The sequence below is a fragment of the Pseudomonadota bacterium genome, from assembly GCA_026388275.1.
GTDB lineage: Bacteria > Desulfobacterota > Syntrophorhabdia > Syntrophorhabdales > Syntrophorhabdaceae > JAPLKB01.
Genome location: JAPLKB010000059.1, coordinates 1 through 57671, shown reverse-complemented (window position 1 = coordinate 57671; position 57671 = coordinate 1). Strand labels below are relative to the sequence as shown.

Here is a 57671-nt window from a genome sequence, read left to right as displayed (position 1 = left end):
TAATTCATCAGGTGAAAGCTTACTTATATGAGGCAAAATGTAAGCTTTTATTAAAACATTATGATTTTCAACCATTATCAGTTCTTCTTGAAGAACTTGCGTAGCAGAATGCTTGGAAAAAAACGGATCAAATGCAGATACATAATTCTCATTCATGCGAATCTCAATCTTGTTTTGGTTTGTTTCGCCAGAAAGGTATTTGTGGAATACCAAGGCAAGATGTAGTCGTGCTATATCCATTTTCCCTGAAAGTGCATCCTGTATATTACGTTCACCGACTGCCACCCGGTCAAGCTTCTGCCATAGCACAATTGTACCATGACCTTGTGCTTTTAGACTTTTTACAAATGGCAACTGTTCAATTTCATCACCCTCGGGCACATATAGGACCCAGTCATCGCGTGCCGCGATAAGATCAATGTCCCAACATCGTGCTGACAGTTGGCCTCCTTTCAGGCTGATAACGGTGAGTTTCCGACATTGTGAAAGAGAAGCAGTCTTCAAGCCTAGACCAAACCGACCAAGATCATTTACGGCTCTCACTTCTCCAGGATCACGGTTTCCATGCCTCATAGCTTCAGTGAGTTCGCTTGGTGTCATACCAATGCCATCGTCAAAAATTAAAATATATGGATCATCATGTGGTGAATATCGCACATGAATTTGCTTTGCACCTGCGGATATGCTGTTGTCCATAACATCAGCAATGGCTGATTCAAGCGAATAACCGGCAGACCTTAGAGATTCTATTAGTGCCGGAGCATATGGTGCGATCACTAATTCGGACATGTTACCATCCCCCTCGGTGTTATGTCGAGTTGTATAGCATTCCAAGAAGCTCTGCCATACTCTGACCTATTTGTCTCGCAAGTAGTGGTGGAACAGCATTTCCAACCTGCGTATATTGTGATGTTCTGTTGCCTTCAAAAAAATAATTATCAGGAAAGGTTTGCAGCCTCGCTGCCTCTCGTACCGTCAGGCTTCTGCATTGCGTGGTATCTGGATGGATGAAGTAATGGCCGTCCTTGCTTATATGCGATACAACCGTAGTAGAAGGCTTGTCTTCCAGTTGAACCCTGAACCTGTCGGTAAAAAGTTTCCCAGCTGCTGCATCTTCCACATTGTGATGTGCCGGTCTCAAGTAGTACGGAAAGTCAGCTATACGAGGAAAAGTTTTTCTGGCTTTGGCATAGCAGGATGCATACAAATATCTGAACAAATCCTGACGGATATGAGATCTTGCTGAATGATTAGAATACCCTTTTAGACGTTCATCCATGAACCACCAAGCATATTCCTTGAGCCAGACCGATGGGTGCCCGCCTAATTCTATCGGAATAAACTCTCCCCCTAAAGTCAAATGATCCCGGCTGATACAGCCCATCTCAATTTCTTTCCGCACATCTTCTGGCATGGGTTCAAGTCTGCCTGTGTTCTTTGAAAATTCTTCCAATATCCCAGACCATACGGCAAAACTGTCGAGTTCTTTTGATATGCCACTACGGATCCTCGGCAAATCTAAAATAGCATCCCCAACGGTTACGGTGGTCTGTCTTTCGTAGAGTGGTTCCGGTTTGACATCAAGATCACTTCTAACCCCGACAACAATTACACGATGCCGCCTTTGCGGGATATTATGTTTTTCTGCATGAATTACAAAATCACCCGGTTGAGCCTTCTGTGCATACGGGTTCAGAGTATATAACCGATACCCTTTCTGGCTGTCATTGTGTCCGGCTAAAGACAGGTCATGAAGTATCTTCTCAAATATAGCCTCGCCATTAACCCGCGATGAAAGAATCCCTTTTACATTCTCCATCACGAATACGGGAGGGCGATGTGTCGTGAGAGTCCTGAGATACTCCTTATAAAGATAGTGTCGAGGATCATTTTCGTACTTGGATGGGTCTGACCCGCGCATCCGGGAACGACCCACTATAGAATATGCCTGACAGGGCGGGCCACCGATGAGAACCCATAATTGCTCTCCATCCAAAGCTTCCTTAATCCGTTCGTCTATCTCTAAGGCATGTTCCTTGGCGAGTTCAAACCGCCATGCTTCTTTTTGCGCGGCTTTGGCCTCACGTTCATTCCGACTAAACAATTCCTCTTTTGTTATGCCTTCCCTGCGGATATACCGATAATAATCCTCCGGTACTTTTCCGTCCGGAAACTGCCTGAAGAAGCTTCTCAGTTCCAGTGTTTTATGGGCAAAATGATCCTTCTCTATAGAGAGATGTATCTTGAATACAGGATTACCATTCTGATCCCTTAATGAAGAAAATCCCTCGCCGAGGCCTCCCGGACCGGCAAATAAGTCAATAACTGGTATGCTCATATAGTCTTATACCAAAGTGTTTGCCATAAATCTGGACAATGGGAGTATTCTTCAACCGATAACTCCCCGCCAGTGATTGGAAATACTTTGCCGAATCCGAAATACAGTGAATAGTCGTTAGTGGATAGTGAATAGCCAAACCCCATAAAACCCCCGCGCCGAGTGAAAAAACAGTGAATAGTCGTTAGTTAACAGTAAATAGTTAAGAACATTTAAAACCTCGCTGCCAAATGGCCCCATATGCTCTGAAACTTTGATTTGAATAATTTATTTTCCTATTTTTTTCAAGGGATTGCAAATGATATGAGCCTATATTACTTATTACCACGTTTCCACAAGCTTTTTTTATTGAGCCTTTTTCAATTTAATCTTTTTAGGGGGCATCTTGTTAATTCGAATGCCTAACAATATCATATAAACTCCTATCTGTCTTCACTTGGCTCACTTTTTCCCACTCGATCTCATTCAATTATTCTTATTGATAAGGTTTACAATTACCCTTATCATCACATCTTTCTCTTCAGGCCTGCTTTCGGCAATCATAAGCGTAAGGGCTACAAGAGCATTATCGCCTATCCTTTTGCTGCCATCCTGTCGGTAGAGAATACCGTTGGCATCAAGAAACCATAGAAAGAGAGACGCCGCGATCCGTTTATTCCCATCGACAAAAGAATGATTTTTAACCACAAAATATAGTAGATGGGCGGCCTTTTCTTCAATACTGGGATATACTTCTTTACCTTCAAAGGTTTGATAGATGGCACCGATAGAACTTTGGAAGGATTCGTCTTTTTCACGACCAAAGAGGTGGCTGCCATTAATGCCCGATGTTGTTGCAAGCCTATCCACGGCTTTTCGTGCCGCTTCATAGGTGATTATAAAACATGTCTGTTCTGTGGTATCGCCTATGGCAAGTCTGCTGTAATCATAATCGTCAAGGAGTCTTAGAGCCAGAGAATAATCGCTTACCACTTTGAGAAGGCCCTCTGCTTCCTGTCCGGCCAATTGTCGTTCTTCCACAATACGGCCAAGAAGGTCAATGGTTTGCTGAAGTTCCCGGAGGCGCTCGTTTTGTTCTTTCAGGCGTTTTTCATTGATTGTATAGCCTTTGATAATATGGTCCTTGAGAACCTGAGTTGCCCAGATGCGGAATTGGGTACCCCGTCTTGAATTGACTCTATAACCCACTGAAATAATCATGTCCAGGTTATAAAGGTCCATTATGCGGGTTTTATTGTCAGCCGCAACCTGTGCATTTTTTGCACAGGTTGAATCGGGCGACAACTCCTCATTCTTGTAGATATTGCGAATATGCTTAACAATAACGGAACGATCCCTTTCAAAGAGTACACCCATTTGATGGGCATCCAGCCAGATCGTCTCCTGTTCAAGCCGGACTTCCAGTTTTGCACTGCCGTCTTCTGTTTTATAAAAGAGGATTTCGCCCCTGGATTTGTCCGTCATCAGTTAGACTTTCTGCCTCTGTAGTTTTTATGGCTATAATCTTGACGTGTTCTCATAATCTATCTATTAAACAACATTGTATGACGGAAAATCGGGACATCCTTCAAAACTCCAATGCCTCACCGGCAACCAGTTTGAAATGCCGTGCCGAATTTAAAATACAGTGAATAGTCGTTAGTGGATAGTGAATAGCCAAACCCCATAAAACCCCCGTGCTGAGCGAAAATACAGTGAATAGTGTTAGTGCACGGTTTAATCCCGCTTTATGCGGGACATAGTGAATAGTTAAGAACATTTAAAACCTCAATGCAAAATGGCACTAAATGCAACCTTATGAACCGTAACATTGTAGTTGAATAATTTATTTTCCTCTTTTTTCCAAGGGATTGCAAATAGTTTTCTGCTTCAACGGGTAATTCTGTTCTTTTCGTCTCGTCATCAAATTAAAATCTTTTAGCCTAAAAGTTCATCCAAATGAGGTTTTATTTAAATGTTAAATCGATTTTCTTGGAATATCAGATACATTGTGAGATAATAAAAGAATAGAGAAGCGAATGGAGGTATGCTATATGAGACAGGTTGTTGTTTATCCTGGAGAGGATGGCTGGTGGGTTGCTGAATGTCCAAGCTTACCAGGTTGTATAAGTCAGGGCAAGACAAAAGAAGAAGCCATAGAAAATGCCAAAGAGGCAATTCAAGGCTATATATCTGCGCTTAAAGAAGATAATTTTGCCGTTCCCGAAGATAGATTTGATGCCTTACTTGTTGCGGTATGAGTAATCTGCCAAGAATCTCCGGACGTGAATGCGTCAAAGCACTAAACAAGGCCGGATTCTATTTTAAGAGACAAGAGGGAAGTCATATTGTCTTAAGAAGAGATAATCCTTTTGGGCAGATAGTTGTACCTGACCATAAGGAACTTGACAGAGGAACGCTTAGGGCAATCATAAGATCCGCAGGTCTTGGTATTGATGAATTCAATAGAATGCTATAAACAAGAAAGGTAGTGTCATCAACGCTATATATTACTTTATAGTCTCCTGATCTGATTCTGAAATAATTTGTTTCTCTAAGTTTTTTAGAACCGACTGGCTTCGGGTTATTTTCCAGGGAGAGTATCTTGTTTCGAATCTTGTCCTGTTCAGCTTGTGGCAATCGAAGAAATTCTTTTTCGGCCCCATTTTTTGATATTAAACCAAAAATATCATGCAGCCTGCGCCGGATAGAGGTCCGGGAATAGATACCCTGCCACAAAGGTCGGGAAGGCTATCCTCACCAACCCCTTCGGTGTATCGGAAACCAGTAACCCTTCATTCAGCAACTGTCCCAGCAGCATCCTCCCTGTCCGTTCCGCCATACCAGAGACCCGGATCATGTCCCCCCTGGTTGCCTCGCCTCGCAGAAGGGCTTCCTGCAGCATGTACGCAGCCTCCGTCTTAAGCATAGGATTCCCAGGCTTTGGTGCTGGAGCAACCTTAGCTCCCCGCAACTGTACATACCCTTTTATCCTTTCGAGTAGTCCGTCCAACTTCAGTATATTATTCATATAATCGATCTGATCCAGACAAATATCAAAGAAGAATCTGCAAAACTTCACCAGTCCCTCATTGGACAGATTTCCTCTGCCGTCGTAATCGTTACGTCGCGATGCGTCCGCCCAGGTCAGCGCCGCCATATAGTCATCGCGGCGTCGCGCAAGTCCCCGGCTCACATTCCACAAACCGTATCCTGGAAGAGGGAGTCTCCGGAAACATGCGTCCGTGTAAAGCCTTGCCACCCGGCCATTGCCATCGAGGAAGGGGTGAATCCACATAAGGCGGTGATGAGAGGCAGCAGCAGCTATTATGGGCATAATACCGTGGCAGGTTCCGCTTTTATAAAAACCGGCAAAACGTTCCAGAAACTCCGGCAAAGATTGGGCCAGGGGGCCGACATGCCGGGCAACCTGAATCTCCCGCTGCCGCAGCTCCCCACCGGCTACTTTCAGCACCTCGCCATTTTCTTCGTCTTTCATCAGGCACAATTCCTCGGGAAGCCGGTTATAAAAAATTCTATGTATCATGCAGAGAAAATCCGTACCCGCCACGTTAAGTTCAGGTTTGTCCTGAAGAAGCGCCTCGATTTTGCGCTGACAATCGATATGGGCAAGACTTTCAATTTGCAGGTCCCGTTTGACAGGATCACCAGCATAATCGTTCCGCATTGCCCGCTCGATGTCAACAGGATGAGTGCTGTGTCCCTCGATAAGATTAGAGTAATAGCTGTTAACGAGCCGCAGCAATTCAGCTATCGGCCTCTGACTCAAAGGATGCAGTTGGCCTCCCAAAGCTGCGGACCGTGCGATGATTTCCCGGGCCATATCTTCGAGACCAGTATCTCCGGATGGGAGCAAAGGTTCCATTTGGGATATTCTGTCGTACATATTGCCTATCCTGATGCCGAAGTAATATACTACATAGATATATATCAGCAAAGGATATTTATGTCAACTAAAAGAATAAATATGATACTTTCTGCCGATTGTATTGCCGATTATATTTACCAGTTAAACGATTTCCTCAATCGGAGTGGTCAAGGTCACTGAGCGTAAAAGCACCGGATTTATTCTCAATTTCTTATTATTTTTTAATGATAAAAAAAGAATAACCGCCGGCCTCCCTGCCTGATGGCTACCCTGTTCCCAAACTTTTCGGGAATCCACTTCTCTAAAAGTCTACAAGAAGATGATACAGATTCTGAAAATGGCCTTCTTCGGTTTTGAAGAAGGCCATTTATCACTAATACTATTGCAAAACTTTCTGTAACTATTCCAGAACTTTTTGAAACCATTCCAAAACTTTCTGAAATCCGACATAATAGATACCTGCACCTTATCTCTTCAGGTTCATAAGCTCCTGGAGCACTTCATCAGTTGTTGTAATTACCCGTGAGTTTGCCTGGAACCCTCTTTGAGCTACTATCATCTTTACGAACTCCGTCGCAAGATCTACATTCGACTGTTCAAGGGAGTTAGGATTTATCTTGCCGAGGCCTCCACTGCCAGCAGCACTTGTATATGCCGGACCTGAATCAAGAGTTTCCGAAAACAAATTGCCGCCTTCTCTCCTCAATGCCTGCGTATTGTTAAAGTTAGCAAGCGTAATCTGGTAAAGGTCAAGTATCTGCCCATTAGAGTAATGGCCTGAAATTATCCCTTCTGCGCTTACTGTTACATTTGTCAATACACCGGGAGGATAACCGTCCTGTGTCTGAAAATTTGTCGTAGACGCAATAGGATACTGAGTTGATGTACCGCCGCCGGAATCTGAACCAAAGACCAGTTCTATGTCTTGAGCTTGAACAGCCCCCTGAGAGAAATTAAAGGAAACCGTCACAGGATCCCCTCCGGCAATTAGTGTACCGTTGTTGTTAAAGGTCAGCGTACCCCAATCCGCCAATGTATCCACACCTGTTACCGAATCAGCTGAATCCAGAACAGCCGCCCATTCCCATACGCTTTGGTCCGTAGTTGTTTCATATGCCTTTCTGAAATATACATTCACAACATGACCCTGACCAAGCGAATCATATGCCGTAATGGATGAGGAATAGTTGGATGTTGAAGTCGGGTTCTGTGAAGCACTCAAATAATCATATTGAAATCCGGATATACTAAAAGTCTGGGCAGTACCATCAGCTCCCAATGCTGCTGCCGTTGTAAAATCCAGTCCCGAACCTCCAAAATCCGTGTAGGGTAAGCCAGCCGCTACAGTGTCTGAATATGTTTCCGTAGTTCCTGTTAATCCCCCTTCAGGGTCTTTGTCTGCTACAACAATTGTCAATACTCTGTTTAAGCCTACTGTACTCATAGTTGCAGTATAATCACCAACCCTCGGGTATGTACCTTCACTCCCGGAAATGGTTGAAATAGACGTGCCTGCTCCGCCAAGAGCACTTATGGTGCCTTTCCAGTCTGCATCAGACTGGAGGTTTAAAGCCATGCCGATCAATTCGGTTGCCCTTGGCTTGCTTGGTTCAGGTGAAATTACTATGTCCTTATCCACGCCGCTCGGTGCGTTTGTTGTCCTGTCTATTTCCCTCCCTTGCAGAATATATCCTGCCGGGTTGGTCATATCACCTTCCTTGTCAAATCTGAACTGGCCTGCCCTTGTGTAATATGTCGAAGAATCATCGGCTGAGTTGACTAAAAAGAAACCCTGCCCGCCTATGGCCAGGTCTGTAGCCTCACTTGTAGTTTCAAATGATCCCTGGGCAAACAACGTATCGACCGAGCTCAACGCGGTGCCCCTACCAACCTGGCTTGTACCCGAAGCGCCATTGATAGACTGGTACAACACATCCTCAAACGTGGCCCTGGCGCTTTTATAGCCGACAGTATTCACATTTGCAATATTGTTGCCGACGACATTAATAGATTGTGTGTTGGACATCAGACCGCTGATACCTGAAAAGAATGAACTCAGCATGTTAATACCTCCTATTCTTTAATTTGCTTAACTGTACTTACCGAATAACTTTCTCCGCTGTTTACAACAAGAAGAGGCGTTCCGCTTGTCGACACATCCAGTGCTTTTACAATTTTATATACACTCGGTGTGCAGCCTATAGATTTATTGTTTTTGTATGCCATGGATGACATGGTCACAGTATCATTACCATCATAAGTGTACACAAGAGCTTCTCCCTTATTGATGCTCACCTCTTTTAAGGAACCATCAGTTGCGCTTTTTAATGTCAAAACTACCTTATCGAAATCACCGGATGGAGTTAAATAAACCTGATCTCCCTTTGCAAGCACATTGCTGTTTACGTTTATTTTTTTACCTATTGTCGAAATCCACTGGGTCGCACTGCCTTTTTCCATTGTTGTTTTCATCGTATCAAGCGAACTTGCTATGTTCTGCAACTGTTCTACCGAAGTAATCTGCGCAAGCTGGCTCATAAATTGATCTGCTTTCATGGGGTCTAAGGGATCCTGGTATTTCATCTGTGAAACAAGAAGATTCAGGAAAGCATTTTTGTCGATTGTAGTCGCTTTTGATGTTGTCGCTGATCCTGTTGTTGATGCTGTTGTTGCACCACTCACTGCCTGTACTACTGCCATTATGCACCCCCTTGTACTGATGCTTCTAAGAATTCTATAAAATCATCCTGTTTTGCCTTTTCTTTGGAATTCCTCTGATTTTCCTGTCTCGCTTCTCTTCTCTCAAAACTGCCGTTGCCATCAGGATCAACAAAAATATTTGTATATATATTCTTTTCTTCCAGGTTATGGATGATATCATTCTTCTGAGTTTGTAATATGTTTATAAGGTTTCCGTTTGTTGTCTTGACATCGACCATAACCCTTTGTCCATCGTTTTTCAGCCCAACCAATAACGTGTCATTATCATTGATTTTTAACCTGACAATCATATCCATGGATTGGCTTTTGGTTGAGTACTGTTCAACAATTTTCTCTATTTTTTCTGTCATAACGGATGAGAATAAGGTTTCCTTCACAATTTTATTGCTCTGCGCTTCCCTGACAAGTGCGTTGTCAAAATTGTCCTGTTTTGAAAAAGACATATAATCATCATCTTTAGATACTAATTTCAGATCCTTGCTCTGTATATCCGTAAAATCCTTTTCCCGGGTTATTGCTGACTCATCGAACTTTTTTTCCACTTGAGCAAATAATGCCTGGGTACTGTTATCTTTGCTTCCGGAATACCCGGCATTCAAATCAGCCTTCTGGTATTTCGCAAAAAATGCTTCTTTGCTGCTGTTTTTTCCCTGATTTAAAGCATTGGCAATGTTTCTCGCTAAAACTTCGATGTTGTCCTGCACATCACTGCTCACTTCAATAAGCGGCTTTTTTTGATTGCTTGCTGATAATATTTTTTCTCTGCTCAATATATTGTTTATAAAAATCCTTTCTTCTAATGAAGAAGTATCAGAATCATCACTTTTTGCATCCTTATTGAGGGTTTGGTCTTTGTTAAAATACACATTATTTATAACCGGCATAGCTGCAATGCTCTCCGGTAACTGCTGCGACACGGATTTTTCGGTCTCGCCCTTTAATGTGATTTTAGACAATCCGTCAAACAAAAATTTTACGTCCTTTCCTTCCCTGAGGCTTTCGTTTATGTTTTCAGCAGATATTGAATTATCATCAGAGAGGTTTTCTCCGACAGTTTCAGCAATATCGGGATCACCATATTTTTTGCTTAGTGTTTGAGAAATATTGTTAAGAAGAAGCAGCAAGGCTTGAACTTGTGCCATCTCCATTCCGGTAACATCAATATCGACAGTATTTTTATCATCGGCTTCGCTGCCGTCACCTCCTCCATTCAATTGTTGCTGCGAAGGATCGCCGCTGACAATACCTGCGTCTTTTCCTGTCTGTGTATTGGAGATATTCTGTAATAAACCCAGAAGTAACGGGTATATATACTGTATGCAAGGCTGTTGGGAAACAATACTGTTTCCCATCCCCATTACATCCTCTTTTAAACAACCGGCATTCATAATGTTATTAAGGACACTCATAAAATTTTTAGAGTCTCCTTCCAGAGAAGCCGCTTGTCCATCAGACTGATTCATATTTACCGAACCGTTGAATCCCGTAAACATATTATTAATAAGTAGATTTTCCATACCCATTTATATAACAATATTCGTGCCATAACTAATTTTCTAATTATTTTATTGGGTTGTATGTTTTGAGTGTATTTTTACCGGGAATATTGGTGGAAAATTATTCCCTGGAGGGAAATTATTTCCTATTTTCTCTCATCTCTTGAGGCCAGTTCATCAAGCATTTTCTGTTCTTTTCTGTTTTCTGATTTTTTGATGATTTTTAATTCTTTTGATTTCAATGTCTCAAGCATTTTTATTTCTTTTATCATCTCAAGAAGCTCCGTCCTCAAAGCATTCTCCTCGGCTCTCAGCTTCTCTCTATTGTTGATCATCTCAAGCTTTTTATTTTCAAGAAATATTACATATTCCTTTATTACATAGATATCATTGCCATTCATTAATGTTCCGGTTATTTTATTATAATTCAGTTCAATATCACTATCTGTATCATTGATGTCATTTGTTATTTTATTTATCCCGGCAATAACGGCTTCCATTTCCTTTTTCTTATCATCCAGCATTTTCTCTTTTATTTCTATGATTCTTTCAATCCTGAGTTTAGGCATGATAAAGAGGGTGAATAGTGTGCGGTTTAATCCCGCTTAATGCGGGACATAGTGAATAGTGAATATCCGGAGTTGGCCGCAGGCTGGTGCCGCGCAGAGTAGGAATTAATTGTGAACTTCTATACATAAAACAATATCTTCATACTGTTAAATGCATCTTCCAGAGTAACTTTTTGATCCACCGTCTGGGCAAGAAAGGCCCTTGCTTTCTCTATCATAGATATTGCATAGTCAATTCTTTTGTTGCTTCCGGGATTGTATGCTCCGATATTGATTAAATCCTCTGCTCTTTCATACTCTGATAATATCTCTACTATTTTGCTTGAATATTCTATCTGCTCCTTTGATACAATATCTTTCATTGTTCTGCTGATACTCTTTAAAACATCAACAGGCGGATAGTGATTCATATCCGCAAGCCTTCTTGAAAGAACAACATGGCCATCCAGAATTGATCTTGACGAATCCGCAATCGGGTCATCAAGGTCATCCCCTTCAACAAGGACTGTATATATTGCCGTCATGGTACCCTCTTCTTCACCATTGCCTGACCTTTCAAGAAGTTTTGCCAGAAGAGAAAAAACACTCGGCGTATAGCCTTTTGATGTCGGGGGTTCACCAATGGCAAGTCCGACTTCCCTTTGCGCCATGCCAAAGCGTGTCAGGGAGTCCATCATTAAAAGCACATCGTTATCTTTATCCCTGAAATATTCCGCAATAGCAATCGTTAAAAAAGCACCTCTTACTCTTATTAATGGAGGCTGATCCGAGGTTGCAACGATAACAACAGAGCGTTCAAGTCCTTCTCCGAGGTCTCTTTCTATGAATTCCCTAACCTCTCTGCCTCGCTCTCCTATAAGCCCTATCACATTAACATCCGCCTCTGTATGCCTCGCTATCATACCGAGAAGAACGCTTTTACCCACACCGGAACCGGCAAATATACCCAGTCTCTGTCCTTTTCCGCATGTTAAAAGCCCGTTCATACTGCGTATCCCGAGATCAAGCGGTTCAGTAATCCTTTTTTTCTTCATAGGATTTACCGTTTCCCTGTATACGGGAATCACGTCAGAACAGTTTATAGGGCCTTTGCCGTCAATCGGATTCCCGAGGCCATCTATAACCCTTCCGAGAAGCCCTTGACCTGCAAATGTGTTCACAGCCCGCTTTCTTGAAAGTATCTTTGAACCTATGCCCACACCTCTTAAGTCGCCAAGAGGCATAAGCAGGGTCTTCCCGTCTTTAAAACCAACAACCTCAGCGTCAATCGGCACGGTTCCGTCCACCGGATAAATAAGTGCGGCGTCCCCAACCGATGATATCGGGCCTTTTCCTTCAATTACAAGCCCTACAACCTGGTTTACTTTACCGTATACTTTATAAGGATAAAAATCTGTGAGCACTTCCCGAACGGCAAGTGCTTTCTCATCTATCTGCATATCCATTACAAAACTCTTTTTTCAACTCTTCTATCTGCGTGGCAATAGTTCCATCGATATCGCCAAAGTTGGTTTCAATAATAAAACCCGGGTCCTTTAAAGTATCATCCGGTACAATTTTCAAAGGATATATTCGATCTTCAGATATATGCTGGACATCTTCCCTTCTCATTCTGATGGTTATTCCACTCTTTTCTTCACAAATTTCCAGGGCTTTTCTCGCCATATTCAGAACTATCTCTCTGTTTTCATGACATTCTTTTAAAACAATTCCCTCTGCAAACACCAGCGCCAGCTCAACTGAAAGTTTTTCAGCTTTTTTAAAAAGCTCTTCCTTAAGCAATGTCAACGCGGCGATATCTCCATTGAGTCTCTTTACAAGAGGTTCGACCTTTTTCATACCCATTTCATATCCTGATTTTTCCCCTTGAATATATGCATCTTCAAAGACCTTTCTTGCCTCATTTTCAATATCTGCAGCATTATCTTGCATCTGTTGTAATTCAATGTCTAAGGATGTAGGATTATTAGAATTATTAAAAAAAGATACAAACTCATGGCTGCCGTCTTTAGATTCATATTTATCAACAAAATTATTCAAGGTAAAAGGTTTAACCATCTCAAACAAACCTTTCATTTCCTCTTGATATTATTATCTTTCCTTCACCGTCAAGCTTTTTGGCAGTCATCGCAATCCTCACCTGTGCCTGCTCAACATCCGATAACCTTACAGGTCCCATTGATTCAATATCTTCCTTAAGCATAGTAGCAGCCCTTTCAGACATATTTGTAAATATTTTCCCTCTTATACCTTCGGACGCGCCCTTCAAGGCAATTGACAGATCTTCTGAGGATATCTCTTTTAAAATAACCTGAATGCTCTTGTCATCAAGCTGGACAAGGTCTTCAAAGGTAAACATCAATTGTTTTATTTTATCGGCAAGCTCAGGGTTCAATTCTTCAATCCTGCCCAAAAGATCGCCTTCAAGCGTCTTGTCCATTTGGTTAAGAATGTTTGCTACTACATCTACTCCACCTAGCTGTTTCCCCTCTGCAAAACCCACGGATTCCAATTGCTCCCGTAAAACATTTTCAATTTCAAGCAGAACCTGCTTGTCTACTCTCTCCAGATGCGCCATGCGCATCATAACTTCGCTTTGTATTGTTTCGGGTAGTACGGCTATAGCTTCACATGCCTTCTTTGAATTTAATATAGACAAGATAAGGGCAACTGTTTGAGGATGCTCCCCGCGTATTGTATTTGCAAGCGCTCTGGGATCACAAGTTCTCAAAAATTCACCGGGAACTCCGCCTTTAGATTCCATTGACTCAATAAACATTTCTGCCTTTTCATCACCAAGACTTTGCTTTACAAGAGATTTGAATTTATTTTCACCATCTACTACTGAGCCGTTTTTATCAAGTTTTTTTATAAATTCATCATGAACCAGTCTCACAATCTCATCCGGAATAGACTTTAATCTGGATATTTCCTGTCCGATAGCTGCAATTTCAACTTCGTCAAGCTCTTTGATTACTTCTTTCGAAAGCTCTTCATCCATAGTCAAAAGCAGTACTGCTGCCTTCCTTAATCCGTTTATATCGGCAAGGTTCATAATTATGTTCCTTCCTTGACCCATTCCTTAATGATAGATTTGACAAATTCCTTGTCCTTCATTGCACTGACAAGGGCCGGCTGCGGTTTAACAGCACCTGCTACTGCCGCCTCCGTGTTTTCGGCTGTTGCACCTCCGCCACTGCCTATATACATATCTTTAACACCTTTGACCTGCTTCAAAGGTGTTGATCTGCCGCCCTTGCTTTTTAATAAACCGATAACAGGCTTTATTACAAAAAAGAGTATCGATACGAAGATGATAATATAAAAGACATACTGGCCAATATTATACATCAATTCTTTTCTTTCGGCTTTTTCAAGAAGCCCTTTTTCATCAGCAAGGTTTTCTGTCTCAAAGGGCACACTCACAACCTCTATCTTATCTCCCCTTGCTTCATCGTAACCTACTGCGCGAACAACAAGATTTTTTATATCATTCAATTCTTTCTGCGACCTGGGGACATATTTCAATTCTTCTTTTTGCCCTTTTACTTTTTCATATTTGCCGTCAACCACTATTGCAAGAGACATCTTTTTAATATCACCAAAAGGTTCAATAATTTTACTTACAGTTTTGCTAACTTCATATGTGGTATGTGTCTCTTCTCTTTCTGATTCACTTTCCCTTGCCGGCGATTCCTGTTTTTCCCTGCCCATGTCTTTTTTTGTCAAATTCTGTATATTTGATGCAACTCCCGGCACACCTCCTGCTTTTGATGACTTGCCGGCATTTATTTCCCTGCTCTTCTTTTCTACCGTTCTAACAGCTTTATCCGGCATATACTCTTCTTCAACTTTTTCCACCTTTCTCAGGTTAAGCTCCACGCTTGCTCTCACTATAGATTTGCTTGTAGATAAAAATTTGTCGAGCATCGATTGTATGGACTCTTCCACTTTTCTTTCCAGGTTTTTCTGCAGCTCATATTGCTGTGTACTGGCAACAAAAGGTGAACCTGCATCCCCGCCCTTATAAAGGATCTTTCCTGAAGAGTCTATTAATGCTACATTTTCAGGTTTGAGATTCTCAACACTGCCTGCAACAAGTTGGACAATACCCATGGTTTGATCTTTAGTTAATATTTTTCCGGGTTTAAGCTTTAAAAATACGGAAGCAGTAACATCTTTTTCCCTGTCGGTAAAAAGCGTCTTTTCCGGAATGGCAATGTGTACACGCGATGCCTTCACTTCGGGCATCTGATTTATCGTCCTCGATAACTCTCCCTGAACTGCCCTTTTATAATTAATGTTCTGCATAAATTCAGTCATTCCGTAATTTGTCTTATCGAAGAGTTCAAATCCAACTCCGCTGCCTCCGGGTAACGCATTTTGTGAAGCAAGCAAAAGTCTCACATCATATACCTTATCTTTCGGCACATATATGCTTGTTCCGCCAAGTCCCAGTTTATAAGTGACTTTCTGCTCTTTTAATTTTGTCACGATCATCGATGCATCTTCGGTTGAAAGACCTGAGAACAGGGTCTGATAATTTTCTTTCTGAATTAACGATAATCCAAGAATAGAGCCGCCGATTACGGCTACAAAAATAAATACATAGGCATAGAGCTTGTTTTTCGGAGTGGTTTTTATATAATTTTTTGCATTGTTTAGAAACAATTCTGCCGCTGCCATAATTACACCTGCATTCTCATAATCTCTTCATATGCACTGATAATCTTATTCCTTATCTGCATCATCATCTGGAAGGACAGGTCAGCTTTTTCGACTGCAATCATTGTATTGTGAATATCCTGAGTTTGCATTGTTGCAAGCTTTTGGACTTCGTTGTCAGCTTCTTTTTCCAATTCACCTACTTTATTTATAGAATCTTTAAGAACGTCAACGAATGATGTTGTCCCTGTAACTTTTGCAGCACCGGTGCTTCCGGTAAAGCTGGGCAGGTTTAACGTTTCAATCTTCATTTATGCCTCCTACTTACCTATATCAAGCGTTTTTATGAACATCTCTTTTGTCGTGTTAATCACATTTACATTCGCTTCGTATGCCCTCGTAGCCGATATCATGTCTGCCATTTCTTCCATAAGGTTTACGTTGGGAAATGTCACATACCCTTCCTTATCAGCATCAGGATGACCAGGGTCATAAACCCTTTCAAAAGGTTTGTTGCTTTTAACAATTTTGTCAACCTTCACCCCTTCAATCCTTTCTGAAAGTATTTTTCCAAACTCTTTTGTTTCAGAAACCTCACTTGTCCCAAAGACAACTTCTTTCTTTACAAAGGGACCGCCTTCATCCGTTCGTGTTGTATGTATATTGGCAAGATTTGAGGCAATTACTTCCATCCTTATCCTCTGGGATTTCAAACCCGATGCACTGACTTTTAACATATCAAGGATACCCATGTTTTACCCCCTTACCCAAAAGCAGTTTTGAGTTTTGAGTTCTAAATTATTAATAAAAATAAAACCAAGATTCGCTGTAGAATACATTAATTGCCTCGCATGTAACTCAAAATTTGTTTTCAATTTACCTTCTTCCCTCATTAATCATGTATCTCATCATAGAAAACTTTTTTGTAACAAGCTGAATAAGCGAATTGTACATCATGCTGTTTTCCGTCATCTTTATCATTTGATTTTCAAAATTCACCGTATTGCCATCCATGCTGTTGCCGCCTTCATCTCCTGCATTTTCTTTCACTTCAATATCTTTCTGGCCAAGAGTCTTCTTCTGTATCTCGTTAAAAAAATTAATATCTTTTTCCTTATAATTAGGAGTATCGGCGTTTGCTATGTTCCCTGCAATGACTTTGTGATAATAAGACCTGATTGTAAGAGCTCTTTCAATAAGATTTACGACATCCATAGTTTACTCCTTATCAGGGATATTAATCCCCAAGTCTCTGTATTCTTTTATTTTATTTCTTAATGTCCTCACTGTTATACCAAGCATTGAAGCTGCTTTTGTCCTGTTACCTTTATAAGATTTCAGAGCCTCAAGAATAAGATTCGTCTCCATTTCCTTTACAGAACCCTGAGAGATGTTTTTCACAATTGCCGTTTCCTGCAAATTCGTCAATTTAATAACAGAATAATTCGAAAGGATGCATGCCCTGGCAATATTATTTTCCAGCTCTCTCACATTGCCCTTCCAGCTGTTCTCCATTAAAAAAGTCATCGCTTCCTCATCAATTCGCATGTCAGTACCTTTAGAATGCTTACGCAAGAAATGCGCCACAAGTTCCGGGATGTCCTCTTTTCTGTCTCTAAGGGGCGGTACGATTATAGGAAATACATTAAGTCTGTAAAACAGATCTTCACGGAATTTACCTTCCTCAACAAGTTTATTTATGTTTCTGTTTGTTGTGGCAATAACCTTCACGTCAACCTTTTTTGGGTACTTTGAACCGACTATCTCTATTTCTCTCTCCTGTAAAACCCTTAACAATTTTGCCTGAAGTCTGAAATCCATTTCTGTGACTTCATCAAGCAATATCGTCCCCTTGTCCGCAACCTCAAATTTACCCATTTTTTTTGATATAGCGCCGGTAAAAGCCCCCTTTTCGTAACCAAAAAGCTCACTCTCAAGAAGATTTTCCGGCAATGCCGCACAATTTACAGCCACAAAAGCATTTTTTGACCTGTCGCTGTTTTCATGGATATACCTTGCTACCAGTTCTTTTCCCACTCCACTTTCACCAAGCACAAACACAGTAGTGTCTGATTTTGCCACCCTTTCTGCTTTAAGAAATACATCGCGCATTATTCTTGAAGAATAGACAATCTTCCCGCCATTAACACCAAGCGCACGTTTTACCACACTGTAAAGCGTCTCAGCATTAAAAGGCTTTTGAATGTAATCAAAAGCACCTTCTTTTATCACGCTAACTGCATCCTGGATCGTCCCGTATGCCGTTACAAGAATCACAGGCAGCAGAGGATTATCTTCTCTGATATGTTTCAGGAGGTCAATTCCGTTCATATGCGGCATTTTTACATCTGTTATGATAATATCGAAAATACGTTTTTTAATTTCATCAATTGCCCTCATTCCATCTTCTGCAAAGGAAACAGCATATCCCGCCTTTGACAGGGATTCCTTAAGAGCAAGTCTCATATGATAATCATCATCTACAACAAGTACATTCGTTTTCAAGTCTTATCCTTTGGAATATAAATAAAAAAAGATGCACCTGAACCCTCTGTTGATTCCACTTCAATATAACCACCATGGGCTTTTATAATATTATAGACAATATACAGTCCCAGACCGACGCCTTTGTCCTTTGTAGTAAAAAAAGGGTTGAAAATATTTCTTCTTACCTCTTCGCTCATACCAATACCGTTATCACTTATAGCAACAACAACGTATTTCTCTTCCTCTTTTATTTCTATCCTGATAAAACCCTGTGTTGTAACAGCTTCGATAGCATTGCTGATAAAATTCATTATCACAAGCTTCATCATATCGGGATCAAAATACGAGGGGCCGTCATAAGTGGAATTAAATTGAACTCCTATATTACGGCTCATGATGGAAACGCTCATAAAATCAAGGGTATCTTTTACAATTTCGCTGATTTTTTCAGGTCTTAATACAAGCGTTTTAGGTCTCGTATAGGAAAGTATGTTGTTAATGATCCGGTCAATAGTTTTAACTCCGAACTGCACATAATTTATATATTTTTTCTTTTCTTTTGTTTTTAGTTTTCCATTTGCAAGCATTGAAAGAAAAAGCTCCATACTTCCTAAAGGGTTTTTGATTTCATGGGCAATCCTTGCAGCCATTTCACCCATAGCCATCAATCTTTCATCTCTTTCGAGCCTTTCTTTCATCTTTTCAAATTCAGTTACGTCTTCAAATACAATAACCTCTTTTCCTACAAAACCGTTTGTTAATACCTCTTTTTTCCACCTGTAATAACCTTGGCCGTTTTTTATTTCACCAGCTTTTTGATCACCATTATTTAAACCACATAAGAATTTTTCAGAGCCCAGCATTTCTGCTTTTCTGTTTGAAAAAGATACAGATTTTCTATCAATAACGACAACCCCTACAGGCAGTGAATCGAGGATATTGTGCAGATATTCCTTTGCCTTTTCCAACTCCCTGTTTTTCTCTTCCACTTCCTGCTTTAAAAGTCCTATATGGCTTTCAAGCATATTATAGTAGTTTATCATTGAATCAGAGGCTTTAGAAAATTCTTGAAAAGCATTTTGAAGCAAGTTGGTTTCCGACGCAGGCATGATTAATTTAAATGCAAGATATATACCAATACATCAGCGGATAATGCATGATGGGAGAAAGGCATTGTATTACAAATTTTAAACAGAAAAAACCTTGTTAATTCATGACATTTAATTTTATTACACGAGTTGCTACAACTGACTGCCCTTCGTCATTATTTTGACATGAATGGGAAAATTATTCCATCTTGAGACGCTTCATTTTTTCAATAAGGGTGGTTCTATTCATGTTGAGCATCTGGGCGGCTTTGCTTTTAACCCCGTTTGTTTCCTGGAGAGCCTTAGCAATTATATTTTTCTCGAACTCTGATACAAGCGTATCATACCCCTTCTGAATATCTACCTGCCCGGGTTCATCTTCTATGCTCCAGAATTTTTCAGGCAAATCTTCTATGCCAATGCAGCCTTTCTTTTTTAAAACCACAATTCTTTCAACGATATTTTGGAGTTCCCGTACATTTCCGGGATATCCATAATTCATCAAAACATCCATTACTTCTTCTGAAAAACCTTCAATGCCTGCACCGTTTATAGTATTTGATTTTTCGAGGAAATAATTGAGTAAAAGAGGTATGTCCTGTCTTCTTTCCCTTAAGGGTGGTATTTGTATAGGAACAACACTCAAACGATAATACAGGTCTTCCCTGAATTTGCCTTCCCTTACAAGTTCCTCCAGATTTCTATTGGTAGCCGCAATAATCCGTAAATCAACCTTAATGGTTTTTGATCCGCCGATTCTTTCAAATGTTTTTTCTTGAAGTACGCGCAGAAGTTTTACCTGAAGATTAAAACTCATATCGCCTATTTCGTCAAGAAAGATGGTGCCGCCGTGAGCAAGCTCAAACCTACCGTACCTTGTATTCACTGCACCGGTAAAAGCGCCCTTCTCATAACCGAAAAGCTCACTTTCAAGCAAAGTTTCCGGGATAGCACCACAATTTACAACAACAAGAGGGTTATCCTTTTTCGATGAATTATAGTGTATCGCTTTTGCTACAAGCTCTTTACCGACACCGCTCTCGCCGGTAACCAATACGGTTGCACCTGTATCAGCAACTTTTTCAATAAGCTCAAACACTTTCTGTATGCCGAAGCTAATTCCAATAATGTTTTCAAACTTGTATTTATCCTTAAGGCAATTCCTTAATATTGTATTTTCCCGTATGATTTTACTTTCAGAGTATCGTCTTAAGAGGTTTGCCTTTAATGTCAATCCTTTCGGGATGTTCTCGTTTTTCAATAGTTTGTAATAGTATATTGCAGAATTAACGATTGCAAGAATCTCATCAAAGTTAAAGGGTTTCAGTATATAGTCAAAAGCACCGAACCTCATGGCACTTATAGCTGTCTCAAGACTACCATAACCCGTCATGACAATACCGAGAGTATCAAGGTATTCCTTCTGAATATAGTTTATCAACTGAAGTCCGTCTATCTTGGGCATCGAAAGATCGGTAATTAAAACATTGTAATTATTGTTCTTCAGAGCTGATAACGCCTGTTTGCTTTCCAAAAAAGGATCTACCGTATAACCGCTGTCTCGTAAAAACTCAGTCAGCATTTGCAGGATACTTGCTTCGTCCTCCACAACAATGATTTTACCTTTATCCATTTATTTCCTGCACTCTAATGTAATTAATTATTTAAAGCATTAAGGCAATTTCACATAGTATATACCTTTTTATTACAGAAAATAAAATACAGATTTCTTAACAGAACAATATTGACAGGTTATAACAACAAGAATCAGGGAGCCTATGTTGTATATTAATTTTTTTCTAAAAAAACCGATAAAGAGATTAAGGAGCTTTAAATGGATTTAAAAACAGTTAAGGATATCGTCAAGAGTTTAATGGAAAGCAGGTTTTATTTTTCACTGAATCTTAAAGAAAGACATGATTTGGTAAAATATCTTCTTTCCACTTTGACGCCTTCATTTTAGATTTTCTTCAGTGCCCTGCGCTTTATGCGGATACGGTTCTCCTATCTATCTTAAAGTTACCGCCCTTCGAACGCTTTGCCAGTGCTTTCATTTTTGATGCAACCTCTGTAATCTCTCCATAATGGACAAAATTACAATATTTATTACTTGCTATACCAATCGAAACTGTCATAAAAGAAAATATTTTAGTATTGCCCTGTCTGTCTATTGACTGGATATAACCTTTTTCTCTATCTTCCGGATCATAAAATGTCTGAATTATTCTATTGAACGCATCAATAATCTCTGCAGATGTTTCTTCGATAACATCTATATTCATTATATATATAAAATCATCTCCACCGATATGTCCTATAAAACTATATTGAGCCTGCTTATTTTTAACAATATTCAGGATCAGCCGCCCTGCTATTTTTATAACCTCATCCCCCCGGCTGAACCCGTACTTATCGTTGAAAGGCTTAAAATGATCAATATCCAGGTATGCAAGGGCAAATATCTCATTTGCATCAAGTCTGTCTTGTATCTGCTTATTAATCGAAATATTTCCCGGTAGCCTTGTCAGGGGATTGATTTCCACAACCCTCTCGGACCTTGCAATACAGAGCTCAACTCTCGGCAGTATCTCTTTTTCGATGTCTGATATCTTTATATAGTCATCAACGAAAAAAGAGTTCAATTCCGGTATTACCGTATTTTCATGTAAAGTAACAAGAAGAGGCAATTGGCTGAACATGGGATCGCTCTTCAAACTACTTAAAATATCGATAGTAGTGGTATCGTTTAAAGCAATTTCAACGACAACCAGATCAGGTATGGAATTATAAATACAGTCAAGCGCAGAGGCAACCCCATTGAAAACTATCACATTATATGAAATATTCAGACTTTTTAGAATAATATTTATAAGAAGCGCATCGTCTGATATTACAACAATCGTTTTCATCTTCATATAATCATTCGAGAACTAATACACCTGCATCTTCTATTGAATCATCCATTTCTTTAAAAATATCCTTTAGATCAGATTCAGTCATATTAAGGCTTTCCCAGATGGCAGGATTCATGATTGGAACCATATTGTCGCCAGCAAAACCGAAACCCCTTGCACGTATGAGTATATCGGAGATGTAAACAATAGCCGTCTCAATAGGTACACTTTTTGACAAATGAGGTTTGTGGTGGTATCGAATCGCTTCAATCAGGTTCCCTGGAAATCTCCATTTCTGAGTCATCCACGTCCCGACATCAGCATGAGTTACTGCAAAAACATCCTCTTCTGCCGCTGAAATAATAATATCCTTGTCTTCAGCCTGTTTCATTGCATACTCATAATGTTCCTGGAATTGCAGGATCATAACGACCTTGCCGATATCATGGAGCAAACCGGCGATGGAAACCTCTTCCGGTTCTTTCAAGCCTATTTTTTTTGCTATTAGTCTGGCAACTATAGAACAACCCAAAGAGTGTTCCCAGAGTCCAACCATGGACCTCTGCATGAGTTCAAAAACAGAAACGCCGAGCAGCAAACCCTTTAAAACATTTAACCCGAGGAGAATTACTGCCTGACTTACTGACGATATCCTACCTGGAAAACCATATATTGGAGAATTTACCATCTTTAAAACCTTTGTGGTAAGAACAGGGTCGTTTGATATAAAATTACCAATCTCGTTTAGCGAAACCTTTTGATTTTCAAGTACTTTTAAAACTTTTTTCAATGCTCCGGGAATTGTCGGCAATGTATCAATGTTTTCAACTTTATGGCGCATCAGCTTTGTATCAAGTTTATTCATAAAGTCCTTCAATGTGCTCTTTAAGCACCTTTTTTAACACATCCATATATGGTTCGTGCTCCACTTTTTCAAATCTTTTATATAATTCCAGCAAAACCTCTTCCTTCGGTCTTTCCGGTTTTGACAAACCTTTTACATAAACACCCTCAACATTCATTTTTTTTAGTTTCTCTATTGTGGCCTCAGTCAACTCAGTATTTTCGCTTAGTAAAACCATGCCGCTTTCATTGAGAACCTGTCTTGTAATCATCATTCCAGGTTGAAGATTGTTTAACGGGATCTTTGGCAATGTTGCTCCTTTGTTATGCGTATTACAATAAATCTCTAATACTGTTTGCTTCTCCCCATTAATACAATAGGTAAGTCTAACAAAATTTTAAGGAAAATCAATATATAATTAAAGACATTATAATACACCATATATTTGATGGAAAATTCCATGTTAAATTTATGACACACAGCATATTTTTACAGATTTGCCATTTAGTACCTTCTTCAAAGAGCAGCAAAAGCATGGTATTGGCATCCAGGCCTAAAAAACTTCATCCGTTTACCCGCCAAAGACCCAATCAATTATTAGGCATGGAAAATGCATATAAATATTGCATGTCAGATCCAAAAACTATACAGGGATTACCCCCCTTACAAATGATTACGTTCGGAAACAGAGAAAACAAGGCATTTAATAATTATAGTTATATTAATAATATCAGTTTCGAGCAAATCCTAACTTCATCATTAAAACAACTTTACAGTAAAGACATCAACCTAAGAAAGGATGCAGCCAACGGACCAATATCTGTTTTAGATCCCCTGAAAACACTCGACCTTGATGATAATGCAAAGTTCAAAGAAGGTCTGAAAACCGTCTTTAAGCATGAAGGGTCAAATCTTGTGAAAGAAGATGGGGGAGGAAAAGAATCATCAAAATTCGGAATTGTTGAATCAACAGCAAGGGAATATGGTTATAAAGGAAATATAAGGAGCCTGACAATGGCTGACGCTGAAACAATTTACAGAAAAATATGGGATAAGTCCGGCGCTGGGTCTTTGCCTTACCCTTTAAGCGTTGTACATTTTGACACTTATGTAAACAGCCCGTCAATGGCTAGGAAAATCCTTCGACAATCCGGCGGGAACATTGACAAATACTTAGGATTGAGACTTGACCGTTACAAACGACTGGCTCAATTAAAACCGGAAAGATATGGAAAATACTTAGATGGATGGACAAACAGAGTCAAAAACCTGAAGGTCTTAGCAAACGCCTTTGTAAACAAACAGTATGAGTATATAAACAGAAAAACGTAGTATTAATCACTTAATTCCCTGATCGTTTTTTTAAAGATACATATCCGGCACTTGTTTATCTGGTAAATAGCCTTGTCGTCTCTTGAGCATTACAAAATATATTATCCCGGATATGACATTGGTAAAGGTAAAAATATACCGAATATACTGCCTTTTCCTACTTCTGATTCAACAGTAATAAACCCGCCATGATTTTTGACAATAGAATAACAAACAGCTAATCCCAGACCCATCCCTTTTTGTGATCCCATCTCTTTAGTGCTGAAATATGGGTCAAAGACCTTTGAAATATCATCTGCCGCAATACCTGTACCATGATCCTTTATAGAAATCTTAACATATCTCCCTTCGCTCTGAGGGATATTGTCTTTTGATGTAATTGCAGTATTGTCTATAGATATGTTAACGTAACCTCCATCAGGCATAGATTCCCTGGCATTGTCGATAATATTGGAAATTACCTGTTTTATCTGTCCTTCATCAAGCATGAGGGTGGGGATATCTTCATGCATATTGTACCTGCATTTTATATATGGAAAATCCTTGAGGACATGCATTGCCGTCTTCCTGACAAGCTTTCCAACAGATATGGGCTGTGGTGAAGGGGTGCCTCCTTTTGAAAAGGTAATTAATTTTTTTATCAGTTCACTTGCATTTATTAGTACTTTTTCAGCCTTATCGAGCAAACTAAACGGCTTACTCGCAGGGTCTATCAACATCTTCGCAAAGGATGTATTGCCCAGTATCGCCGCGAGCATATTGTTGAAATCATGAGCAATACCTCCTGCAAGAATACCGACAGATTCAAGTTTTTTCATCCTGTAAGACTCTTCCTCCACCTTTTTCTTTTCCGTAATATCCTCAAGAAACCCTTCTAAATACAGGAGGGCTCCTTCTTCGTTCCGTACTGCCCGTGCGCTCTGAGATATCCATATAGTACTTCCGTCTGCCCGGTAACATTCCGCTTCATAATTAATCATTCTATCTTCCTGCAGTATCATGTCGATAAATTGTAAACGTGCTTCGGGATTTACATACATCTGTTTGCCGATGTCTGTAATCGTTTCAATTAATACTTGAGGCGAACTGTAGCCAAAAATCCGGGCAAATGCCGGGTTTACATCAATAAAATTTCCCTTCAGGGTTGTCTGAAAAATACCTTCTACAGCATTCTCAAAGATATTTCCATACTTTACCTCAGCACTTTTCAAAGCTTCTTCTGTTCGTTTCCTGTTAGTAATATCATGTATTGTTTCAATTGCTCCGATAATATTTCCGGTAGAATCATGGAGTGCCGATGCTGTTGCAATGAAATATGCCTCGCGACCATTTAAGTTCTCCACATATACTTCGGCTTTAAGCAGCCCGTTTTTTCTTTGAACTTTTTTGTATTGCTTCTCCAGCTCATTATCAGAATAAAGGAATATGTCCAAAAGCGCAGGTCTTCTCTTGCCGTAAAACGGGATGGCATATTCATAGTCTCCTTTACCCAGTATATCTTCTGCTCTGACCCCCGACATTTTCTCTAAGGCATGATTCCAGGCTATCACTTTTCCATCAAGATCAACAACCATGGTTGCATCAGGCAGAAAATTGATAATATCGTTAAAAAGCTGCATTGATTCAATAAGTTCTCTTTCTACCTTTTTACGCTCTTCAATCTCATGCATAAGTTCTTCATTGATTTTCTTAAGATCCGCTGTCCGCTTGTTTACACGCTCCTCAAGTTCATCATTGGCCTTCCGCAGCATCTCTTCGGTACGTTTTCTGACAGTAATATCAAGTATGGACTCAATAGCACCAACCACATTTCCATTATTGTCATAAAGAAGTGACGCCTTTAACGAGAGAAACACACCCTGCCGGGCAGCAAATTTAGGAATATATGTTTCTGCAAATATCGTATCCCTCTCTCTTTCAACATACTGATAATGTGATTCGATCTCTTTGTTATGCATTTGAATAATATCCGCCAGTACCGGTCTGCGTTCACCATAAAAAGGGATTGTATATGCATAATCCCCCTTCCCGATAATATCAGCCTTTTTTACACCTGTTAGTTTCTCTATTGCATTGTTCCAGGCTATAACCTTTTTATCTTTGTCAATAATAAATGTTGCATCAGGTAAAAATTCAATAATATCGATAATCTGCTGGCTTACAGACTGGTTTATTTTCTTGCTTTGGTCTTCTTTCATCGTTTAATGCTCAATAAATTTCCTTATATGTTTTGATCTACCTTGCTTTGCATGAATGCTTGCCAGTAAGGGGGACTTTTATTTATATGCAAAATGCCTGCCATAACAGTAAGTTACTATTAAAAATCCGGTTCGAATCAAAACGCCATCGTTTAACAGTCTTGAAAACCGCTTTCTGGAATCATTCATTATATCATTTGGTTAACAGGATTAAATCTAAAGGCTTCATACTTATTGAAAACAAGTTTCTTACTTGTCAAATTATTAACCTTTTAGATAACGCTAAGGGCTTCTGCCAAGAAAAAAATTGCTTACTTCGACTTAAACAGATAATTATTCTTTTTAAAAAAGGGAGGGAAAAGGCAAAACCCCCTGAAGAGTAGCATACGTGTTGGGGGGGGAGTTGTAAACTGTTCTCTTTCATGGGCTAACTGTTTAAATGCAACAAAATATTTTTCTGAAGTTAACCCTGCGGGGGTTTTGCCTTGGTGAGCTTTTTTTAATATTTGCTTTACTTGTTCCTGGGCATACATAAAAAAAGTTATATTTTTGTATACCATGTCTTTTTTATATAGCCATTTATATAACATGTAGTTCATACTGACTATTCTCGATATTATAATGGAAAACTTAAATAATATGTTATTGATTTATTATATACATTATATATAGATTGTCTATATATTTTATAGGGACAGCAAATAGGTTCGCAGATTTATCTTTTTGTTGTTTAAATCAAGCTTGCTTCTGATGCTGTTTCTGTGGGTATCAATTGTACCCGTTGATATATTCATAAGCTCTGCAATTTCCTTGCTCGTTTTACCGTTCTTGATAAGACCGGCAACCTGGATTTCAGTTGGCGTAAAAGTGGAATAGTTTGAGGTCATCTTCTGTAAAAACGGAGATATAATATCTCTCAAGTTTGTTTCAAGTATGCCCAGATACACTATCTGGTTGTCGCTTAAGTGTCCATTTTTCAACCTTTCAATATACGGGAACACCAGTTCCTGGACATTAGCCAGGATTGTATCTTTAAGGGCCTTTTTATCCTCCTCCCTGTGCTTAAGCAATACTTTTAAAGCAATGTTGGCTTCTTCAAGATTAATAGATTTTATCTCCAGTTCATTTTCTCTTTTTTTCAGCGCTTCTTTGGCAAGGTTGCGATGGGTAGTATCCCTCAGGTATACAAGCAATACCGCCTCTCCTTTTAATGTTGTCTTTGTTATCGAGGCTTCGGTATCAATGAATGTTCCGTCTTTTTTGATATGCTTGATTTCATATGCAGTGGCAAGACGTTCTTTACTGTTTTGTTCTATAGAAATACCCATAACCTTATCGACATAATCAGGATGAATTGTCATCCCGATGTCTTTTCCTTCAATTTCTCCGGCACTTTCATAACCGAGCATCTCTACAAGTCTACGGTTGACGGAAACATACCTCCCATCCTTTACAATTAAGATACCGTCATTGGAGTTTTCAATAGCAGTTTTATAACGCTCTTCAGATTCCTGTAATGCTGCCTCAGCCTGTTTGCGCTTTGTAATGTCTCTCCACACTGTATATAGATATTTTTTTCCTTTTATCGGGACTGCTGTCAGCGATACTTCTGCCCAGAAGGGTTCGTTATCCCGATTAATGTGCACCCATTCAAAAAAACTGCTTCCTTCCTTTTCTGCCGTATCAAAAACCTCTCTTCCCTTATCAGATGTGAGCCGGCCATCAGGCTGTATTTCGGGAGATACTTGCGTAGGAGAAAGCCCTAACAACTGTTCCTTTGAAGTACAATGCATTATTTTGCAGGCAGCATCATTGCAGTCGGTAAACTTGTTACTATCAAGCAGCAAAATAGGGTCAACAGACTTTTGAAATAATAATTTGAATTTGGTTTCGCTTTCCTGCAGCGCCTGCCGGGCCTTTATGGACTCAGTAATATCAAGAATTGACACCACACTCTTTTTTGTGCCCGGAATAATCGCAACAGTTACATACACATCCCTTACATCGCCGTTTCTGTCAATAAATTGACATTCATAACTTCCGGGCGCACTATCAGGATCAACCCTCCTTGTCTTATGGTACATTATCATTTTTTCAAGGCAACTTTTTTCGATAAAATCTGTCCAGCTTTTTTTACCCTCTACTTGTTCCTTCGAATATCCGGACAGACTTTCAAACTTCCTGTTCACATTTGATATTATTGTGTCTTCTTCAATTATTATAGTTGCAGTACCGGTAGTTTCAAAGACGGTGCGGTATAAAGATTCGGAAATTAACTGGTCAGATTTACAATCAGTAAGGTTGGTTTCGCTTTTATCTTGCTGCAGATCTATTGTCATCTTCTACAATATAACAGACAAGCTTTGCGCCAATCAAGATAAGGATATAAATTATGATTTAACTATACATTCGATTTATTACTCAAAAGAAAAATCCACAAACATAACTTCTTTTCCTCCTCCATTTCCATTATTAATATTAAAATAAAACGGAAGTGAAATTATAGGGATTTTCGTAATAAAATTCATTTCTACAGCATTGCCTACCACAACCATCGGTATTGCAGCTTTTAAATTTATACCGGTCTTTTCAAATTCTTTTCTCGCCTGGCCTGATATTATATTTGTCAGCTCGCCGATTGCATCGACAACTTCTGCACTTATTGTATTGCATTCTTCACCTATGAGTGTTTTAAAAACAAACATAGCACCGCTATTTCTTAAACTTATCGCAATCATACCTTTCTTATCGCCCACAAGCCCCATTATGCCTGTAACATCGCCGGATGTGCTGTTTATGGTTTTTAAAACAGGCTTACCAATATCTACAGTAATGCCGAGCATTGTCTTAAAGACTGTCTGTGTGGCCAATATAAAAGGGTTAATATATTTTACTTCCATTTGATCCCCCAGTGTTTCAGTTTATTTTCCAATTCTTGCCCTCGCCTTGTCAATTGCTCCCTGGAGTTTTTCAGGTGTAAAGGGCTTTACAATATAATTATCGACTCCTGATTTAATAGCTTCCATTATACAGTCTTTCTGTGCCTCGGCAGTAACCATAAGAAACGGCACATTTTTAATTCCGTCATCGCCCTTGCATGCCTTAAGGAAATCTATGCCGGTCATCTCGGGCATAATCCAATCGCTGATTATAAGGTCAATTTCCTCTTTCTTCAAAACATCAAGGGCATGCTTTCCGTTTTCTGCCTCTACAACGTTGTCAATATTTATCTGTTTTAAAACGTTCTTTATTATTTTCCTCATCGTTGCAAAATCATCGACCACAAGAACCCTCATACTTAACCTCCTTAAAAAGCTTTAAAATATTAATATCAATCTTAAATCATTATCGTTACAAAACAAATAAACTTAAGGCTAACAAATATTTTTTTGCTGATTGAACCTTTGAATCTTTTAATTTATAATAAACTGAAATAATATGGAAAATATTATTAAAAAAGACATTTTAGTGAAACTCACATCCGGTTATGGCTTACCATCACTTTCAAACGTTGCCGTAAGACTTATCGAACTCGCATCCGACGACAAAAGTTCTATGGACGAGTTGGCAAACCTGATCGAAAAAGACCCTTCCCTGACTATCCGTGTTCTAAAACTCGCAAACAGTGCTTTTTTTAAATCCATCTACCCTATAACAACAGTGAAACATGCTGTCATAAGAATCGGGTTTCACCATTTGAGAATATTAGCATTGTCATTATCACTGAAGGATACCTTCCCCATGGGTAAAGTCGGGAGCATGAATTACGAACAATTCTGGAGGGTTTCTCTGTATCGGGGACTCCTGGCAAAGTCGCTGGCCAATATTCTTAAGCTATGCGAGCCTGAAGAAGCTTTTGTTGCCGGGCTCACACTTGAGATTGGTTTCCTTATATATTTTGATATGTTCCTGAAAGGCAAGGACGATTGCATCAATCTTGGCATATACCCCCTGGAATCACTTTTGGCTCTTGAACAGGAAAAGCATGGGATAAACCACAGAGAAATCGGTGAAATTGCGCTTCAATACTGGAAATTTCCCGACAAAATCATTGAGTGCCAGCGTTACTACGGGCAGGAAAGGGACGCGACAGGACCATCAGGACTATCGAAAATATGCAGGATAGCAGGAAAACTGTCGGCGCTTATATGTTATAAGCATATCGATTTCAATGAAATATTTAATACAATTGTATCTTATTATGGCTTAGATAATGAAACAGTATATGAAGTCGTCATTTCAGCATTGGATGAGGTTGACGAAATATCAAAGGCACTCCAGGTATCGGTCGAATTTGATAAAGACATGACCGGACTTATGGAAAAGGCAAACAGGGCTTTAAGTGATATTTCGGAACAGTTATTAAATGAAAAAGATAGAGGAGGCTTACCTTCCTTCGATTCATTGCGTGAAAAAGACGGTAAAACCGAGGATATGGCTTATGCCCTTCAGGCAGTCGCCCATGAAATCCGTAATCCACTGACGATAGTAGGCGGGTTTACAAGAAGGCTCGCAAAAACAATGGACCCCTCTTCGGATGGATGGAAATATATTGAAATAATCCTGGAAGAAACAAGAAGACTCGAACATGCGTTAGAGGAAGCCACAAAAGGTCTTACTACATAGTTTATAATTTATGTTTCTGCACAAACCATTCAGCTTTTAGAGATTCAATCCGTCAGATATATACAAAAAATGGTCTTCATTTAATAAAATATTTTTATTGACGATTATATATTTAACTCACAACCGTTGTCCGTGCGTGGCATACTTTATGCTTAACTAAACACAAGGCGTTACAAAAAAATATTCCAGGTTTAAGGAGGTTTCAATGCAAAAAACAAAAACATTTAATAATAGATATCTGCTCTTATATTTATTTATGATCAATTTTATACTCCTGCTTTTTTTACATTCGGCAGCCTTGGCAGATGGTAAGGAGGAACTTGAAGTAAAAAGGGATAAACAAAAAACCGTTTACACCATAGATTCAAAAGATGACCAAAAAAAGGATGAAGACAAGGCAAATGCCTGGGAAATGCTAAAAAACAAAAACATGTGGATTCAACCGAAATAGCTCATAATCATCACATAACTGCTCTTCATGAGATAAAGTATGTGGTAAATTCAACTTCAAAGTACACCATATAAGATAAACTGAATTTCAATTAACCTTCAGCTTCCAGGATGAGTGCTGGCAGATAAAATTGGGAGACTCCAGTTTCCATAATCCCTTGACACTCTCTTAACAGTTTGATAATATTTAGACAAAACAAAATGGGGTAGGTAAAATAATTGTTTTTTCACCTAGCCCCATCTTTATTTTAAAGATATGATATCTATAATAACTTTTATGTTTTCCTGCTTTCTCCTTATTGCATCGGCTGTTTTTGGCGCCGAAATGATGATTGGAGGCGTAACAAATTATACGGTTCAGAAGGGCGATCGCCTTGAACTGATTGGTGCAAAACTCGGGGTATTCTGGAAGAACATTGCAAAAGAAAATAATCTTGATCCAAAGGTGCCGTGCGTGCCAGGTCAGGAGCTTAAAATTACCACAAGAAAGATTGTTCCCCGCACTTTAGAGGACGGCATAATAATTAACATTGCAGACAGAACTTTATACTACTTCAAAATGGGTAAATTGACAACATATCCTGTAGGTGTAGGCCTGGCCAGAGAAGACGATTTCGGTGACTGGCACACCCCCACAGGGAAGTTCATTATTTTAGGAAAGAAAAAAAATCCGACATGGTCTGTGCCTGAATCAATCCAGTTAGAAATGGCATTCAAAGGCAAAGAAGTGGAGGAGACAGTTCCTCCTGGTCCTAAAAATCCCTTAGGGAGATATGCTATCCAGACATCCATACCCGGCGTCTTGATCCATGAGACCATCTGGCCGGCAAGCGTTTACCGGTTTCAGAGCCACGGATGTGTTAGAATGCTCCCGGAGCATATGGAAAAGTTTTTTGAAGAGGTTGAAAAAGGTACAAAAGGTGAAATTATTTATGAGCCTGTTAAAATGATACTCACGCAGGAGGGAAAACCCTATCTCGAAGTGCGTACAGATACATACAAAAGGTTTTCATCTCTGAAGGATCTGGCATGGAAACTGATTGATGAACAGGGTGTCAGAGATAAGATAGATACGGGCAAGGTAGAACAGCTTATCAAGGATCAATCGGGGATTGCAGAAGACATTGCCTTTTATCCCAAAAAAGAGGCAATGGTTCCATATATGGTAAAAACCTTTTATCAGAAATTTTTTGATTTATTCAAACCAAAACTCAAAAACGATAAAAGATCCTCTGAGTTGCCCTGCGGTTCTATGACTCAAAGCTTGCTTCGAGTCATTTGGTTAGTTTAGACAACATAGATTATATTCATGCATCGTACCAGGTTTGTAAAATGGGAAATGTCCTGAAGTTCCCTGTTGACATATTATGAGCAAATGCTTATAATAAACGCATGTCAAGACCAAAAAAATGCAGGTGTATCAATTGTTCTCCCAATGCTTCATATTTTAAACCAAAAGGTATCCCCCTGATAAACCTCGAAGAGGTCTTGTTAAGTCTGGATGAATTTGAGGCTATCCGTCTTGCCGACCATGAAGGACTTTACCATGAGGAAGCTGCCGTGAGAATGAGCATATCCCGCGCAACATTCGGACGGATACTTGACGGCGCACGCAGTAAGGTTGCCGATGCCATAATTAACGGCAAGGCACTTAAAATAGAAACGATAAATGATGTAAATAAATGATATTAAAAAATGGAGGTTGATTAATGAAAGTTTGTTTTGCAGTAGAGGAAAATGACGGTATGGAAAGCACTGTCTATAACCATTTCGGCTCAGCGCCGGAATTTGTTGTTGTCGATACTGAGCTTAAAAAGACAGTAACTATAAAAAACAGGGATATTCAACATGCACACGGGGCATGCAATCCGGTTGCGGCTATAGGTGGGCATCAGATCGATGCAGTAATTGTCGGCGGCATAGGTGCCGGCGCCCTCATGAAACTCAATGAGGAAGGAATAAGGGTTTTCAGGTCTGTTGCAAATACTATAAAAGATAATCTCGTTTTGTTGACAGAGAAAAAACTTCCTGAAATGACTGTTCGCCAAACATGCGGTGGTCATCAGGGAAAATGCGGCCATTAAAAATAGGAGGAGAACATGCCGATCTATGAATATAAATGTGGAGATTGCGGAAAGATAAGTGAATTCTTAATTTTAGGAAAGGGTGAAGAGCTGTTCTGCAAATCATGTAAAAGTCAGAATCTTGCAAAACTTATATCAGCCCATAACACCACTTCTTCAAGCAGTGACTTTGGGGGAAGTATGTCCGACAGTTGTTGCGGGAGCCCCAACAGCTGCGGCAGTTCTTTTGGCAGTTGCGGCAATCCTGGCGGGTGTTGCGCCGGTTAATTTTACTAAGCATTTTTGTGCTACCTGTAATAGAAGGGCTATTTTCCCGGAACAACAAAGGGCTTATCCATTTGAAAATCATCTGGTCAATAATCTATTATTTAAACTCAACCCTGTAAAAAAGATCGACGCCGCTGTCGGTCCCCTTCCTGCTGCCTTCCACCTCCCAATTCCTGAGGAAGGAATATCTGGCAGTTGCAAGATAATCACCCGTAAAGAGTGAACGCCCGAAAGCAATATAAAGTTCCGGCGACAGATACTTACCGACTGTAACTATTGAACTGGAAACACTGCTGTCTCCGGTAGTGCTGTTTGATTGACCGGCAATTCCTCTCGGTTGAATGCTGCTTATCTGGCTGCTGCTCGTTTTGCTGCTGCCTGTCTGAACATCAAATGTATCAAGTCCGGCAAATTTCATCACCTGACTCTGCAGGGCAGATGACTGATCCTTGGCAAGCATAGTACCTGCAGCCTGCAATAACAGTCCTGCCTGATTGCTGTCAGTACCTGTCTCCATGGACTTGCCCAGCACTATATATGAAAGAATATCCATATCCGGCATTGCCGGCTCAGAGTATAGCTTTACAAGCGGCAAACGTGGCGTTCCGGTTATTGACACACCTGCCTGTACATCGTTGAGCCTGCGCACATCACGTATCTTACGTACAGCCAGGATGTCCAGGTTGGCAAATTCAGCAGGCCCGCCCGTAAAAACGATACGGCCCCTCGTAATTCCGAGCGAAATACCGTGTCTGTCGTATTGTCCTTTTGCAACCTGTATCTGTCCACTGGCAGCAACCTTCTCAAGGTTTTGTGCTGTCAGAAACACCTTACCTTCCAGGCGCGCATTTAGTCCTTCAATATTGATCATAACTTTGTTGCCAAGGATAACATTTACCTGCATATCAAAACCCATGCGTAAAGGCTTTTTTTGTTTTTCCGGAAGGTCCACGATAACCACATCGGGGCTTGAAGTAATAAGCCCCTCATGCACCGTGCGTTGAATCAACGCCTCCGGGACCATAACTGAACCCCTTAAAACAAAATTTTGCATATCACCTTTAAAGCTCAGATCAGGATTAGTCAATACCTGAAGCTCCGGCAAATAAACTGTTTGGAGGTTCCCGCCATTAATCTTCCCCTCGTAGCGCATTATCCTCCAATCATTCACCCACACCATTGCATTACCCTGCATACTTCCGTTACCGGAATGCAGCCCGAATGAACTGATATTCACACAATTTTCTTTTAACTGTGCCTCAACTTTTATGTCCTTCAACCTTATGCCTGCCGGATAAAGGTATGCCGAGGCATTGGCAAGACTTATATTGCCCTGGAGATCCGGTACTTTCCAGGTACCTCCTGCAGTAAGATCAAAGGTCAATTGACCCTGACTTTCACCAATCAGCCCCGGGAATATGGCGGTAAGGAGACCATTTTCCTGTACCTCCCCGCTGGCAATAAGTTTTACCTGTCCCTGAGGTTCAACGCTGACAGGAAAACATGCAGGTATTGGAAATCGGAACCCAGCCTTCAGATAACCGCGGTTTAACAGCAAAAGTGAAAGATTGCCTTTCAGTGCTGTTTCATCCCATTCCATATCCATGTCTGCCTTTTCAGCCTTTGCCGTGATAAGTCCTTCCTCGCTTTTCCAGGCAAGACTCCCCTGGGATAGCTTTGTTTTACCGGAGACTTCGAAGTGCCTCCCCGGTAAGAAACGTCCTTTGAGCTTGCCGTTCATATAACCTTTAAGGTCAAGGGCCGGGTGAATCCAGGATTTTATCATATCAACATTCAGAGTTTCCCAGGTAGTCTCAAACTGGCCTGCTTCAGGTATTCCTATAAACGCCGGCCGTTTTGACAGGACCTGGCCTTCCACCCTGCCGGCATCTCCCGTTTTAATATCCCATGAGGCTATAAGCCCTTTTTCATTCCAGTTGAATTTCGCATCTCCTCTTGTCATGCGGACACTTACAGGCCCGTTTATTATTGTATCATCCGCTCTGACCGAAGCGGACACCTTCATGATGTTATTGCCGGACCATTGAGCATCAAAAAAACCTGATGTATGTCCTGCAACAGAAGTCCCTGCAAGGATAAAGTTTACCCTGGCAACATTCAAATCCTGCCACTTAATTTTCGCATAACCAAGGATGGGGTGAAAAGCAAGATCCGCATCTGCCTCTAGCCTTTCATTTGAACTGCCGATTAGTGACAGCCTGCTTAAAGTAAAATGATCAGATGATATCTTCATTGCAGCAGGCTCCAGGAGTTTAACAGACCCGAAACTGGTATCACTACAGTTCATCTGCATAATTGTGCCCTGCCATACTCCCTTTGCGTAGCCGCCATTTAAAGAAGCCTGTACTTTGCCTTCCTGGGCGGCAATTGTCACCATGATATTGTGAGCCGGGACAGCACCTTGCACTGTCATATCGAGGGAGCCCGCCTTCAAAGCACCATAGGCAAGACTTCGGATCTTCGCTTTTCCCTTAAGCGAGTCTCCTCCGTTGTTATTGAGCAGCGCTTCCACATTAACCGAGCCCATTTTTGCCCCGAAGGCTGAGATGTCGCTTCCCCCGGCTTTCAAAATACCGGCAAGTTGTCCTTTATGTTGCCTTGTCCATCCCTCGGCAGTTAAACGACCTTCCGATCCGGGTATTAAACCGGAAAGATCACTTATCCGTACAAGATAATTTATTTTATCTTCAAGGGCGCCTGATGCTGACAGATCAAAACCATTTCCATGCAGCGCAAATCGTACAAGATTAAACATACCCTGATGCCATCTTGCATCCATATTGCCAGTAAGAGCTTTGTTGCGAAGCATACTATTTAAAATATCAACCTTGATAATACCTTCCTGGGCTACTGACTTTGACCATCGAATTCCACCTTCTAAATTCATATTAATCTGCCCCTGCCATGCAGATGTGATTCCGGCAGGGTTAAGCCCTCTTGCCTGGAAAGAGCCCGACAAAATAATGTCATTAACCCATGAAGCTTTTACCTGACCTGTAATCGTCCCGTTTAAAAGACTGCTGTCAACGGTCAGGGACTTCATTCCCTCAAGATTCATTTCAAATGCACCCTTAATGTGTGCTGCCTTCCATGAAGACACATTATTCTTCAAGCTGTAACTACCTGAATAATTTACAAAATCACTTTTCAATTCAATTGCACCCGATAGCGAGGTGTCAACCTTTATTGCCCCGTGGCTTGCCGCGGGGTAGTTCGCTTCCCTTGAGAGGTTAAAGTCTGAAACATTGATGTGAAGGTTCATAAGCGGCACGCCTGAAGAAAAATCTATCCCTCCTTCGGCAAGCAATTTTCCTTTACGCCCCTGCTGGTTCGTTATAAGTTCGGAAATGCTTAAATCATTCCGTCTCACACCAAGCCTGCCTGCAGTCTTCAGATTCTCCTTGTTACCGGATAAAGCAACAATCTGAAAAGGCCCTGCCATTTGTTCCGGTTTATGGGCTTCTTTCAATTTCATGGTAAGCACAAGGCTTTCTATACCGGGAATTTTCTTCTCAAGCGTCATCTTGAGTGAAGCGGAGAATGTTGGCCCGGCAAAACCTGTCTTCATATCTCCTTCAGTTTTTCCAATGGGCGATTCCATTTTCAGGTTATCAGCAGCAAGCGTCCCGAAAAACCAGGTAATTTTCGTAGTAAGCCTGTTTATGATATTGAATTCCCTATCCCCACTTCGATAAACAAGTCCGTTTATCTCAAAAGATTTTACCCATCCGTTGAAATATGAAAGAAAGCGGGGAGGCTTTGGCCATGTAAGGTCAAGAGGCGTTCTTATGTTCGGATATTTGTCATCAAAAGAGATCCCCTGAACAACAAAATTTTTTACAGCCATGCTTCCCGTAACAATATACAGGGGCTGACATGAAAGATCTATACTGTCAATTCCGATCTTCCATTTTTTCGTTTCTGCCTTAATGCCTTCAATCTTTAAGCCGCCCGCCAGAGAACCTGCAATCTTTTCAATTTGAATTTTTACAGGCAAGGAACGGAGTACACCTTCCAGTACCCAGCGGGCTCCATGGTTAGTGTACATACCCCAGAAGATTACGCCTGCCACGACAAGGATAAAGAACACAGCAGACAACCATATCATGATCCGTCGCTTCATAATTCAAGTCCAATTGAAAAATGTATTCTGTAGCCGGGATTTACAATACCGATCTGACGGGCAAGATCCAATCTTACCGGTCCCACCGGCGTATAATAACGGCAGCCCATTCCTGCACCCTGGGCCGGGACAATATTTGAAAAATTATTAAAGGAATTACCAACATCGTAAAAAGCGGCAATCCCCCAGTTTGTACTTATGGCACGTTCCAACTCGATATTTCCAATAAGAATATGCTTTCCGCCAATCACCTCTCCGTTATCGCCCTTTGGTCCTAAGGACTGGTATTTATAACCACGGATACTGTTGTCGCCTCCGGCAAAAAAGCGAAGTGCAATAGGCAGATTCCCTGCAGTGTCCCCCTGCCAGGTTGCACCGGCCTGTACCCTTGTCAAAATTGAAAATCCTTTCGGGAGAGGAATAAGCAACTCCCCTTTTGATACGACCTGCATAAATCCAACATCGGAACCTATCTCCTTAGTGGTTCCTTTCAATTCCATCTGATAATGGAATCCCTTCTCCGGCCGTACCAATTTATTAAAACGTCGTTCGGAAAACCGCATTCCTGGCATAATAAGAAACGAGTTAGTCCTCTCATTACCTGCTTCGGAATATTCCTTTTGAATCTGCATGAAAAGAGATCCGACCCTTCCTGCACCAAAGCTCCTGGCACGTTCAACCTCTGCTGTTGCCAAATTGATGGTATAGCTCTGAGTATCTTCTGCCTGAGCAGCTATCTTGAAGGATGTGAGGGCATCTGTATCCTTTTGCCCCGGTATTGTGTAGCGCGTCGCTATCCCTTGCAAAGCAGGACTGACAGTTAGTTCCGCAAGCAATTCATGTCCCCTGCCGGCAATGTTCACATCCCGGTAATACATTGATCCACGGGGTCCTGTATCAGTGCCGTAACCGGCACCTATTTTAAAACGTTTCGGCAACGAAGGAACAAGCACAATCTCGATTGGCACACAGTAATCAACAGCTTTTTCTTTTTTAGCATTAATAATAACTTCTCTGAAGCGGTCTGAATTTGTCAGATTAGCCTGCGTACCGGCTATCTTCTCATATAAAAATACCTCGCCGCTCTTGATTTGAAGATAGCGCCTTAAAAAACTTTCCGGATAAGGTATGGCACCTGAAAAGGTAACATCCCCGAATCTATATCTGGGTCCTGTCTGAAGTAAAATATTAATCTGTGCTTCCAGGCTGTGTAAGGAAATATTTATTTTATGTATTGAAAATGATGCATCAAGATAACCGAGATCCACCATTTTATTCTGTAATTCGTTTTTTGCGCGTTCATATATATCCTGACGCAGCACATCACCTTTATGAAGCGGATATTTTTTGATAAGCTCAATGAGATCCTTTTCTTCGGCACCAGGGCCATCCGCACTTACCTGCACCTCCGTAAGACAGACAGGCTCACCTTTCTTTACATCTACATGTAAAAGGTATATTCCGCTATCTGCTTTTTCGAGGGTTGTTGACACTTGTGCCTTATAATACCCAAAAGGCTCAAGGCTATTTTTCACCTTTTGGGGAATTTCCTGGTTGAAGCGTCCCAGCCACCTCGTATCCACTACTCCTTTATTGACAAGTCCCGACGGCCGGGCAAGCGCTGTTTCCACGTTCGAACGCTCTATACCGGTTAGCCCCTCTACAACAACCTTAACCGACTCTTCAATCTGCACCGACTCTTCTGCAGCATACAAGACGGTTAAAAGGCAAAAAAACATGATAAAACCATATATCAACCTTAAAAACATTGTTTTTTCCGTACATCCTTTCTTATTGCGGGAAAGTATAGCAGAAAAAAGCCGCTTATCATGCAAAAGACTGTTGAACAGCCCCGACTGATTCTATTGATATTGCTTGTATATATGTCTCCCGCTTTATGCACTGAGACATAGTATACATAATGAACAGGTAAAACAAAATGTGATTTTTCAGTGCAAACTTTGTCTGAAAATATTAGAATAGTCACTAAGGCTGCATAAGAATTTGAATTGCAGCAAAAAAGAACCGACAAATATTTAAAAAAGGAGGGAAATATGGTCTGGACATGTTCTGTATGCGGTTTTCAATATGACGAAAAAGTTGAGAAGGTACCCTTTGAAGAATTGCCGGAGGATTGGCACTGTCCTATTTGTAATGCACCCAAGAGCGCTTTTGAAAAATCTGCTTAATAATAAAAGGAGGTAAGATTATGGTAAAACTGTGGAGATGTATAATTTGCGGAGATCCTTATATCGGGGATAATCCGCCGGCAAACTGCCCCTTTTGCGGCGCCCATCTGTCTTACATATTGGAAGCAAAGGAAGCAAAGGTAAGTTTTGATGTTGCTTTAAGCGATAAGGACAGGGCTAACGCAGAATATGCCCTGAAAGTTGAAGTAAGCAATTCGTCCTTTTACTCCTGCGCAGCAGGTAAAACTGATAATGAAGAAGGGAAGCTTCTCTTCAAGGCGTTATCTAAAATAGAGGCAGAGCATGCCGCTATCTGGAAAAAGATACTGAAGCTTCCTGCTGTGCCTGCAGGAAACGAAACCTGTTTCATAGAAAATCCGAAAAATTTACAGGAATCCCATGAACGTGAAACAAGGGCAATCGCATTTTACAAAAAAGCTGCTGAAGAAGCGGACAATGCACGGATAAAACAGATATTCGAGGCTTTGGTAGAGGTCGAGACAGACCATCTTTATCTGTCGGAAGTGAGGCTAAAGTAACAATATTAATGGAGAACAGATGAATAAACTTCCGGGGTACAGAAAATGTTTTTTCTGCAGCAAAGAGGAGCCGACAGGTGTAAAGCTTATATTGCGGTATCAGGAAAGTACTGTAATATGCGACTTTACGCTTGAGAGAAGATTCCAGGGGTTCAATGGGATTGCGCACGGAGGCATCGTAGCAGGGATACTTGACGAACTTATGTGGTGGACTATTGCTGTTGAAACGAGGAAGGCGTCTATGACCAGGAAAATGGAGGTTGAACTCCTGCAGCCGGTCATTTGCGATAAACATTATACAGCAAAGGGAAAGCTGCTGAAACAAGGACACAATACCTTCTGGGTTTCATGCATAATTGAAGATGATGCCGGCAAGGCAGCAGCTAAGGGAATGGCTGTCTTTAAACTCGCAAAAGACATTGAATTGCATGATATGATAGATGATCTCGATTTTACGAATGTCGCTCCGGAAATAAGAGATATTTTTACCAATATGCCCACACACATATGACGTGCTTTGCCAATTACAGAATGCGCTTTGCAAAGGGAATTTTCATGATACAGTAATGACATAATGCAAATGTAAAAGGCGTTGCAGCAGCAAAGACAATGACAAATTTAAGCAAGGGATAGAGCGGCATATCCTTCATAAAATAAGTAAAAGCAACCACAACGGGCGCATGAAAGACGTAGACTGCAAAGGCATCTTTCGACAATACCCCGAAAAGCCTTCCCTGGTGATTGTCATACTTGTTGCCAAGATATATGCAGCATATAATAGCTCCTACACAGGTAATATTTTCCCAGAGAGCGCCGAAAAGCCCCTGCCAGGTCGGCCCTCCTCTGTAGAGTACAGCATGTTTATTCAGTATGCCGTCACAGACTATAAATCCGACAAAAAGAAGGAATGAGAAGGCCAATACTTTTATCCAGAATCTGTAAACATCATGATTTATGCAGGCCAGCCATTTCCGGCGATAGGTTACGATCCCGAGTATAAACATGGCGATATACGGCGGATAGTTGCCGGGCCTCAGATGAAAAACCTTATAAGTAGCAGGATAATATATCCGGGCCAGAAAGGTGATAAGCCCTATAATGATCGCCAAAAACAAGATCGTGACATTGGCAGGAAAAGTACCACTGCTCCCGTGGTCCGGCGAAAAGAACTTTGTAAATAAACGCCACAGAATGTAGAAGAAAGAAAAGATGATAAGAACCTCTGCAAACCAGAGGGCTGCAGGTGCTACATTTTTAAAATCATAGATATTTTCGAGGAAAGAGTACTCTGCAGAAAGGGTGTTGTAATTAACGAGATATGTGATAGCAGGACCGATAAAGTAAGAATACACAACAAGAGGTATACCGAGCTTGATCATCCTGTCCTTCATAAAGCTAAGCGGTCCTTTTCGATCATACGAAGCAGGTGTGAAAAAAGCGGCTATAAAAAAGAAAAACTGGATAACAAACGCCCTGCCAAGAAAGGTGAGGATGGTTAAAAATATCTGGGACAGGTTGTCATCGGCATATTCCGCATAGTACCACCCGCCCGGAACTCCGTAAATGACCGCCGCATGGTGAAGCACCACAGAAAACGTCATGTATATTCTTAAATTGTCGATATAATAAAGTCTATTTGCTTTTGTCTTGATGATCTGCGCCCCTTTACTAATACAAATTCGCCTTCAATCATATAACTTCGTTGCCTCCTCTTCGCGCTCCTCGAAGTACTGGTAGTACGCCTACGTCGGCTCGTCGTCGTCGCCTCGTTCTATGCATGAAACCAAATTAGTATAACTAGTTACCATCCGGAAACCCCGGATGTAAAACTATCGGTTTCCGGGTCGGAAAGGAAGTTTTTTTCGTTCCGGCAAGGAACTCAAGGGATTGCGCGGAGACGTACAACATGTACGTCGCACAAGCAAGACCGCAGATTGACACTGCCGGGGCGGAAAAGGACCCTTTCCGGACGTGAAACTAACTAAAACATTCATGGACCTGACAAAATACCCCCCGTTCGCAGCCCCCTGCCGGGATTTTCTTTTATACGGTGATTTTCCTTATTTTGCAATACTTTTTGTATGGAAGATTGTGTGTCCAATTTCCACCGATTATTTGGCGCAAAATAGAAAAGGGTTTCGCGCCTGTATAAAAAATACCACCATCGCCGATAATAATTTCCTTGCATTTCTAAAATGTTTGGAAGTAAAGTTTCAATTTGATAAAGGCAAACAAATTGCAATGAATCACACCGGGGTAAATTTTCGGGATATTAAAACCCGAGGGGCAAGATATTTATAATTTTATGGACGTTCCCCTCATCCTCCCTGAGAAAAAATATTAAATCAGGAGCCATAATTATGGGTAAGACAACAGAGGAACTTTACAAGGAACGTGAACAGCGTGTTTTGGATGCTGTAGCCCTGAAAAAACCGGACAGAGTGCCGGTTCTTGCACACTTCAGTTTTTTTCCGGCCAAATACTCCGGAATGACTCTGGAAGAGGTCATGTATGATCCTGAAAAATTGTGGAAGGCGCAATGGAAGACCCTAACGGAATTCGAGCCGGATATGGACAATAATCCCTTTGCCCTTCGTTTTCTTGGGCCCCTTCTCGAAACACTTGATTTCAAACAGTTAAGATGGCCGGGACACGGTGTTGCAGCGGACGTGAGCTACCAGTTTGTGGATGATGAGTATATGATGGCCGACGAGTATGATGCCTTCCTCGCCGATCCCACTGATTTCATGGTAAGGACATATTGGCCCCGCATATTCGGAGCACTTAAGGGTTTTGAAAAGCTCCCTCCCCTCAGGGGCATCATCACATACGCCATGGGTACGCCTTTTGGTTTCGGCGCATTTATCTCTCCGGAAGTAGTGGAAGCCCTGGAAGCTCTCAAAAAAGCAGGCGAGAAGTCTCTGCAGGTTGGATACTACTCCAGGCTTTTCGTGGAAAAATCACGGGAGGCAGGCTTTCCCATGCAATACGGCGGCTTCACTCAGGCACCTTTTGATACTCTGGGCGACTACTTCCGGGGTACGAAAGGCTCTATGCTTGACATGTACAGAAGACCGGATAAAGTCATCAAGGCATGCGAAAAGCTGCTTCCTATCATGCTTGAAATGGCCGAGAACGCATCACGGGTGTCCGGAAATCCCAGGATATTCATACCTATTCACAAAGGATTGGATGGTTTCATGTCTCAAGAGCAGTTCAAAAGATTTTTCTGGCCGACCTTCCGGGATCTTCTGGTGGCTCTTATCAGCAAAAACCTGACTCCATGTGTTTTGTGGGAAGGAAACTGTACTTCCCGGCTGGACATCATCAAGGATGTACCCCCTGCAAAGATGATCTACGCCTTTGAGTCAACGGACATCATCAAGGCAAAGGAAGTGCTCGGCACTCAGGTGTGTATCCGTGGAAACATGCCGCTGTCTCTGCTTGCTACCGGCACGCCGGAAGACGTAAAAGCCCACTGTAAGAAGTTGATCGATATTGTCGGGAAGGACGGAGGATATATCATGGACTCGGCGGCAGGATTCGACGACGCAAAGCCGGAGAATATAAAAGCAATGTTCGAGTTCACAAAGGAATACGGCGTTTATTGACGGGTTTCCGATCCAGGATGTTCGCTGAATGTTGTTTGTTTACAAATTCTGGTACAAAGGAGGTATTAAATGAAGAAAGGCATTATGGTTTTACTTATGGTGGTTGCCTTAGCACTTGTTCTCGGTTCTCCGGTCAGAGGAGCAGATGTTATAAAGCTCAAGGCTGCCAACTATCTTCCGGTTACTCACAAGATGTCCATTCTTACCGCAAAGTTTTGTGACGAGATCAAAAAGCGCACAGACGGCAGGGTCCAAATCATGTACTACCCCGGCGGCACCCTTCTTTCACCGGTGAAGATGTTCAACGGCGTAGTGACGGGCATTACAGATATGGGAGTTTCTCATATTTCATACACCCGCGGCCGTTTTCCCGTGATGGAGGTCTTCGCTCAACCACTTGGATTCCCAAGCGGGTATGTGGCATCCAAGGTAAGCCAAGACTTTTACTCAAAATTCAAGCCCGCTGAATGGGATTCTGTCCAGGTCCTCTATATTAATACTTCGGGACCTTTAATCGTCCAGACCATCAGCAAACCCGTGAAGACCCTTGAAGATATGAAGGGTCTTAAGCTGAGGGCAACAGGCGAAACTGCCGACGTCGTGAAGGCGTTAGGAGCTGTTCCGATACCCCTTGAGATGCCCGATGTTTATGAGTCTCTCAGAAGGGCTGTGATCGACGGAATCATGGTGGACCTTTCCACGCTAAGATACTGGAAGTTCGCTGAGGTCGTCAGAAACGTCACCGCATCGTGGCGGCTCGGTACCGGTTACACCTTTTACTTTGTGATAAACAAAGCCAAGTGGAACTCCCTGCCTCCTGACATTCAAAAAATCTTTATGGAGGTCGCTGCAGAAACGCAGGATGCCCAGGCGCGCCTGTGGAATGAAATGGACATTGAGGGGCTCGATGCCTTTAAAAAGGAAAACGGCCAATTGATATCTCTGTCCGAGGCAGAAGCAGGAAAATGGATAAAGGCTGTGGAACCTATGATGGGCAGTTACAAAAAAGAGATGGTATCCAAAGGGTTCAAGGCTGCTGATGTTGACGGATGGTTCAGCTTTATCAGGGAGCGGATCGAATATTGGAAAGCAGAGGAAAAGCGGAAAGGGGTGAAAGCACCATTTTAGATGAGACATATCGGCGAATCCCCCGGGTTTTGTCATTAGGACCCGGGGGACGTTGGTTCAAAGTGAATCTTTGGGAGACGGGTTTTTCAAATCTGTCCCGATTTCCCCAATGCCAGGAATAAAGATTTGAACCCTAATTGTTAATCATGTTACGGAGCGAAGTGCAGCACACCGAAATCCCACGGAGCATGGAAGTTCCGGTCGCTCAAGGGTGCCCACGATGCCCAGTGCGGATGGGAGGTCCTGTTGCCGCACTTGTACAGATTACCCCGCCACTGCCGCCCTTCCACCCTTCCGATACTCCCCGCATAGCTCTGCAGCAGGGCGAAGGGGATGCTAAACTCCAGCGACCATGTGACTTCATCCTCAATCTCAGGCTCGATAATGGACGGAAGACTACTATAGACCGCCACCTGCCGGCCTTCTTCCGGGGAAAGCGGCACAGCTTCCGCCACTCGCCCGTCGATCCTGGTCGGGTCTGTCACGTAGGAAGCAAGCAAGGCACCGCCGCAGTTGAACTCGAAATTGAAGTAGCCTTTGTCAGGTACAGGCTGTACAAAGAGCTCGACACAGCTGTCCTCGTAGACTGGGGCCTGAAAACCCGTATGGATACACCGCACATATCGGTCCCGGACAAGGAAAAGCCCGTAGAGGTGGCTGTCATCATAGAGCATCTTGCACCGTACAAGCGGCCAATGGGAGGTGCCTTCGGGTCTGAAGCAACCGATACCGAGAAACGGGGTTTCGCCCCACACCGGTCCGTTCCAGAGTCCGTGCAGCTCCGGACGAACATCAGTTTTAGGAATGGCATGACAGTGGTCGCTCATATGAAAGGAATATACCAGATCTGATATTATGTCACAACAAACTTTGGAGACACAACGAACTGCAAGCGCAGCTTGATTGCCCCGCGTGTACACACCCTGAAGCATGCTTTGAGATTATTTCCATGCTTTGGCCGATAAATTTTTCCTTGCATCTTTATGAAGATTGCGGGCAGCGCTTCAATTTGCCGAAGGCAAAACAATGAAAAGAAAATTAGAGTCTTTAATGAAAAGTGAAAAAGATGGAGATATTACATGCCGTAGATGCGGCGCCTGCTGTCACGTGGACATGATCGCCTACGTCTCTCCTGAAGATATTCAGAGATGGGAAAAAGAGCAGCGCTATGATATTCTTGACCGGCTTCACGACAACAACGTATTCTGGGCGGGTGACCGGATCATTAATAAGTTTGGAACAAGCGTGACGAGCTGTTTTTATCTTAATTGGGATGTCTCATTTTTTTCCTGCGAAATTTACGAGACACGCCCGATGATTTGTCGCAATTTTATCCCCGGCTCATCCGAACTGTGTCCGCTTTATTATCGGCAAGAGTAGTTTTTTTGCGGATTTATACTCGATTGACAGGAAGGAAGAATCTTGGATAACCTCAGGTATAAAGACAGCTTCCGTCACTAAGGTCTCGCGCCTGTACAAGACAATGCCTCTGCCGATAAAAATATCCTTGCATCTTTATGAAGATTGCGGGCAGCGCTTCAATTTGCCGAAGGCAAACAAACGGCAATGAATAACCCCGAGGTAAATTACGAGATTTAAAATTCGAGGGGTAAGAAAAAAGGGGCGTAAATAGCGAGGATCAATCGGTCAATTAAGGTTTCTTTTCGGAGGGGGAAATATAGTTATAGCTTATGGATGTCCACATCGTACGCCTGTGTGGCTGGAGACGGGGAATGAGTCCCGGGTACGAGTGTCGTTCAATAATTCCTTTATTGCCCCGCCGGGTCAATACCCCGAAGCTTGCTGAGAAATGGTTCCATATTCTTGCCTTTGATACCCCGTCCGCTTGCGGCGGGGTGATTCATTTCGCGGCTTTCAGCGCGGTCCAACCACCCTCAAATTTCTTGGCTTCAACATGGTAGCCCAGCGACTCAAGTAACTGAGACAAGTCTTTGCTGGTCTGTCCATCTTTAACCTCTGCGCTCAGGTTCGGATCTTTGAGTATTTCCACAATATTTTTTGTGTAAGTGGTGAGGAATTGGCTGTTGTCGATCCCTTTGGCTTTTAATTCAATAGATTCCATGGTTTTATTTTAAACTATTTTGTTCCCGGATGCAAGAGAATTTGAAGGTGCCATTGGTTCTTTCAGCCTTGCAGAGCGCCCTATACGGCCAAAGGCCTGGGAATGAACAGTCAACCATGGCGCTTAATCTATGATTATTCCTCTTTTAGGATTATGACCTCAATTTTCCCCTGGAGTTTTTCGGCAAACATCTCTGCATCCATCCTTGTTCCAATCCCTTTGCCATAGTGCATTGGTAAACAGTAACAAAAAGATAAAACATGTCTTTTTCATTGTCATCTCCCCGTTTAATTGTATTAGTATTAAAATTGTATAAAAAAATCGCTCGATTATGTTAAAAACAAAGTTGTTATTGTTTCTTTCTGCCTCCACCGATACTGATAAAAATTTGCTTGCATTTTTATAAACTTTGCGGCAGAATGGCAATGAATCACCCCGAGGCAAACTGTGGGATATTAAAATCCGAGGGGCAAAAAAGGGGCGGTATTACGGGGATCAATAGATCAATTAAGGTTTCTTTTTGGTGGAAAATGTCCAATATGGCCTCCTGCATCACAGATAGAGATTTGATCCAGGCCGTCCCTGCCATGGAATCTCTCCTATGAAATACACTGGCAGCCCCCTTGTGTTTCCCTGCGCATACCCGCTTAAGGTATTGGGAGAAAACACAAATGAGTTTTATGCTGCTGTAGTTGAGGTCATTGAGAAACATATCGCAGAAGGTGAAACTGTACTCTACAAAACCAGGACCAGTTCCGGCGGCAAATATCTCTCAATAACAGCAACACTGACAATCCACAGTCAGGAGCAGTTAATTGCAATTTATCAGGAACTAAGTCAGCACAAATCTGTGTTAATAACAATATAATATGGTGATGATACCAAGTCGCCTTCAATCGCACATCTTTGTTATCTCCTCCTCGCACTCCTCGACGTACTTTTGTGTACGCCTGCGTCGGCTCATCGTCGCTGCCTCGATGTGCATTTGAATGCGACTTGGTATGAGAAGAATAAGGCTGCTTTGATAACACGGGATTTTAAACAACATAAAATGAAAAGGGGTAATATATTGTGGATGTCCCCTATACTTTCCCCGGATCAGGAGAATGTGAGAGATTATGCCGCTTCTTTTTAAATCGCTAAGCCACGGCGATGTAGCTTTCGGTTTTTTTAATATTGAAACAGATATGATACTGCTGAACAATTACTTTTTCTTTGCCAGTGATGTCTCTGATTACATTGTGGAAATAGCCTCGCAGACACCTGATGAATCCTGCATAATGGAATGGGTTGTATATATCCTTGAAGAAAACCGGATCGGCAACCTGATGGGCGCAATAACAGGTGTTGATCTATGCGGGTTCATCGGAGAGGTTTATGGACACTTTCCTTTTCCTTACATACCGGAGAAATTTAAGCAGCATCCGGAAGGCCATACAAACAGAGAGCTTGTGGAAAATATTGTTAAGCGATACACTCCATTGACAAAGATAAAAGTTGTCGTGGACTCAACTGCTCAGACCATTAAGATAGGTGACTACACCTTCAATAAGCTCGGATTTCAGGAGCTTCTGACATATTTATGGGTTGGCGGTTATCCGCAATGGATGGATGGAATACGGCCTGACTACATCATGAGGATGAAGGAATGCGTTGAACATTCCACCCACCCGTTACTCGGTTTTAAATTTTAAAACACGAAAAGATATCGGAAATGAACCTCCCCGCAGCAAAGCTGCGATGTATCAGAGGAATGGGGAACATGATTATCCCCCCTCACCCTGCCCTCTCCCTCAAGGGGCGAGGGAATATAGTCACCCCGAAGCAGAGCTTCGAGGAATCAATTGATTGAAAGTAATATTTTGGCCAGGAGATGGAGGATTATGCTTTTTTGGCATGTGGAATATGGTCAAAGCAATAATAGTAAAGGTTTTCCGGCAATATCTTTTTTCTCTGTCTGAGGTAATTTTCGATGGAAACCGCCCGTTCATACCGTAGGAGGTGAATTCTCCGACACTGTGGCGGAGAATTTGTAAATCAAGAACCGGCAACAGTTTAGAAGAATTTAAAGATTTTCCAAATCTGTCCCTATCCCACCCTAAAGTCAAGAATGTTGGGTGAAATTCCAAGAAACCAGTTTTAAGGCTTACCGGACATAGAACAAGGCAGGATAAGGCTTTATGGGGAGTTTTTGTTTGGTGTCCACTGTGGACACCAAACAAAAAAGATCTCCCGCTTGCATGAAAAATAATATCGCCGATAAAGATTACCTTGCATTTTTATGAAGTTTGGAGGCAACGTTTTAATTTGCCGAAGGCAAAACAATGGAAGAAAAAAAAGGGCGGCATGACAGAAGATATTTCCTTTTGGCGGGGGAAAAATATTTACTTTTTAAAGGATGTCCCCTCTGTTTTCCATCTCTCTCAAGGCTTCAGAGCCGTTGGAAGTTTTCACCACATCATAACCGCTTTTCCTAAGCACTGCCGCAAGCATACTTCGGGATGTAAAATCATCTTCGGCAATAAGAATCCTCATTTCGGCTGTTCCTCCACAATTCTCCCGGCTGCATATACAACACGGTTGCGTCCCTGAACCTTCGCTTGATAAAGAGCAGCATCGGCTGCCCCCAATATCTCATCCACCAGGCTTTCGGCTGTCGCACAGGCCACACCGATGCTAACCGTAACAAACAAATCACCTGATCTTGTTTTCATAATGCTTCCGGCAATCTCCATACACAATCTGTTAAAGGCAGATACAGGGTCTGTCCCTGCTTTCATAGGAATAATTATTAAAAATTCCTCTCCCCCTATGCGCCCCACAGAATCATAATTCCTGGAACAATCGTTCATAATTTGAGAAAGCTCACACAGCACATCATCACCGGTCTGGTGTCCATATGTGTCATTGATCTTTTTAAAATGGTCTATATCACAAACCCCGATAGCCAGTGCATCTCCATGGCGTCCGGCACGCGCGAGTTCTTTTTTCAAGCGATCGAGAATAGCCCTGCGGTTAAGAATCCCTGTCAAGTAATCATGTGTGGCTTCATGCGCCAAAGCTTCCCGGCTTTTTATGAGTTTGTCCTGCATCTCGATCATTCGACGTCCGACTTCAACTCTGGCACGGAGTTCACCCGGATGAAACGGTTTAGCCAGGTAGTCATCGGCTCCTGCGTCCAATCCGGCTATCATATCGGCCTTTTCGCCTTTAGTGGTCAGTATGATGATGTAGAATAACTGCTCAGTCTGCAAAGCGCGTACCCGGCGCACAACCTCCAGTCCATCCATTTCAGGCATCACCCAGTCGAGAACAGCAATTCGAGGAGCGTCAGGCTTCTCCATCTCTCTCCAGGCTTCAGAGCCGTTGGAAGTTTCCACCACATCATAACCGCTTTTCCTAAGCACTGCCGCAAGCATACTTCGGGATGTAAAATCATCTTCGGCAATCAGGATGCGCATCAGAGTATCTTCCTTATCATATAATCAACCTCATCTTGCGCAACTCTTCCAACAGCCTTGCCTTCTGGACGGGCTTGGCAAGAAAAATGTCGCATTGATTTTTAGCCGCATTTATAACGTTTTCTTTGTCTGTAAGGGTAGTTGTCATAATAATTTTGGCGCGGTTTATATCTGTAAGACCGGCAGATGCTTCCATCTGCCGTATTATGCTTAGCGCCTCCTGACCATCCATTTCAGGCATCATGATGTCCAGGCAGATAAGGTTATAAGGTTCGCCTGTTTCTATTGCGATGCGTACGGCTTCAACAGCCTCTTTGCCGTTGACAGCTACATGTGAGGTCCCATAGTATTTCAATATTTCCTGAAGGAGCAGGCGACTGGTAAAATCGTCCTCAGTAATCAGTATCTTCATCTTGTTCTCCCTTTATGTGTTTTATAGCTTTAGCACTCCTTTACCATCACTTTCTTCAACTGTTCAAACTGTGTTACCAAATTAGCTACGGACATATTTACAGCAGTAAGATCCCCGTCCCTGGCTTCTTTCTCCATTTCAAAGGCTACTGCACGCAATCGTTCTCCGCCTATATTAGCTGCTGCACCCTTGATGGTATGAGCCTGACGTTCGACATCTGAAACACTGCCGGCTTCCAGAAACGTTTTTAATGCCTGGATCTGTTGCGGAATATCCGTCAGGAAACCATCCGTAATTTTTTTTGTAAGTTCTTCGTCATCCATCAGGCGTTCCAGCATTCCAGCCTTATCCCAGATAATAGGTTCGGCTGTCTGAGGCTCCTTTGTTTTTTCAGGTCTTTGTTCATATTTAATCCGCTCTCTTTTACCCGGATCTTTCGTCAGCCATTTTTCCAGCCTTTCAGCCAGAGTCTGCGGTGTTACAGGTTTTGACACATAGTCATCCATGCCGGCCTCAAGGCATTTCTCCCGATCGCCCTGCATGGCGTGGGCGGTCATGGCAATGATGGGTATGGCATGATTAAGTACTGCGGATTGGGGATTGCGAATTTGTCGGGTTGCCTCCATTCCGTCCATTACAGGCATCTGTACATCCATTAGAATCAGGTCATAAGGAATGCTCTCCAGCACCTTGAGCACCTCGGCGCCGTTTGCCACAGCATCAGCCCGCAAACCTAATTTATTGAGAATACCCAGAGCCACATGCTGGTTGGTAATATTGTCCTCAGCCAGCAGAACCCGTGCTTTATTGCCAGTAAAGAGGGGTAACATATCAAAGGTTGAGTGGCGAGTCACGATGGGCTCAGACTCCTTGCGGGTTAAGTCCCGGTCTGACAATATCATTGACAACACATTCTTCAGTTCCTGATAACGCACCGGTTTAGTAAGATATGCTGCAAAGCCGACATTCTGGAAGCGGCAGGCATCGCCGCGTATTCCAAGGGAGGTCAACATTACCATCCTTATATCAGCCAGACGATTGTCTGCCTTGATAGAGCGGCCAAGGGACTCACCATCCACTCCCGGCATCTGCATGTCAATTATTGTAATTCTAAAGGGGTCATTCTCATATACTGCCTGACGGAGTGCCTGGAGTGCTTCGATCCCGTCCTTACATTCAAAAGGACGCATGCCCCAGTTGGTCATGCGTGTCATCAGGATTTCCCGGTTGGTGGCATTATCATCCACAATAAGTATGCGTATACCGGTCAGGTCAGCAGAAGGGAGTATGCCGGTGTGCATACCCTCGGGCTGCTTACCCAGGCTTACGGTAAACCAGAACTCAGATCCCTTGTCCTCTTCACTATCAACGCCAATTTCACCGCCCATCAGTTCGGCCAGTTGTTTTGAAATGGCCAGTCCCAGGCCGGTGCCGCCGTATTTTCGTGTTGTCGAGGTATCCGCCTGAGAAAACTTGTTAAATAGCAGGCCAATCTTGTCCCTGGGGATGCCGATGCCTGTATCACGCACAGAGAAACGCAGAACGACCGTATCTTCAATATCGGATTCCACCATCACACGGATCACCACCTCTCCGGTATGGGTAAACTTGACTGCGTTACCCACAAGGTTGGTGAGAATCTGGCGAAGGCGACCCGGGTCACCGCGAAGAAGCACAGGAACCTGGGGTGTAAAGGCATATAGCAATTCCAGCCCTTTGTCATGGGCACGCACTGCCATAGTTGCAGCAAAATCTTCTATGAGGCTCAGAAGATCGAAATCAATGATTTCCAGGCCCAGCATCCCGGCCTCAATCTTGGAAAAATCGAGGATGTCGTTGACGAGCCCGAGGAGAGATTCCGCACTGGCCCGTACAATCTCGGCAAAGCGCTGCTGCTCGTCAGTGAGCTTTGTGTCCAACAACAGACCGGTCATACCGATAACCCCATTCATAGGAGTACGGATCTCATGGCTCATATTGGCCAGAAACTCGCTCTTGGCCTTATTGGCCATCTGAGCCTGGATTGCCATTTCATTGGCACGTTCGATGGCTCTTTCCAGATTAATGTTAGTTTCCTGTAGGGCCTCCGCCATTCTTCTGCGTTCTGTATTGTCACGGATGCACTCTATGGCTGCGATAATCTCACCTCTGGAATCACGAAGAACAGATGCTGTACCGGAGAGATAGAGATTACCGCCGGGCATGTTCGGTGTATATGCATCGCCGAAAAGTATTTCGCCCACCCGATGAATAGTCGTGTATTGTTTTTCCATTTCTCTATCCCGATGAAGGGCAAGATCAACGAGGATTGGCCTTCTATCACCATAGAACGGTATGGAATATTCATAGTTGCCCTTGCCGAGCATATCTTCTTTCCTGACGCCGGTCATGTCTTCAAGAGCCCTGTTCCATGCAATTACCCGGCCTTCCTTGTCAATGACCAGGGTGGCATCAGGTAGGAACTCAATTATATCCGACAATCTCCTGCGGGATTCCCGGAGTTCCTCCTCCACCTGCTTGCGCTCGGTTATGTCCCGTACAATTCCCACGGCATGCCAGCCATCTTCAAGCTGAATTGAGGAAAGTGAAACCTCGATAGGAAATTCTTCTCCATTTTTCCGGCAGCCCTGTAGCTCTATGACCTTGTCAATCGCCTTGCCGCGGCCTGTATCTTTAAACATTTCAAATGCTGTGAGGTGTGCTTCCATAAAACGTCTTGGGGCAAGGAACTGGTGCAGATTGCTGCCGATTGCCTCCTCGTCTGTATAGCCGAAAATATGTTCCGCCGCCGGATTCCAGAAGGAGATACAGCCCTTAGTATCCATCATCAATATTGCATCCTGGGCCGAATTAGTAATAACACGGATCAAAGATTCCTGTTTCTTCAATGCTTCAAGGGCAGCCTCTTGTTTGGACTCGGCCTGTTTGCGGTTGGTGATATCTTTGGGAAAAATTGCTATTTTTGACACACAACCTCTATCATCAAAGACTGGATAAGCTGACGTTTCGTAAACCCTCCCGTTTCTCGTATCCTCAAAATAGACCGACTTGCCTGTATGGACAACCTGGTCATATTTCTCTTTTCTGCGTTCTGCAACATCGGAAGGAAATAAATCATACTGTACAATGCCGATAATCTCCTGAGAATCTTTACCCATTCTCTTGGCCAATGTTTCATTGGCCACAAGTATGGTCCCCTTTGTATCGATCAGCAGCAGGGCATCGTCAGTGGCGTTGATTAGAGACCGAAGAGTTTTTTCGCTCTCCTTTAATTTTTCTTCCATTTGTTTGCGGTCGGTAATGTCCAGGTGGGTTCCTATAATCGCAGGTTCTCCCCGGTACATGGTTCGGGAGCTGAATACTTCGGAGTTTCTTATCTCTTTGTTTTTTGTGATTACCCTGAATTCATAGTGGATTGATTTCAGTCCCCCGGATATCCTCTTGCGCATGTTCTCTTCCACAATAGGCCAGTCTTCCGGAAAAACAACATCTTTTACAGCTAATTTGTCAATTATTTCATCCAATTCGTATCCGAGTATCTGGGCAAGTTTAGAATTTGCATATTTAAATATACCATCCTGAAGAAGGTATACACCGGCAATAGATTCCTCTGAAAGGTCCTTGAAGTGCTGTTCAGAATTCAACAGTGCTTCTTCAACACGCTTGCGGTCTGTGATATCGCGGGCAACAGCCAGCAAAACTTGTTTACCGTCCAGCACCATGGCGATGAGAAGCACATCAGCCGGGAAAGATTCACCGGTGTCAACACGTTTGTGTACCCATTCGAATTGATGTCTGCCCTTTTCCAGCGCTGCGGCAATATGCCGTTTACTCAGTGTAATTGAGTCCGTGCCGCAAGGCTGGACCGTTGGGGACAAATCCTCGGGGTGTAACGAACAAAACTCTTCCCGGGTTGCACAGCCACTGATTGCCAGTGCTGCCTTATTACAGTCTAAAAAATCCTTCTCGTTAATCAGCATTACTGCATCGCTGATCGAATCATAGAGCGTGTGGAATTTTATCTCGGAACGGTGCAGTGCCTCCCCGGTACACCTGTGCTCCGTTTCTAACAGCTCCAGTTCCATAATTTTCTGCTTTAAGACAGATATCTCTTTAATCAGTTCCGATTTTGTTGTCCTTGATAGATCGCTCATCGGGTCTCCCTATGGTGATAAATAGCGCATAAACATGCCAGGATATTTTTGTGAATGTGAAAAAATTAAACATGCAGCCTTTCGAGCATATGTTCAGGTATATGTTTGCCTCCGCTAATTATATGCAGAGCCGATACAAGGTCGTACTCTTAATTATTGTTATCGCACAGTGCCCTAATTAGCTTAAGAAGAACTCTTTTCATGCCATTCATTATCGCTTGAAATGAGTACGCTCAATTATGGACTGAATTTATTAAGTGAGAGGAAGAACTATGCAGGGTAAGGCTTGATGGGGAGTTTCTGTTTTGCATCCACAGTGGATGCAAAACAGAAAAAGTCTCGCGGCTGCATGAAAAATTCCTACACCGATAAAATTACCGAGGTTTGGAGGTAAAGTTTCAATTTGCCGAAGGCAAAACAATGGAAGAAAAAAGGGTGGTAACTGGGGGATAAATCAACTAAACAAGGTTACTTTTTGGCAGGAGAAAATTTAGGATGTTTCCTTAAGTCCATCATACACATCTCTTAATCGTACAATGGTTCTCGTGGTTCTATAAGAAGTTTTACTCCATCTATGATTTTTTCCGTTGTCAATCGTGAAAGGGTTCCTATTTTATCCCTAAGAAAAGACCTGTCTATGGTAATAATCTGAGAAATATTGACAACACTGTCTTTGGGCAAGTTCCCTTCACCCTTCTGTAGATATACATTGCCGGGCGCTTTTGCAAGGCGTAGGTTCGAGGTTATGAGACAGACAACAACGGTGTTAATCTTACTCTGATTGAATATATCGTTCTGAATGACAGCGCAGGGATGGTTATATCCAGGCTCCGAACCTCCAGGATCGCCGAAATCAACCCAAAACAAATCGCCCTGTATGACAGAAGAACTCAATAAGTCTCCTTCAGGACATTCTTCTTGAAGTGGCTTGCTGCTCTCTTTCTGGCTTCGGCATCATCCGGTGCCTCAGCAATTGAATAGACCTCGTTCAATGAATCGAGGACATTTTTTGATTTGAGTCGTTCCAGATACTCTTTAGTAGCAACCGCAAAGACATCGCTTCTTGAACGCTTTTGTTTCTTCGCAATATCATCAATCTGACGGAAAAGATCATCGGGTATAGAAATAGCAGTTTTCATACCAAAAGTATTACCCTAATTTATACTATTGTCAATATTTTTAAAAAAACTTTGGTGAAAATATATTTTGCTTTAAAACCTGACAAACTAAAAACATTGCAGGATAAGGCTTTATGGCGAGTTCGCTGTTTGCGTCCACAGTGGACGCAAAACGTAAAAGGTTTCGCGCCTGGCTGAAAAATCCCTCCGCCGATAAAAATTTCCTTGCATTTCTATGAAGTTTGGAGGAGAATTGAAGAAAAAAAGGGGCGGCATCACGGGGATCAATCAGCCATTTAAGGTCTCTTTTCGGCGGGGGAAATATCTACCTCCCTGGGGCCACAAAATTGAAAAACTGATATTTCAAGACCTGGCCCCACTGTTTTGTAGCCCCACTGTTTTGTTCCTTCAGATGAATCGAGCGCGATAACCGGCCACACATTGGTCGTCAGTTGCGGGAAGCATATGATGCATTAATAAGTTTCCAAATAAAAACATAGGAGGAGATCGTGAAAGGACTTATTGTAAGATTTTTTATCTTTATATGTGCGGTAGTTATGTTGGTCGGTTCTACCTCTTTTGCAGCCAACACGATCAAAGTGGGTATTGTCGATACATATTCAGGGGGAGCTGCCATTTTCGGCATAGACATGCGTGACGGCTTCAGGATGGGGATCAATGCGATCAATGCGAAAGGGGGCGTCCTCGGCAGGAAGATTGAATTCGTCACAAGGGACGAGAAGTTCCAGCCTAATCTGGCCCTGTCCATGGCAAAAGAACTGGTCATGAATGAGAAAGTGGATATCCTCATGGGCACGATCAGCAGCGCCTCGGCCCTTGCCGTATCAGACTTCGCAAAGAAGGAGAAGATACCCTTCTTCTGTACCTATGCCAAGAGCGAAAAG

56 protein-coding genes (1 of these 56 running past the window's edge) are annotated in these 57671 nt (G+C 42.1%); 19 read left to right on the top strand and 37 right to left on the bottom strand.

Annotated elements, in window-relative coordinates; translation table 11 throughout:
• The 3 genes from NT010_14365 to NT010_14355 all read right to left on the bottom strand — a co-directional run.
• Window positions 1-789 carry the 5' portion of an ATP-binding protein gene (locus NT010_14365; protein MCX5807221.1) on the bottom strand. 690 nt of this gene lie to the left of the window's left edge, so only the first 789 of its 1479 coding nucleotides appear in the window; its start codon is at window positions 787-789; its stop codon lies off the left edge, out of view.
• A 19-nt stretch (window positions 790-808) separates the two neighbouring features.
• Entirely contained in the window at window positions 809-2338 is a 1530-nt protein-coding gene (locus NT010_14360) for a DNA cytosine methyltransferase (protein ID MCX5807220.1), read from the bottom strand.
• Window positions 2339-2803: 465 nt separating this feature from the next.
• Window positions 2804-3802 (bottom strand): virulence protein RhuM/Fic/DOC family protein, encoded by a 999-nt coding sequence (locus tag NT010_14355; GenBank protein ID MCX5807219.1) that lies wholly within the window; start codon window positions 3800-3802, stop codon window positions 2804-2806.
• Window positions 3803-4371: 569 nt separating this feature from the next.
• Here NT010_14355 and NT010_14350 point away from each other — a divergent pair.
• Both NT010_14350 and NT010_14345 read left to right on the top strand, forming a co-directional pair.
• Entirely contained in the window at window positions 4372-4578 is a 207-nt protein-coding gene (locus tag NT010_14350) for a type II toxin-antitoxin system HicB family antitoxin (protein ID MCX5807218.1), read from the top strand.
• A complete protein-coding gene (locus tag NT010_14345; GenBank protein ID MCX5807217.1) occupies window positions 4575-4796 on the top strand; it encodes a type II toxin-antitoxin system HicA family toxin in 222 nt (73 codons plus the stop codon). Before NT010_14350 ends, NT010_14345 begins: the two co-directional genes overlap by 4 nt.
• A gap of 210 nt (window positions 4797-5006) precedes the next feature.
• Here the strand turns inward: NT010_14345 and NT010_14340 are convergent, their stop codons facing one another.
• The 15 genes from NT010_14340 to NT010_14270 form a co-directional block, all read right to left on the bottom strand.
• Entirely contained in the window at window positions 5007-6224 is a 1218-nt protein-coding gene (locus tag NT010_14340) for a Fic family protein (GenBank protein ID MCX5807216.1), read from the bottom strand.
• Between the two features lie 448 nt (window positions 6225-6672).
• Window positions 6673-8268: a flagellar hook protein FlgE gene (locus tag NT010_14335; protein MCX5807215.1), complete on the bottom strand. Its 1596-nt coding sequence runs from the start codon at window positions 8266-8268 to the stop codon at window positions 6673-6675.
• Between the two features lie 11 nt (window positions 8269-8279).
• Window positions 8280-8906 carry a hypothetical protein gene (locus tag NT010_14330; protein MCX5807214.1) on the bottom strand — a complete coding sequence of 209 codons (627 nt, stop codon included), beginning with the start codon at window positions 8904-8906 and terminating at the stop codon, window positions 8280-8282.
• The gene (locus tag NT010_14325; protein MCX5807213.1) at window positions 8906-10336 is read right to left on the bottom strand and encodes a hypothetical protein; all 1431 of its coding nucleotides are present in this window, start codon (window positions 10334-10336) and stop codon (window positions 8906-8908) included. The genes NT010_14330 and NT010_14325 overlap by 1 nt, the downstream gene beginning before the upstream one ends.
• A gap of 233 nt (window positions 10337-10569) precedes the next feature.
• A complete protein-coding gene (locus NT010_14320) occupies window positions 10570-10992 on the bottom strand; it encodes a flagellar FliJ family protein (GenBank protein ID MCX5807212.1) in 423 nt (140 codons plus the stop codon).
• A gap of 119 nt (window positions 10993-11111) precedes the next feature.
• The gene (locus tag NT010_14315) at window positions 11112-12437 is read right to left on the bottom strand and encodes a FliI/YscN family ATPase (protein MCX5807211.1); all 1326 of its coding nucleotides are present in this window, start codon (window positions 12435-12437) and stop codon (window positions 11112-11114) included.
• Window positions 12418-13068, bottom strand: a complete 651-nt coding sequence (locus NT010_14310; protein MCX5807210.1) for a FliH/SctL family protein — start codon at window positions 13066-13068, stop codon at window positions 12418-12420. The genes NT010_14315 and NT010_14310 overlap by 20 nt, the downstream gene beginning before the upstream one ends.
• On the bottom strand, window positions 13052-14047 hold the full coding sequence (fliG, locus tag NT010_14305; protein ID MCX5807209.1) for a flagellar motor switch protein FliG: 996 nt from the start codon (window positions 14045-14047) through the stop codon (window positions 13052-13054). Before fliG ends, NT010_14310 begins: the two co-directional genes overlap by 17 nt.
• 2 nt (window positions 14048-14049) lie before the next feature.
• Window positions 14050-15678 (bottom strand): flagellar basal-body MS-ring/collar protein FliF, encoded by a 1629-nt coding sequence (gene fliF, locus NT010_14300; protein ID MCX5807208.1) that lies wholly within the window; start codon window positions 15676-15678, stop codon window positions 14050-14052.
• A 2-nt stretch (window positions 15679-15680) separates the two neighbouring features.
• Window positions 15681-15968 carry a flagellar hook-basal body complex protein FliE gene (gene fliE / locus NT010_14295; protein MCX5807207.1) on the bottom strand — a complete coding sequence of 96 codons (288 nt, stop codon included), beginning with the start codon at window positions 15966-15968 and terminating at the stop codon, window positions 15681-15683.
• 9 nt (window positions 15969-15977) lie between these two features.
• Window positions 15978-16409, bottom strand: a complete 432-nt coding sequence (gene flgC, locus NT010_14290) for a flagellar basal body rod protein FlgC (GenBank protein ID MCX5807206.1) — start codon at window positions 16407-16409, stop codon at window positions 15978-15980.
• A 124-nt stretch (window positions 16410-16533) separates the two neighbouring features.
• Window positions 16534-16872, bottom strand: coding sequence for a flagellar basal body protein (locus NT010_14285; protein ID MCX5807205.1), 339 nt, complete (start codon window positions 16870-16872; stop codon window positions 16534-16536).
• A 3-nt stretch (window positions 16873-16875) separates the two neighbouring features.
• Complete coding sequence (locus NT010_14280; protein ID MCX5807204.1) at window positions 16876-18162, bottom strand: sigma-54 dependent transcriptional regulator; 1287 nt, start codon at window positions 18160-18162, stop codon at window positions 16876-16878.
• Window positions 18159-19187, bottom strand: a complete 1029-nt coding sequence (locus tag NT010_14275) for an ATP-binding protein (GenBank protein ID MCX5807203.1) — start codon at window positions 19185-19187, stop codon at window positions 18159-18161. The genes NT010_14280 and NT010_14275 overlap by 4 nt, the downstream gene beginning before the upstream one ends.
• 244 nt (window positions 19188-19431) lie before the next feature.
• Window positions 19432-20865: a sigma-54 dependent transcriptional regulator gene (locus NT010_14270; protein MCX5807202.1), complete on the bottom strand. Its 1434-nt coding sequence runs from the start codon at window positions 20863-20865 to the stop codon at window positions 19432-19434.
• Between the two features lie 201 nt (window positions 20866-21066).
• Here NT010_14270 and NT010_14265 point away from each other — a divergent pair, with 201 nt between their 5' ends.
• Window positions 21067-21195: a hypothetical protein gene (locus NT010_14265; GenBank protein ID MCX5807201.1), complete on the top strand. Its 129-nt coding sequence runs from the start codon at window positions 21067-21069 to the stop codon at window positions 21193-21195.
• Between the two features lie 22 nt (window positions 21196-21217).
• Here NT010_14265 and NT010_14260 read toward each other — a convergent pair whose 3' ends face one another.
• From NT010_14260 to NT010_14250, 3 genes are read right to left on the bottom strand one after another with little or no spacing between them, the layout of a single operon-like run.
• The gene (locus NT010_14260; protein MCX5807200.1) at window positions 21218-22147 is read right to left on the bottom strand and encodes a diguanylate cyclase; all 930 of its coding nucleotides are present in this window, start codon (window positions 22145-22147) and stop codon (window positions 21218-21220) included.
• Between the two features lie 4 nt (window positions 22148-22151).
• Window positions 22152-22991 (bottom strand): HDOD domain-containing protein, encoded by an 840-nt coding sequence (locus tag NT010_14255; GenBank protein ID MCX5807199.1) that lies wholly within the window; start codon window positions 22989-22991, stop codon window positions 22152-22154.
• Window positions 22984-23280 (bottom strand): hypothetical protein, encoded by a 297-nt coding sequence (locus NT010_14250; GenBank protein ID MCX5807198.1) that lies wholly within the window; start codon window positions 23278-23280, stop codon window positions 22984-22986. Before NT010_14250 ends, NT010_14255 begins: the two co-directional genes overlap by 8 nt.
• A 293-nt stretch (window positions 23281-23573) precedes the next feature.
• On the opposite strand from NT010_14250, the gene NT010_14245 reads away from it, so the two are divergent.
• On the top strand, window positions 23574-24302 hold the full coding sequence (locus tag NT010_14245) for a hypothetical protein (protein ID MCX5807197.1): 729 nt from the start codon (window positions 23574-23576) through the stop codon (window positions 24300-24302).
• 101 nt (window positions 24303-24403) lie between these two features.
• Here NT010_14245 and NT010_14240 read toward each other — a convergent pair whose 3' ends face one another.
• The 5 genes from NT010_14240 to NT010_14220 form a co-directional block, all read right to left on the bottom strand.
• Complete coding sequence (locus NT010_14240; GenBank protein ID MCX5807196.1) at window positions 24404-26500, bottom strand: PAS domain S-box protein; 2097 nt, start codon at window positions 26498-26500, stop codon at window positions 24404-24406.
• 311 nt (window positions 26501-26811) lie between these two features.
• Complete coding sequence (locus tag NT010_14235) at window positions 26812-27099, bottom strand: hypothetical protein (GenBank protein MCX5807195.1); 288 nt, start codon at window positions 27097-27099, stop codon at window positions 26812-26814.
• Window positions 27100-27186: 87 nt separating this feature from the next.
• Window positions 27187-28839, bottom strand: a complete 1653-nt coding sequence (locus tag NT010_14230) for a PAS domain S-box protein (GenBank protein ID MCX5807194.1) — start codon at window positions 28837-28839, stop codon at window positions 27187-27189.
• A gap of 78 nt (window positions 28840-28917) precedes the next feature.
• Window positions 28918-29400, bottom strand: a complete 483-nt coding sequence (locus NT010_14225; protein MCX5807193.1) for a chemotaxis protein CheX — start codon at window positions 29398-29400, stop codon at window positions 28918-28920.
• Window positions 29401-29421: 21 nt separating this feature from the next.
• Window positions 29422-29796, bottom strand: coding sequence for a response regulator (locus NT010_14220; GenBank protein ID MCX5807192.1), 375 nt, complete (start codon window positions 29794-29796; stop codon window positions 29422-29424).
• Between the two features lie 142 nt (window positions 29797-29938).
• Here NT010_14220 and NT010_14215 point away from each other — a divergent pair, with 142 nt between their 5' ends.
• The 6 genes from NT010_14215 (at window position 29939) to NT010_14190 (ending at window position 33927) form a co-directional block, all read left to right on the top strand.
• Window positions 29939-31126 carry an HDOD domain-containing protein gene (locus tag NT010_14215; GenBank protein ID MCX5807191.1) on the top strand — a complete coding sequence of 396 codons (1188 nt, stop codon included), beginning with the start codon at window positions 29939-29941 and terminating at the stop codon, window positions 31124-31126.
• A gap of 205 nt (window positions 31127-31331) precedes the next feature.
• The gene (locus NT010_14210) at window positions 31332-31577 is read left to right on the top strand and encodes a hypothetical protein (GenBank protein MCX5807190.1); all 246 of its coding nucleotides are present in this window, start codon (window positions 31332-31334) and stop codon (window positions 31575-31577) included.
• 324 nt (window positions 31578-31901) lie between these two features.
• Window positions 31902-32867 (top strand): L,D-transpeptidase family protein, encoded by a 966-nt coding sequence (locus NT010_14205; GenBank protein ID MCX5807189.1) that lies wholly within the window; start codon window positions 31902-31904, stop codon window positions 32865-32867.
• Window positions 32868-32968: 101 nt separating this feature from the next.
• Window positions 32969-33262 carry a DUF134 domain-containing protein gene (locus NT010_14200; GenBank protein MCX5807188.1) on the top strand — a complete coding sequence of 98 codons (294 nt, stop codon included), beginning with the start codon at window positions 32969-32971 and terminating at the stop codon, window positions 33260-33262.
• A gap of 23 nt (window positions 33263-33285) precedes the next feature.
• On the top strand, window positions 33286-33660 hold the full coding sequence (locus NT010_14195) for a diguanylate cyclase (protein ID MCX5807187.1): 375 nt from the start codon (window positions 33286-33288) through the stop codon (window positions 33658-33660).
• Between the two features lie 15 nt (window positions 33661-33675).
• Window positions 33676-33927 (top strand): zinc ribbon domain-containing protein, encoded by a 252-nt coding sequence (locus NT010_14190; protein ID MCX5807186.1) that lies wholly within the window; start codon window positions 33676-33678, stop codon window positions 33925-33927.
• 97 nt (window positions 33928-34024) lie between these two features.
• On the opposite strand, the gene NT010_14185 is transcribed toward NT010_14190, so the two are convergent.
• Both NT010_14185 and NT010_14180 read right to left on the bottom strand, forming a co-directional pair.
• Entirely contained in the window at window positions 34025-38071 is a 4047-nt protein-coding gene (locus tag NT010_14185; protein MCX5807185.1) for a translocation/assembly module TamB domain-containing protein, read from the bottom strand.
• Window positions 38068-39840: an autotransporter assembly complex protein TamA gene (locus NT010_14180; GenBank protein MCX5807184.1), complete on the bottom strand. Its 1773-nt coding sequence runs from the start codon at window positions 39838-39840 to the stop codon at window positions 38068-38070. The genes NT010_14185 and NT010_14180 overlap by 4 nt, the downstream gene beginning before the upstream one ends.
• Window positions 39841-40125: 285 nt before the next feature.
• Between NT010_14180 and NT010_14175 the strand changes: the two genes are divergently transcribed.
• The 3 genes from NT010_14175 to NT010_14165 are packed head-to-tail and all read left to right on the top strand — an operon-like array spanning window position 40126 to window position 41310.
• Window positions 40126-40260, top strand: coding sequence for a rubredoxin (locus tag NT010_14175; GenBank protein ID MCX5807183.1), 135 nt, complete (start codon window positions 40126-40128; stop codon window positions 40258-40260).
• Window positions 40261-40280: 20 nt separating this feature from the next.
• Window positions 40281-40799 (top strand): ferritin, encoded by a 519-nt coding sequence (locus NT010_14170; GenBank protein ID MCX5807182.1) that lies wholly within the window; start codon window positions 40281-40283, stop codon window positions 40797-40799.
• Window positions 40800-40818: 19 nt separating this feature from the next.
• A complete protein-coding gene (locus tag NT010_14165; GenBank protein ID MCX5807181.1) occupies window positions 40819-41310 on the top strand; it encodes a PaaI family thioesterase in 492 nt (163 codons plus the stop codon).
• Between the two features lie 13 nt (window positions 41311-41323).
• On the opposite strand, the gene NT010_14160 is transcribed toward NT010_14165, so the two are convergent.
• Complete coding sequence (locus NT010_14160) at window positions 41324-42421, bottom strand: acyltransferase family protein (GenBank protein ID MCX5807180.1); 1098 nt, start codon at window positions 42419-42421, stop codon at window positions 41324-41326.
• 738 nt (window positions 42422-43159) lie between these two features.
• Here NT010_14160 and NT010_14155 point away from each other — a divergent pair.
• Together NT010_14155 and NT010_14150 are read left to right on the top strand one after the other, a co-directional pair.
• The gene (locus tag NT010_14155; GenBank protein ID MCX5807179.1) at window positions 43160-44410 is read left to right on the top strand and encodes a hypothetical protein; all 1251 of its coding nucleotides are present in this window, start codon (window positions 43160-43162) and stop codon (window positions 44408-44410) included.
• Between the two features lie 69 nt (window positions 44411-44479).
• Window positions 44480-45538 (top strand): TRAP transporter substrate-binding protein, encoded by a 1059-nt coding sequence (locus tag NT010_14150; protein MCX5807178.1) that lies wholly within the window; start codon window positions 44480-44482, stop codon window positions 45536-45538.
• A gap of 149 nt (window positions 45539-45687) precedes the next feature.
• Here the strand turns inward: NT010_14150 and NT010_14145 are convergent, their stop codons facing one another.
• Window positions 45688-46365, bottom strand: a complete 678-nt coding sequence (locus tag NT010_14145; GenBank protein MCX5807177.1) for a carbohydrate-binding family 9-like protein — start codon at window positions 46363-46365, stop codon at window positions 45688-45690.
• Window positions 46366-46564: 199 nt separating this feature from the next.
• Here NT010_14145 and NT010_14140 point away from each other — a divergent pair, with 199 nt between their 5' ends.
• Window positions 46565-46918, top strand: coding sequence for a YkgJ family cysteine cluster protein (locus tag NT010_14140; protein ID MCX5807176.1), 354 nt, complete (start codon window positions 46565-46567; stop codon window positions 46916-46918).
• Between the two features lie 481 nt (window positions 46919-47399).
• Here the strand turns inward: NT010_14140 and NT010_14135 are convergent, their stop codons facing one another.
• Complete coding sequence (locus NT010_14135; protein ID MCX5807175.1) at window positions 47400-47621, bottom strand: hypothetical protein; 222 nt, start codon at window positions 47619-47621, stop codon at window positions 47400-47402.
• A 601-nt stretch (window positions 47622-48222) separates the two neighbouring features.
• Here NT010_14135 and NT010_14130 point away from each other — a divergent pair.
• Window positions 48223-48489, top strand: coding sequence for a DUF493 domain-containing protein (locus tag NT010_14130; GenBank protein ID MCX5807174.1), 267 nt, complete (start codon window positions 48223-48225; stop codon window positions 48487-48489).
• Window positions 48490-48739: 250 nt separating this feature from the next.
• Window positions 48740-49315, top strand: a complete 576-nt coding sequence (locus NT010_14125; GenBank protein ID MCX5807173.1) for a hypothetical protein — start codon at window positions 48740-48742, stop codon at window positions 49313-49315.
• 697 nt (window positions 49316-50012) lie between these two features.
• Here NT010_14125 and NT010_14120 read toward each other — a convergent pair.
• The 6 genes from NT010_14120 to NT010_14095 form a co-directional block, all read right to left on the bottom strand.
• The gene (locus tag NT010_14120) at window positions 50013-50156 is read right to left on the bottom strand and encodes a response regulator (GenBank protein ID MCX5807172.1); all 144 of its coding nucleotides are present in this window, start codon (window positions 50154-50156) and stop codon (window positions 50013-50015) included.
• The gene (locus NT010_14115; GenBank protein ID MCX5807171.1) at window positions 50153-51082 is read right to left on the bottom strand and encodes a diguanylate cyclase; all 930 of its coding nucleotides are present in this window, start codon (window positions 51080-51082) and stop codon (window positions 50153-50155) included. The genes NT010_14120 and NT010_14115 overlap by 4 nt, the downstream gene beginning before the upstream one ends.
• A 16-nt stretch (window positions 51083-51098) precedes the next feature.
• Window positions 51099-51494, bottom strand: coding sequence for a response regulator (locus NT010_14110; GenBank protein MCX5807170.1), 396 nt, complete (start codon window positions 51492-51494; stop codon window positions 51099-51101).
• Between the two features lie 29 nt (window positions 51495-51523).
• Complete coding sequence (locus NT010_14105; protein MCX5807169.1) at window positions 51524-55648, bottom strand: PAS domain S-box protein; 4125 nt, start codon at window positions 55646-55648, stop codon at window positions 51524-51526.
• A gap of 525 nt (window positions 55649-56173) precedes the next feature.
• On the bottom strand, window positions 56174-56542 hold the full coding sequence (locus NT010_14100) for a type II toxin-antitoxin system PemK/MazF family toxin (protein ID MCX5807168.1): 369 nt from the start codon (window positions 56540-56542) through the stop codon (window positions 56174-56176).
• Window positions 56539-56787: a ribbon-helix-helix protein, CopG family gene (locus NT010_14095; GenBank protein MCX5807167.1), complete on the bottom strand. Its 249-nt coding sequence runs from the start codon at window positions 56785-56787 to the stop codon at window positions 56539-56541. Before NT010_14095 ends, NT010_14100 begins: the two co-directional genes overlap by 4 nt.
• A 488-nt stretch (window positions 56788-57275) precedes the next feature.
• On the opposite strand from NT010_14095, the gene NT010_14090 reads away from it, so the two are divergent.
• Window positions 57276-57671: ABC transporter substrate-binding protein (locus NT010_14090; GenBank protein ID MCX5807166.1), on the top strand; the 396-nt coding region annotated here is incomplete at its 3' end.

What these genes read in the sequence shown, in the direction of transcription:
- NT010_14360 (MCX5807220.1), bottom strand. Translation starts at nt 2,338, where the DNA reads ATGAGCATACCAGTTATTGACTTATTTGCCGGTCCGGGAGGCCTCGGC.
- NT010_14355 (MCX5807219.1), bottom strand. Translation starts at nt 3,802, where the DNA reads ATGACGGACAAATCCAGGGGCGAAATCCTCTTTTATAAAACAGAAGAC.
- NT010_14350 (MCX5807218.1), top strand. Translation starts at nt 4,372, where the DNA reads ATGAGACAGGTTGTTGTTTATCCTGGAGAGGATGGCTGGTGGGTTGCT.
- NT010_14345 (MCX5807217.1), top strand. Translation starts at nt 4,575, where the DNA reads ATGAGTAATCTGCCAAGAATCTCCGGACGTGAATGCGTCAAAGCACTA.
- NT010_14340 (MCX5807216.1), bottom strand. Translation starts at nt 6,224, where the DNA reads ATGTACGACAGAATATCCCAAATGGAACCTTTGCTCCCATCCGGAGAT.
- NT010_14335 (MCX5807215.1), bottom strand. Translation starts at nt 8,268, where the DNA reads ATGCTGAGTTCATTCTTTTCAGGTATCAGCGGTCTGATGTCCAACACA.
- NT010_14330 (MCX5807214.1), bottom strand. Translation starts at nt 8,906, where the DNA reads ATGGCAGTAGTACAGGCAGTGAGTGGTGCAACAACAGCATCAACAACA.
- NT010_14325 (MCX5807213.1), bottom strand. Translation starts at nt 10,336, where the DNA reads ATGAGTGTCCTTAATAACATTATGAATGCCGGTTGTTTAAAAGAGGAT.
- NT010_14320 (MCX5807212.1), bottom strand. Translation starts at nt 10,992, where the DNA reads ATGCCTAAACTCAGGATTGAAAGAATCATAGAAATAAAAGAGAAAATG.
- NT010_14315 (MCX5807211.1), bottom strand. Translation starts at nt 12,437, where the DNA reads ATGGATATGCAGATAGATGAGAAAGCACTTGCCGTTCGGGAAGTGCTC.
- NT010_14310 (MCX5807210.1), bottom strand. Translation starts at nt 13,068, where the DNA reads ATGAAAGGTTTGTTTGAGATGGTTAAACCTTTTACCTTGAATAATTTT.
- fliG (MCX5807209.1), bottom strand. Translation starts at nt 14,047, where the DNA reads ATGAACCTTGCCGATATAAACGGATTAAGGAAGGCAGCAGTACTGCTT.
- fliF (MCX5807208.1), bottom strand. Translation starts at nt 15,678, where the DNA reads ATGGCAGCGGCAGAATTGTTTCTAAACAATGCAAAAAATTATATAAAA.
- fliE (MCX5807207.1), bottom strand. Translation starts at nt 15,968, where the DNA reads ATGAAGATTGAAACGTTAAACCTGCCCAGCTTTACCGGAAGCACCGGT.
- flgC (MCX5807206.1), bottom strand. Translation starts at nt 16,409, where the DNA reads ATGGGTATCCTTGATATGTTAAAAGTCAGTGCATCGGGTTTGAAATCC.
- NT010_14285 (MCX5807205.1), bottom strand. Translation starts at nt 16,872, where the DNA reads ATGGATGTCGTAAATCTTATTGAAAGAGCTCTTACAATCAGGTCTTAT.
- NT010_14275 (MCX5807203.1), bottom strand. Translation starts at nt 19,187, where the DNA reads ATGATAAACTACTATAATATGCTTGAAAGCCATATAGGACTTTTAAAG.
- NT010_14270 (MCX5807202.1), bottom strand. Translation starts at nt 20,865, where the DNA reads ATGGATAAAGGTAAAATCATTGTTGTGGAGGACGAAGCAAGTATCCTG.
- NT010_14265 (MCX5807201.1), top strand. Translation starts at nt 21,067, where the DNA reads ATGGATTTAAAAACAGTTAAGGATATCGTCAAGAGTTTAATGGAAAGC.
- NT010_14260 (MCX5807200.1), bottom strand. Translation starts at nt 22,147, where the DNA reads ATGAAGATGAAAACGATTGTTGTAATATCAGACGATGCGCTTCTTATA.
- NT010_14255 (MCX5807199.1), bottom strand. Translation starts at nt 22,991, where the DNA reads ATGAATAAACTTGATACAAAGCTGATGCGCCATAAAGTTGAAAACATT.
- NT010_14245 (MCX5807197.1), top strand. Translation starts at nt 23,574, where the DNA reads ATGGAAAATGCATATAAATATTGCATGTCAGATCCAAAAACTATACAG.
- NT010_14240 (MCX5807196.1), bottom strand. Translation starts at nt 26,500, where the DNA reads ATGAAAGAAGACCAAAGCAAGAAAATAAACCAGTCTGTAAGCCAGCAG.
- NT010_14235 (MCX5807195.1), bottom strand. Translation starts at nt 27,099, where the DNA reads ATGAACTACATGTTATATAAATGGCTATATAAAAAAGACATGGTATAC.
- NT010_14230 (MCX5807194.1), bottom strand. Translation starts at nt 28,839, where the DNA reads ATGACAATAGATCTGCAGCAAGATAAAAGCGAAACCAACCTTACTGAT.
- NT010_14225 (MCX5807193.1), bottom strand. Translation starts at nt 29,400, where the DNA reads ATGGAAGTAAAATATATTAACCCTTTTATATTGGCCACACAGACAGTC.
- NT010_14220 (MCX5807192.1), bottom strand. Translation starts at nt 29,796, where the DNA reads ATGAGGGTTCTTGTGGTCGATGATTTTGCAACGATGAGGAAAATAATA.
- NT010_14215 (MCX5807191.1), top strand. Translation starts at nt 29,939, where the DNA reads ATGGAAAATATTATTAAAAAAGACATTTTAGTGAAACTCACATCCGGT.
- NT010_14210 (MCX5807190.1), top strand. Translation starts at nt 31,332, where the DNA reads ATGCAAAAAACAAAAACATTTAATAATAGATATCTGCTCTTATATTTA.
- NT010_14205 (MCX5807189.1), top strand. Translation starts at nt 31,902, where the DNA reads ATGATGATTGGAGGCGTAACAAATTATACGGTTCAGAAGGGCGATCGC.
- NT010_14200 (MCX5807188.1), top strand. Translation starts at nt 32,969, where the DNA reads ATGTCAAGACCAAAAAAATGCAGGTGTATCAATTGTTCTCCCAATGCT.
- NT010_14195 (MCX5807187.1), top strand. Translation starts at nt 33,286, where the DNA reads ATGAAAGTTTGTTTTGCAGTAGAGGAAAATGACGGTATGGAAAGCACT.
- NT010_14190 (MCX5807186.1), top strand. Translation starts at nt 33,676, where the DNA reads ATGCCGATCTATGAATATAAATGTGGAGATTGCGGAAAGATAAGTGAA.
- NT010_14185 (MCX5807185.1), bottom strand. Translation starts at nt 38,071, where the DNA reads ATGAAGCGACGGATCATGATATGGTTGTCTGCTGTGTTCTTTATCCTT.
- NT010_14180 (MCX5807184.1), bottom strand. Translation starts at nt 39,840, where the DNA reads ATGTTTTTAAGGTTGATATATGGTTTTATCATGTTTTTTTGCCTTTTA.
- NT010_14175 (MCX5807183.1), top strand. Translation starts at nt 40,126, where the DNA reads ATGGTCTGGACATGTTCTGTATGCGGTTTTCAATATGACGAAAAAGTT.
- NT010_14170 (MCX5807182.1), top strand. Translation starts at nt 40,281, where the DNA reads ATGGTAAAACTGTGGAGATGTATAATTTGCGGAGATCCTTATATCGGG.
- NT010_14165 (MCX5807181.1), top strand. Translation starts at nt 40,819, where the DNA reads ATGAATAAACTTCCGGGGTACAGAAAATGTTTTTTCTGCAGCAAAGAG.
- NT010_14155 (MCX5807179.1), top strand. Translation starts at nt 43,160, where the DNA reads ATGGGTAAGACAACAGAGGAACTTTACAAGGAACGTGAACAGCGTGTT.
- NT010_14150 (MCX5807178.1), top strand. Translation starts at nt 44,480, where the DNA reads ATGAAGAAAGGCATTATGGTTTTACTTATGGTGGTTGCCTTAGCACTT.
- NT010_14145 (MCX5807177.1), bottom strand. Translation starts at nt 46,365, where the DNA reads ATGAGCGACCACTGTCATGCCATTCCTAAAACTGATGTTCGTCCGGAG.
- NT010_14140 (MCX5807176.1), top strand. Translation starts at nt 46,565, where the DNA reads ATGAAAAGAAAATTAGAGTCTTTAATGAAAAGTGAAAAAGATGGAGAT.
- NT010_14135 (MCX5807175.1), bottom strand. Translation starts at nt 47,621, where the DNA reads ATGGAATCTATTGAATTAAAAGCCAAAGGGATCGACAACAGCCAATTC.
- NT010_14130 (MCX5807174.1), top strand. Translation starts at nt 48,223, where the DNA reads ATGAAATACACTGGCAGCCCCCTTGTGTTTCCCTGCGCATACCCGCTT.
- NT010_14125 (MCX5807173.1), top strand. Translation starts at nt 48,740, where the DNA reads ATGCCGCTTCTTTTTAAATCGCTAAGCCACGGCGATGTAGCTTTCGGT.
- NT010_14120 (MCX5807172.1), bottom strand. Translation starts at nt 50,156, where the DNA reads ATGAGGATTCTTATTGCCGAAGATGATTTTACATCCCGAAGTATGCTT.
- NT010_14115 (MCX5807171.1), bottom strand. Translation starts at nt 51,082, where the DNA reads ATGCGCATCCTGATTGCCGAAGATGATTTTACATCCCGAAGTATGCTT.
- NT010_14110 (MCX5807170.1), bottom strand. Translation starts at nt 51,494, where the DNA reads ATGAAGATACTGATTACTGAGGACGATTTTACCAGTCGCCTGCTCCTT.
- NT010_14105 (MCX5807169.1), bottom strand. Translation starts at nt 55,648, where the DNA reads ATGAGCGATCTATCAAGGACAACAAAATCGGAACTGATTAAAGAGATA.
- NT010_14095 (MCX5807167.1), bottom strand. Translation starts at nt 56,787, where the DNA reads ATGAAAACTGCTATTTCTATACCCGATGATCTTTTCCGTCAGATTGAT.